Here is a 57,671-nt window from a genome sequence, read left to right as displayed (position 1 = left end):
GCAGGAAAATCTTATTATATCTCCACTTATGAACACATAAAACCAAATGAAGTTAAGTTCAATGCAGAAGATGCGCAGGGCGCTGCTCAATTCATAATGGATCAGGGAAAATTTAAAGAATTTACTAATCCTGTTACATCAGCAGCGGCATTTGCAGGGGCTAATTGGGAAATATTTTCGATTTAATTAATAAATTATACTAATTATTTTTTAGCAATATTTGGTGTTTAAATGCATATTCAATTACTGGGTCTCAATAAAATTCCCCTATTAAAACATGATGATGATTTAAGTGAGTTAATACTTGAGTCGGCTCAAATTCAAGATATAACTATAGAAAATGGGGATATCTTGGTAATTGCAGAAACGGCTATATCTAAAATAGAGGGAAATTTTATAGATTTAAAATCTATTATTCCAAGTCAAAAGGCAGAAGACCTGGCTTTAAAAACAGGTAAAGACCCTCAACTAGTTGAGGCTATTTTAGATCAATCAAATGAAATTGTGAAGGTTGGTCATGATTTTATTGTTTGCGAAACCAGGCATGGTTTTGTTTGTGCCAATGCGGGAATTGACGAATCAAATGTATCTGAGGGTATGGCTACCCCTATGCCTACTAACCCTGATGCTAGTGCCAAATCAATAAAAGAAAAAATAACTGAAAAAACGGGTAAAGAAATTGCAGTCATTATTTCTGATACTCAGGGAAGGCCCTTTCGAGATGGTGCAGTAGGTGTAGCAGTGGGTGTCTCAGGGATAAAAGCGATTTGGGATCGCAAAGGAGAAATTGATTTGTATGGCCGCAAACTCCAAACTACTAAAATTGCTGTTGCTGATGAATTAGCTGCTTCTGCATCACTTATAATGGGTCAGGCTGATGAGGGAATACCAGTAGTCATTGTACGGGGTTACAATAGTTTTGAATTATTAAAAGAGGATTCAAAAGAAAGAAGTAATGGGATTAAATCTTTAATCAGACCTAAAAAATTTGATGCATTTAGATGATTAGTATATATTAAAAATAACAATTATTCATTCACTGGAAGACTATTATGATTACTATACTTTCTGGGGGAACAGGAACTCCTAAATTAATTCAAGGAATTAAAGAAATTATTGATGAGTCTAATTTAAATATTATTGTTAATACATTGGAAAATGATTATTTTTCAGGAGTTTATGTTACACCAGATATTGATACTGTGTTATATACTCTGAGTGATCTTATTAATCTGGAGACATGGTATGGAATAAAAGATGATACTTTCATAACTCATGAAAAACTTAAAGAATTGGGCTGTCCTGAGCTTTTAAGAATTGGAGATAAAGATAGGGCACTTAAAATACAGAAAACGATCCTCTTAAAAAATTATCCTTTATCTCAAGTAGTTGATATTCAGCGAAAACAAATGGATATTAAAGCCAGAATTATTCCAATGAGTAATCAACAGTCAACTATTAAAATCATGACCCCTAAGGGTGAAATGAGTTTTCATCAGTTTCTAATTAAGGAACAAGGTAAAGTACCTGTGGACGATGTGGTTTATAATGAGGTTGAACCGGCACCGGATATGCTGAACATTATAGAAAATTCAGAAACCGTAGTAATCGGACCTTCAAATCCCATTACATCTATAGGTCCAATAATATCTATTAAAGGTGTTGAAAAAGCACTCAAAAAAGTGCATGTTGTAGGTGTTTCTCCTATAATTGGAAATAGTCCAGTTAGTGGCCCAGCAGCAAAATTCATGCAAGCTTGCGGTCACGAAGTTTCAGCTTTAGGTGTTTGTGATATGTACTCCAAATTTTTAGATAGATTTATAATAGATAGTGTTGATTCAGATTTAGAAACAAAAATAGAAAAACTAATTAAAGATGTTACAATAACAAACACCAAGATGCGAAACATTGGGGATAAAGTTATGTTAGCCAGAACAGTATTGGGTGAAATAGTATGATACAAATGACTCTAATTCAAATTGACAATTACGGCCCATGGACAGTTACTCCAACTCCCAGGACCGAGTCAGATCTTCAGATTTTACAAGCAGAGCTATACGCTGATTTGCAAAGACAGTTTGCCGCAAAGCAAGGGTTAGTTTTCTTCACTCGCTTTGATAATATGCTTGCAGTTACAAATAACGTTGATGTGGAGGATCATCTCCGAATTCAAAGATCAATCAGGAATAGGTATCCAATTACAGTAAGTATGGGTGTGGGTGCAGCAGAAACGCCATATGATGCTCAGCGTAATGCTACCACCGCTCTTCAAACTTATGGTGGAGCCCAATCTGATGAAAGAAATGAAGTTTTAGCCATTGATGGGTTGGTTAACAAAGAAGACAGCTTTGTACAAATAGCACACATTGATATTAATGGCATTACTGAATCATTGACCGATATTATTCCTGCTTATGATACGTCTTTCATTGTAAATCGTGTGCAGCACTTCTTAATGAAGAAATTAATTGAAAAAGGATCTTTATTATTCTTTATAGGTGGAGACAATTTCATGTCACCTTGTAATGGACTTGAACCGCAAGGTCTTCTTAAAATCATAGAAGAAATTGAAGAAGAAATAAATGTGGCGTTAAAAGCAGGTGTTGGGAAAGCTCCTACTGCTGAAAAAGCTGCTAATTTAGCGGATTTGGCATTAGAAGAAATACGTGACGGTTTTGCATATGATTTAGTTCATGTAATGAAAGAATAACTAATTGTGAGATTAGATGGTTTATTCAGGGTTTTTTTCTGTTCTGATAACTGTTGATTATTGCTTTAATAACCCTGTAATTCATTAATTTCCTTATTTTTATTTTTAATATTCCATCTTTAAATTTTAAGAGAGTGATTTTATTAAAGTATTAGCTCCCATGGCCGGAATAAGTGATGCTCAATTTTGCTTAAAACTAATCCCCTATGGTTTTGACATGGTAACATTAGGCGGTTATAATGCGGATAAATCCACTATTAAAGCTGGAAAACAAATCATTGAAAGAGGAAGAAATGAATTTGATGTGGGTGAAGAGATATTATTTGAATTAATTGAAAATCAAGCTAATACCCTAAAGAAAAACTGGAATGGTTTGGTTTCTATCAATTTAAGGGCCTTAAATCCAGAACCAATCGTTGAAATTTCTAAAATTAAAGATATTGATGTCGTAGAAATTAATGCACACTGCAGACAAAAAGAGATTACTGAAATTGGTTGTGGACAGGATCTTTTGAATGATATTGATTATTTAGAAGATTTTGTAGGGTATGTGGTGGATAATGCATCTGCAAAAGTTTCGGTAAAAATAAGGGCTAATGTTGGTGGGGTAAATGAAATTGAAGTTGCAAAAGCATTAGAACGTGCAAAATGTGATTATATTCATGTTGATGCTATGAAACCAGGCTTTAACTGTGCAGATTTTGAAGTAATAAAAAACATAAGCAAGGCCACGGATATTTTTTTAATTGGAAATAATTCCATTGTGGATATAGAATCTGCAAAAAAAATGTTTGAATCCGGTGCTTGTGGAGTATCCATTGCCAGAGCAGCAATAAGTGGAAAAATTAACTTTGATTTGTCAAAAATATGATCCCTGTTGGCTTTCAGATGAAAAAATATTTTTGAAATTTTTTAAAATCAAATAGGTCTTAAAACTGGCACAATTTAAATTTCTTTAATCCTGTTTTCAGTAAAAATAAATATAAAATTAGAAAAAACAATTTCTCCTTAAGTAATAAGACAAACTTTTAATAGATATTATCATTAAATATAAATTGACTTAAAGTTTTGGCAGCAGAATTGATCCAAGCTTTAAGAAAAGATCATTATTATTTATCACGATTTCTTCAAAAGGTGGTTACATGTCGTTTATAGTATTGGAAAACGTTACAAAGACGTTCAATGATGTGGATGTTTTAAAAAATTTAAACATAACTATAAATGAGGGCAGTGTTCTCGGTATATTGGGTAGAAGTGGATCTGGAAAATCTGTTCTCATAAACATGCTCCGGGGAATGAAAGAATACAAACCGGATCATGGTAGAATTATTTATAGGGTGGCAATATGTCCAGATTGTAATCGGGTTGAACCTCCATCTTATGCCGACAAAAGCTGCGGGTGTGGCTCTAAATTTGAAATTCAGGAAATTGATTTTTGGAATTCTAATCGGCAAGATTTTGCAGCAATCAAGCGAAGAATAGCAATAATGCTACAGAGAACTTTTGCTCTTTATGAAGATGATACGGTTATTGATAATATAATAAAATCTATGGCTGATGTTGATTATGAAGAAAGTACTTACATAGCTTTAGAACTGTTAGAAATGACTCAAATGAGTCATCGTATTACTCACATTGCCCGGGATTTAAGTGGTGGTGAAAAGCAGAGGGTTGTTTTAGCTCGGCAGATGGCTAAAAATCCCATGTTATTTTTAGCGGATGAACCTACAGGTACATTAGACCCTAAAACTGCAGAATTAATCCACCAAGCTCTCTTAGAAGGGGTAAAAGATAGGAATATTACTATGGTCATTACTTCCCATTGGCCAGAAGTAATGAAAAAATTATCGAACTATGTTATCTGGCTAGAAAAAGGTGAAGTGATTGAGGAAGGAGACCCTGATGAAGTCGTCGCAAAATTCATGGCCAAAGTACCTCTTCCTGAAAAAAGAGCTGAATTTAAAGTGGGCGGACCCATTATTGAAATGAAAGATGTCAAAAAACATTATTATTCCATTGAAAGAGGGGTTGTTAAAGCAGTAGATGGAATTAACCTCACTGTTGACGAAGGAGAAATCTTTGGAGTGGTAGGTCTAAGTGGGGCCGGCAAAACCACTCTCTCACGTATTTTATTCGGACTAACTGAACCAAGCAGTGGTGAAATTGAGGTCAAATTAGGAGATAACTGGATTGATATGACTGAAAGAGGCCCTCTTGGAAGGGGAAGAGTTATGCCCTATTTAGGAATTCTTCATCAAGAATATAGTTTATATCCGCACAGGAACGTGCTTGGAAATTTAACTGAGGCCATTAGTCTGGAACTGCCTGCAGAATTCGCGAAAATGAAAGCAGTTTATGTTTTAAAAGCTGTGGGATTCGATGAAGATTATGCTATGAATATTCTAACTAAAAGCCCAGACGAATTAAGTGGAGGGGAAAGACACAGGGTTGCTTTAGCTCAAGTTTTAATTAAAGAGCCTAATATAATAATCCTGGATGAACCCACTGGTACTATGGATCCCATTACTCGAGTACAGGTTACAGATTCTATTATTAATGCTCGAGAAGAATTAAATCAAACTTTCCTGATTATTTCTCACGACATGGACTTTGTTTTAGATGTCTGTGATAAGGCAGCTTTAATGAGAGGCGGTAAAATACTCAAGATTGGAGATCCAAAGGCGATTGTTGAAGAACTGACTCCTCATGAAAAAGAAAAGATGCTTACGGAGGATTAAATTAATTAATATTTTAATTTTAGAATTCATTTAATTGAATTATTTATCCACTTTTTCTTATATTGAGGATTAGAATTTGAAATTACACAAAATTTATTATTAAAAAATCATTGGAGGATATTACATGGTATGGGATGACGCACCATCACACGTATGCCGAGGCGGAGACAAGAGAGCTTTAACATTTTGCTGTCCACCAGTAAAACCTTGTCCCGTAATGTATGCATTAGAAGATGCAGGTTTATCTGCTCAGGATTATATTGACATTAAAGAAGAATTTGGAAAGCAAACCAGACTAGGTCAGGGAGAAGGTACTTGTTTTGGTTCTTTAGTATGGTGTTGCAAGCCATCTAAACCATGCCCCTTAAGGGATATGGTGATGAGAAGAATTGAAATGAGTCCGGAAGAATATATGACTCTTAAAAAGGAATTATCTGAAAAATTAGTTGGAAAATCGGAATTTTTCGACGAAAAAAGTATAAAAACACTGGCAGACACTTTTGATGTTACTGAAGAAGAGGCTTTATCTGTACTTCAAGAATGTGGCAATGATTTACGAACAGCTATGAAAATTCTTAGAATGAAAAAAGTTGAATAAGGTATTTTTATGGCTTGGACTCCGCTTTTCCTGCAAATGGCTGATAAAAAGGTTCTTATAATAGGATCTGGCGAAGTAGGTGAAAGGAGAGCTTTAAGATTTTTAAAAGCTGGAGCCGAAGTTGTAATCATTGGCGGGACTTTGTCAAAGGATATTCAGTATAATGGAGCAGTATCTAAACCAAGAGATGAACTTGAAAAATGGATTGAATGGTGTGATTTAGTTATAATTGCCAGTGGCGACACTGACTTTAACAATAAAGTTGCTTCCTTATCTGGAGAAAAACTTATAAATAGGGCAGATAATCCATTTGAGGGTAATTTAATTATACCTACCACTTTTTCGGTTGGTGAAGCTCAGATATCAATTTATACTGGTGGAAAAAGTCCATTAATGGCCCGAATGCTTCGAAAAAAGATTCAGGCTGCCATAACTGAAGAAGATATTCTCCAAATAGAATTACAGGATTATGCTCGTAACAAGCTTAAAATATTCACTAACAAACAAAGACTTAGGCGCCATTATCTTTATAAAATTTTGAATAATTCTAAAATTAGATATAGTTTAGAAAAAGGCAATTTGAAAGAGGCTAAATCTCAAGTTGATACTTTAATAGAAAACATGGTTTCCAATGGGGATGATTCATTTTGATTCTTAATATTAGGGTTGATCATAAAACTGCTGATATAAAAACTATGGAAAGTTCAATTTCTACTCTAGACGATCTTTTTCTGAATTTAAAATCAAAATGCAATGTAGAAGAATACATATCTCTTAGAACCTGCAATCGTTCTGAATACTACATGGTACTATCCGATAATTATTTAGGCGAAATAGAATGCGCTGATTTTGTCATTGAAAAAAATGAAGCCGCTATGATGCATCTTTTGAGGTTGGCATCTGGTTTAGAGTCAATGATTATTGGTGAAGACCAGATTCTTGGCCAGATCAAAGATGCTAAAAAGAAGGCGAAGAAAGAAGGGTCTGCTGGAATTGTATTAGATACAATTTTTAACAAGGCAATTCATGTAGGCCAATCTGTTCGTAAAAAAACCCAAATCAATAGAGGATCTGTCTCTATAGGTTCTGCTGCTGTAAATCTTGCAGAATCAGTTCATGGAAATTTAAAATGCAAAAAAGTACTTATTGTAGGGGCCGGTAAAATGGGTACTTTAGTGGCCAAGGCTCTTGTGGAAAAACATCTAAAAGCTATTGTTGTGGCTAATCGTACTCATGACCGGGCAGTATGTTTAGCAAAAGAATTAGGTGGATATGCTATTCATTTTGACAGATTAAAAGAATCTATGGAAGATGCAGATGTCATTATCAGTGCTACTGGTGCTCCACACGCTATTTTAACTTATGAAAAAGTAAAGGCGGCTGTACCTCTAGAACGCAGGAATTCTTTGGTAATGGTAGACATTGCTAATCCCCGGGATATTGAGGACGAAGTTTCAAATTTAGGAGTCAAAGTATTTAATATCGATGATCTTAGGGGAATTGCGGAGGATAACCGTAAAATTCGAAAAAAAGAAGCTAAAGAAGCTGAAAAAATTGTTGAAAATGAACTTCTTCTTCTAAATAGGTCTCTTAAACATTTAAAAGTCGAACCACTACTTTCAGATATTCGCAGCAATATGGAGCTTATTAGATATAGAGAAACTCAAAAAGCTTTGAAAAAATTAGGGAATATTAATGGTAAGGAAAAAGTTGTAGATAAACTTACAAAATCTGTTGTAGATAAAATTTTTCATGACATTGTTCTAAATCTTAGAAAAGCAGCAGAAAATGATGAAGAAGAATTAATCAAGGCCTGTGAGTTGTTATTCAATAATGAAAACTAATCTTTAATGTCGTGGGGGGTTTTTTTTAATTAATATTAATGTCGCGCCATGGTTCCCAGAAAACGGCTGGTTAATATTGCTAAATAAGGGGCAACAATAAATTCCAATATAGTTCCCCCATAAAAATCAAGTGAACCTCTTAAATCATCTAATAAGAATGGTTCAATAATTAAAAATATTATTCCTGTTAATAAGCAGACGATTAAGAATTTTTTAACACCTATTTCTCTAATTTTTCCATAAATTTGTTTGAAATTAAATGCTGAACGGATTTTACCGTGATTATGGACCATATTCAAAATTGCGGCTTGCATGAATATGAAAAATATAACGGAAATTATTCCAAAAATTAAGGTTATTATAATAGGAAACTTTAGGGGAATATCTGTATTAATATATGCAATTGTAATCCCTGTAGATAATGCAAGTAATGCCACGGGAAATATGATGTAACACATAACTACTGCACTATCTTTGACTCCATGTTTAAATAAATCCTTGATGTTGTTAAATGGGGGTAATTCATCTGATTCATCTATAGCAGATGTTTCAATTATCCTGAAAACATACCCTGCCTGAATAAAAAATACAATAACTAAAATTCCCATCAGGACCAACCATAAGTTAAATGGGATTATATCTTCAGTGGTGGTTCTATCTAATAAATCAACACTTACAAATAATATTCCCAGAAGAATAAATTTTGTCCAATCAGATGCAGCATATTTAACAGCATCTAAAAAAAGTTCTTTAATATTCATTATTACACTTTTTTAAAAAGGCTCCATATTTTTTCAGGGATTATCATTTTTCATGATAAAAAAAATTAAGAATTAAACGAACATACCTTTTGGTTCGTTCTTTTCTTTATCTTGGTTTTTAAGAGCATATTCAAAATCTTTTCGCTCCACAATAGATCTATCGTCGGATATCGCTTTATGTAAAGCTGTTTTTAGAAGTTTTTCTTTAATATCTCTTCCAGACATGCCTTTAGATAAATAAGCCAATTTTTTCCATGAAACTTTTACTTCTAAGGGCATGGATTTTATATGGTTTTGAATCATTTCTTCTCTTTCTTTTTCATTAGGCAGTTTGAACTCTATTTCTTCTTCAAACCGGCTCCTAATAGCATAGTCTAGTAAAGCGGGGTTGTTGGTTGCACCAATGGTCACTACACCATAATTTTGTTGAATACCATCCATTTCAGTTAAGAGAGCATTTACAACTTCAGAAACGTCTCCTCTTAAAGATTGGTATTTCCTATCAAGACCTATAGCATCGATTTCATCAATAAATATGACTGATGGTGATGTTTTAGATGCTAACTCAAATAAATCATGTATTTGTCGTGCACCATCTCCAACATGATCTCCAATCAATGTAGTGGCCTTTATGAGGTATAAAGGAACTTTTAGTTCATTAGATAGAGATTTTGCCAGCATAGTTTTCCCGGTTCCAGGAGTACCATAAAATAATACATTACGAGGGGCCCAATCTTTAAAATGATCTGGATCCTGCAGGTACTTCATGATTATCTTACATTTAATTTTGGCCTGTTCTTGCCCAATCACGTCGTTAATTTTTACATTTGTTTCAATTTTTTTTAATTCTTCAGTTTCCTGAAATTCAATTAGCAATATGGATGTATTTTTAGTAATTTTGGACTCATCAGGATGGGCTTTTATGACTTTGAATGCGTAATCTGGTAGTAATTTCTGATCAAAGAGAAAAGATCCTTCTTTAGCAGTAAATCCTTCCCATTGTTCTTTAGCATATAACTCAAAAAGTTCTTTATCGAAAACTTCTATTTTAGGAGTTTCTACTAAATTACAAATGAATGGATAACCTATGGGCTGCAATACTACTACTTTTGATTCTTTTATAGGGTCATTAGAATTGGTTTGTATTTTTGTTTCATTAAGGGGTGAATCATATGTAATATTATTAATTTTCACTACTTCACCTTCCAGTAAATTTGAAATATATTAAATAATTAAAAATAATAATTTTTTTTATACAGTCATTTTGAATTTGAATACATATATTCTTTTTGAATATATATAAAAAATGAGTTTTTACACATTTTTTTTGAATTAAATAGATTATTATTATTTATATCCATTTTTAAATACGTTTATAAGTTATTCTACTTTTATAAGCAAATCTATGAAAATTTAGTTTTACCTAAATATTTATATGTGATGAAGGTATATTAGAAATATAAAGTTTAGGCATACCTAAATTTATTGTGTTTAAGGGGATAATCAGATGAATGATTTAAGTTACAAAAAAATTGACATTCCTTTTACTCCAATTGTTAAAATTGTAAAAACCCATGCTAACATGGAATTGAGCATGTTAAGTAATGAATCTGTAGCTAGAACTAATCGAGCCGCGGTAGAAAACCTTCAAATATTTTTAGATGATTTGGGTCATATGGTGGCTGCTGAAGCTTCCAGAGAAGCTGCTAAAAATGGACAGAATATTATCCGGGCTGAAGATATGAAAACAGCTATTGAAACAGTGATATGTGATTTGGGATTAGCTTAATCTTTGTTTAATGATGTGATAACATGATCAAAAAGTTGAATGAACTCCAAGCAGGACAATCTGGTAATATAGTGTCTTTTAAAGGAAAAAGTGACTTAAAAAGACATTTAATGGGTCTAGGTTTTGTTAAAGGTGCCCATATAGAACTAAGAAGAGTAGCACCTTTGGGAGATCCTATTGAAATCAGAATTAAGGGTTGTTCTATATCTTTGAGAAAAGAAGAAGCCCAAAATATTGAAGTTGAGTTAAAATAATCTAATCTTTTATTGTATAAAGGAGTTTAATGATGGAAAAAATAAGAATTGCCCTTGCCGGTAACCCCAATGTTGGAAAAAGTACCCTTTTCAATCAACTTACAGGCATGCGCCAACATGTGGGTAACTGGCCAGGCAAAACAGTGGAAAAAAAGGAAGGCATATTCGGATATGATGATAAAGAAATACAAGTAGTTGATCTTCCAGGAAATTACAGTCTCAGTGCTTATTCTATTGAAGAAATTGTTTCTAGAGATTACATTGTTGAAGAAAATCCTGATGTTGTTGTTAATATTATTGATGCCTCTAATTTAGAAAGAAACCTGTACTTAACCATTCAAATGATGGAACTAGGTGCTAATTTAGTACTGGCACTGAATATGAATAAATTTGCTTCTAAAAAAGGATTATCTATAGATGCAAAAAAATTATCTAAATTGTTGGGAATACCTGTGGTAAAGATCGAAGCTTCAGACGAAACAGGCCGTGAAGATCTATTAAAATCCATAAAACAGGTTTATAAAAAACCTAACGATGTTAAAAATAGATTGAATTATGGTGTAGAATTATCTGAACACATAATTGAACTTCAAAAAATAATAGAAGCAGATAAAAATTTAGGTGATGCACCTTCAAAATGGATTGCCATAAAACTTCTTGAAAATGATAAAATTGTAAAAGAAAAGGTTGAAAAGACTTTAAATGGCGAAAATATTTTAGCTAAATCCGAAAATATTCAAAAACATCTAAAAGACGTTTTTGGTGAAGATTCTGATGAGGCCATTGCTGATGCAAGATATGGATTTATTGCCGGATTAATGCAAGAATCTGTTAAAAAGCCTAAAATTGATAAAATTACTCGTTCAGATTATATTGATCGTGTTGTAACTAATAAATACTTGGGAATTCCCATATTCTTATTCATAATGTGGTTAACTTTCCAAATCACATTTACGGTTGGAGCTCCCTTCCAGGAATTAGTTGAAACTTTCTTTGGATGGTTGGGTGAGGCCATGGCTGGAATTTTAGGAACAGGATGGTTTTCATCTTTGGTAGTAGATGGGATAATAGGCGGTGTTGGTGGGGTATTAGTATTTGTACCACTCATTTTCCTGTTATTCTTAATGCTGAGCATACTTGAGGATAGTGGTTACCTCGCCAGAGCAGCATTTGTCATGGATAAACTGATGCATAAATTAGTAGGATTACATGGAAAATCATTTATCCCCATGATACTTGGCTTTGGTTGTTGCGTGCCGGGAATAATGGCAACAAGGACTTTAGAAAATGAAAAAGACCGCTTATTGACTATGTTAATCGTTCCTTTCATGTCATGCAGTGCAAAACTGCCCGTATATGCTCTTTTTGCTGCAGCATTTTTCTCAGCTTATCAAGGGTGGGTAATATTCTCCATTTATTTGTTGGGAATGGCAGTCGCCATTATCATGGCATTTATATTTAAGAAAACTGTATTTAAAGGAATGTCAGCACCATTTGTAATGGAACTTCCCCCATATAGGCGACCAACTGTAAAAGGAACTTTAATCCATACTTGGGAAAGGGGATATCTTTTCATTAAAAGAGCAGGTACAATTATTTTCGCTTTATCTGTGGTGATATGGGTGCTGAGTAGTTTACCCATGGGTGTTGAATATGGGTCCCAAGCAAGTATCACGGGACAAATTGGAACTGCTATGGCGCCAGTATTCGCACCTCTTGGATTTGGTGAATGGCAACCTTCAGTGTCTTTAATCTTTGGTGTTTTAGCTAAAGAAGTTGTAATCAGCACCTTCGGGACATTATATGGTGTTGGGGAAGAAGGCGGCGGTATTATAATGGCTCTACATGATACCTTCAGTCCACTTGCAGCTTATTCATTTATGGCATTTGTTCTGTTGTACATACCTTGTCTAGCCACTATTGGAGCTATAAAAAGAGAAACGAACACATGGAAATGGCCTATTTTCACCATAATCTACACTACGGTTGTGGCATGGGTGGTTTCATTCCTTATTTATCAGGGTGGATCTCTATTAGGATTTGCTTAAATGATAAATAAAATTTTTAGGAGGTGATCTAATGACCACGAGAAGTGGAATAATCGGCCTTAGAAAATGTAAAAAAGATGGGGATATGGAGGATGATTCATCTAAATTAGAAGATGACTAACTGTTTCATATTCATTTTTACCCATTTTTTTATTAAATCAAGAGTGTTAATCTAGTTAAAAAATAAAGTTGGTGGTGTATGTTGATTTGTAAAATATGTGGCTATTCCTTTGATGAAAGTATAAAATCTAAAACATGTAAGGGATGCCCATCTCATAACTGTAAAATGGCAAAGTGTCCTAATTGTGGCTATGAAAACTTACCAGATAAAAATCAAATAAATTTTATAAAAATACTTAAAGAAAAATTAAACATGGTCAAATGTAACTTATAAAATTAATTTAAGAAAATAATCTCATGGTTATTTTAACAATTTTTCATAACAGGACTTCAACTTCAAAGCGTCCTGGTCTATTAACGGAGTTTCACAGATAATAGTTGAATTCCATCCCGCATTAATCAATGTTTCAAGAAGGGGCTCTACCGGGGGGCCGTACTCTTTTTCGTCCAGGGTGTGATGTTTACGCTCACCTGCTTTTGTATATTCAATACGTGTAAAGTGACAGTGCAATCTTTTTATATCCAGTTCACTTTCCAGATAATCTAATATTTTTTGATAATCATCTGAATTTTGGATAGAACCTTCCCCTCGAGCATGGACATGAGCAAAATCTATAGTAGGGGCAAAATGATCAAAACTGTGACATATTTCAACTATCTCTTCCAGGTTTCCTAGCTGTGATTTTTTACCAGTAGTTTCTGGCGCGAAAGTGAATTTTTTAATCCCTAAACTCCCTAATTTTTCTAAAATATCCCTTATGGCGTTTTTACAAACATCCATGGCTTCTTTTGGTGTATACTTAGTATAAAAACCCGGGTGAAAAACTATTCTATATGCATCTAACCATTCTGCGGCTTGTGCTGATTGTATGAGTCTTTCTATGGATCTATTTATCACATCGGGGTCTTGCGATGATAAATTTATGTAATAGGGGGCATGTATTGAAACCCTTATTTTATTATCTTTAGAATTTTTTTGAAGTTCTCTAGCGGATTTTTCACCAATACGAACGCCATATGTGGCCTGGTATTCATAAGCACCTAATCCTTCTTTAGATATATAACTGCAAACTTGTGTTGTTTTCCCTTTATATTCGATGGGGTTTCCGGCGGGACCAAATATGATTTTATGACTCATGGGATCACTGATTAAAAGTTTAGTATGTAAGTGGTTAATTAATAAAAATAGATTGAAAATAAAAAAATTAAATAAAAAATGGGTTTTTTATAATATGCCCATGGCCTTATTTGTTTTGGCAATGGACTTATTATTTTCTTCTTCCATTTCTAGCATAGCCCTTATGGCGTCTACATTTTCTGGAACAACGTCTGATTCCTGGTGTACGGCTTGCATATAATATAACTCACCATCTACCACATTTAAAGACTCTTCCCAGACGGGTATTTCAAATAAATCGTTTCTAGATCTACCTAATTCTTTTGCATATTCCATTAATTCGGCTGTGGAACCTAATCCTTCGCTAGCTTTAACTAACAATACTCTAGGGGTTGCATTGAGTTTTGCTTTGATTTCATCTACATCTACGGGATTTTCCAGTTCCACCATAAGATTGTGCTGGTGCATTAAAGTGGTGGGAACCAGTAAAGCTACTGTGTTAATGTTAACTCCATACATTACTGTTTTAAGGTCCGGGCCATGATGAGAAGGAACTGTGGGTGGGTTGGGTACCACTGCATTTATAGGTCCTTTGTTAATCTGTGAGGGATCTCCTCCCCGGCGTACCATAACTGCTCTTACTTTTTTTATCCCACAAAGATCATTAATAGGTTTTAATGTTCGAGTGAGCCCGGTGGTGTTACATGATACCACTCTAGCGTAATCTTTTCCAAATGAGTCTGAGTAGTTAGCAAATGAATTAAAGGATAATCCCACATTGTCATGCTTTTCCCCACCTTGGAAGATGGCCTTAATACCCAGCTTTTTATAAATTTCCAGGTTTTTTGCCCCAATACCTTCTGGGGTACAATCTACTACAATATCTGTTTTATCAAGCATTTCGTCCACAGTACCGCTAATTTCGATTCCCGCGTCCTGGAAAAGTTTTTCTCGCTCAGGTATGCTAATATAAAGATCGTATCCTTTTTCTACAGCCATTCTTGCTTCAAAGTCAGGTTTGGTTTTGCTTACTCCAACGATCTTCATGTCATCCTGGGCCGAGACAGCGTCTGCCACTCTTTTGCCTATTGTCCCATATCCATTTACTGCAACAGATTTCATTTAATTACCTCCCATGAATTACCAGTTCATTTAAAAAAGAATTTAAATCCTTTTTTAAAAGAATCAAAGTAAGATAAATTTACTCTAAAAATATATTTTATACTCTTACTTTTATAAATTTTATTATATTAATTTAGGGATTTAAGATAAAAAAAGCATTAAAACTCACATTTTTTTTATTTAAAAATTTAATATACTTTATTCAGTGCAGGCAAAACACGATTTTTTTTTAAATAGCTTTCTGATAATTTAAATAAAAAAAATAAAATTTCAAGGCCTATAATTTTATTAAGGCCTTTTAATTAGTTTAAGGATTGTTTTCATTCCAATGACTCTAATTTTTCAGGGAAATATGTGTCTACAACATATTCTAAACCATATTTTGAAAAAGACTGCTGTTCTGCCTTTTTACCGATTTTAAGCATCTTTTTAATTTCCGTTTGCCAGTGTTCATCCCGGTATCGCGGATCTTTACTCAGTTCTTTTAAACGGAGAACATCAATGTCTTTTAAAGGATCTGTTGGAAGTTCGTAATTGATAATATCACTGGCAGTAACTCCCAAAAACTTGGCATCCGGTGTAGCTAACTGGTGGTTTACATGAGCGAGTTTTGCACTTCCTGAGATAATAACCATGGCAATGTGGAATCCCCATGGGTCTCCGTCGTTACAAACATAAACAGGGAGTTTTAATTCTTCATTAACTCTTTTCAAAAACCTTCGAGTAGCCCGGGCGGCCTGACCTTTCAGCCCTACAATCAATGTATCAAATTTGTCATATGCCTTTTCCTGAACCATCCTGTGGAACATCCCCATGGTTTCCACAGCTATAACTCTTTTAACATCGTGTTCTAAAAATTCAACTTCATCAATGGTGGGTGAAATAGTATATCCTGATTTCCCAGACCTTAGCGCGTTAATTTCTATGTCTCCTTCTTGTAAGGTGATTTTTCCATATACTGATGCACCGTCTTCTTCAGGCATTAAACCTAAATCCTCCCTGGTCATTCCCAGAGTTACTTCTAAATCTTCCCCAACGATGTTGGATTCCTGCTGGTCTCCGAAGTCCACGTCCCATCCTTCAGAGATATAGTAAAGCTCCCTCAGGGTAGCTGTTTTTTCACGTGCTACTAAATCCTTACAGAAATTGGCAGTATATACCATCTGACCAATTTTTTTAATCTGTTTCACATTACCCAGGGAACGTTTACCATATCTGTCCCCTAGAACGTAATGGCGTTTTATATCGTCATAAACAATGTTAGAGGTACCTCTAGAGGGTACTCGCACGTCTGGAACTTTATTCTCGGCTACATCTTCAATTATAGTTTCTCCCAGACTTTTAAGCTTGTTAATAGCGATTTCTTTCCGATCTAATTTATTGGTACTTTCCATCTAAGTGTCCCCTTGAGTTTATTCATTAACATCTTCTACTTCTTCGATATCAACCGGTTCGTCCTCGTCGTCGATATCCGTTGGTTCTCCCAGTAATTCGGCCTGCGCTCTACGGGTTACTTTTTCCAACACCGGTTTATAGTCGGGCACTTCAATTTCCGCTAGATTAGCTGCTTCTCTTATAATGACTGGGACATAAGTGTCAAATACTTTGGCACGCATGGCTTCTTCTTTTGCTGCTTTTTTAGCTCTTAAATATTTTTGAAGCTTTCTGGCAACTTTCATGGTTGTTTGCCGTACTTCGTGCAAGATTTCAGGTTCTGGAGCAACACTTTGCTTACCTGTAGATAAGTAAGGAACTTGAGTAGACACAATATTGACAAAGATGGTTATGGGTGCATTGTCTAAATCACGGATACCATATCTCTTCCAATCAATACTTTTGAGACCTTCTGTTATAGCACAACTTCCCTGATCAAAGGTTAAAGGCACCCGATTTGCAAAACGCATAATTTCTGCTTTTCTTTGTTCTCCAACCATTCGCCCAGAGTCTCCACCATAGGCAATTCCTGCTTCTATGATGAATGCCACACCCCCTCGGTAAGTTACAGGTTTTCTGGTGGTGGCTGATACAAATTCGGGATTTAATATTTCCACCACTCCTTTTTCAATCTGCTCTTGACCAATAGGGATAAGTCCGGAAGTTGGTGGCGCCATAAAGTCCATTTTTTGGAATAATTCTACGATTTGCTCTGCTTCTTCCCACTTCATATCTTTTGGCCTTTTATTAAGGTCGATTCCGGTTATTTCCTGAATTTCATTTACTCGCTTAATTGACATTCTGGAGAGGGAGCTAGTAAGCAAGCTTCTGAATCGGCGTTTATCTGTATGTTTGGCCATGAAAATAAGATCATCTGCAGTAACTCCTTTAGGGTGAGGCAAAACTTCTTTAGGAAGAGGTGGAATAACATCCGAAGCCCTGTTAAATATGTATTTATGTCCTGTAGGGTCTCTAAAGATGATTTTAGAGTGGGGATTTCCAATCATGGTTCGTCGAATGTATTCAAATGCGCCCTGTTCTGAGAGGGAATAAGAAACATCTTTAAAGTGTAATTCCACACACACTCCAGTTTCTTTAACCTCAACTTCTTTTTTCTCTAGAACTAAACCTTGATTTTTCTTTACGTCCATTTTCAAGGTCATTTGAACGCCTTTAATATTCCCATTTTCTTTATATCCTGAGATAATTCTGGCAGGTTTTCCAGTGGTCATTTGAGATAACAAAACACATCCACTGCATCCTAATCCTTGCTGACCTCGGGATTGTATGTTTCTAAATTTGGAACCGGCAAACATGGTACAGAATACTTTGGTAATGAAATCTTCAGGTATTCCTGGCCCATTATCTCGGTGACGTAAAACGTAGTGATCTTTATCTAATCTCTGAAGGTCAATTTTTATTTCAGGAAGTATTCCTGCTTCTTCTGCAGCATCAAAACTGTTAGTAATTAATTCGTGGAAAACTATGGTAAGGGATCTTATCTTACCAGAAAATCCTAACATCTGTTTGTTTTTACGGAAAAATTCAGATGCTGTAAGTTCTTGGAACTCTTCAAAGAGTTCTCCGGCTTGTATTTCCAAGGTTACCCTCCTTTATGATTAATTTTTTTGATAACTTCAAATCAAAGTAAGTACTTATCTAGATAAGTTAATACTATATTATATACTTGCATTGTTTTTGGCTATCTTGATAATCTAATTTAAGATATCTCTTAGCAAGTTAATTTAAAGTAGGAAATATCTTAAAATCTAAGATTCTTTAAAATGTATATTAGATTTATAACTATACATATATTTTTTCATTTGCCCCATATATACCAAATGATACAAAATAGAATTAGTTTGCAATTCACATATAAAATTATTACATGTGACTGCAATTAAATAGTAAATTTTGGTAAAACTATTCTCTTAAATTAATAGTTTCCTGAAAGTGTTTCATTTTCATTTCCTGTTTTTTCTTTTCAAGGAAACCATACACAGACTTGTGCCGGGAACCATTTAAAATCATCTCAACAGCTTCTTTTGCTATTAATAGATTTTCAAGGTCACCAATGATAGAAACAGTTTTCCCATAAACTGACATATCTACACCAGTCATTTCATGAATTATTTGTCTGGTTATGCCATCTCTTCCAATAATACGTCCTTTTTGACGTGCTATAGCTTTTTTAGATTTTCCCACATATTCGGTGAGTTTAATTATGTCCAGTGCCACATCATCATCTATTAAACGAAGAGCGATTTCTGGATTAAATCCTCTACCAATGGCTTTCACGATATTTCGAGTTTTCCATGGTGATAAAGGGTCTTCAAGTTCTTCTTCTTGAGGGTTAATGGTCACAGTTCCTGCTTCACTATCAATGTCTAAGTAAGTTTGAGTTAATTTTTCAATGTGCTGTTTGGTTTCTCCTTTCTTTCCAATTAAAACCCCTACACGTTCGCGTGGAATTTTGAGATATTCTGTGGTGGGCATATATTTCACCTCTTTTAATTGATATGATGTTTAATCATATTTAGAATTCGTTTCATTTACTATATATTATTTTTTTATTAGTTTTATTTTGCAGTGATTTCTAGAAATTAAGCAATAAAAACATGTTTATCAATGGATAAATTTAATTTTTTTCTTATTTTAATAATTAAAAGTTAAAAAATAAATATCATAAAAATTGTATGACTATTTTTCAATAATTTTTTGCTTTATTTCATCATGGGTGGCAAAAACACCGAATTTTTTAAAGTCACGAATAATATTATCAATGTCTCTTTCTAAAAGTTCTCTTGATATAGGGTGATCAGTGACCACTGATTGAGAAACGTCAATAATAACTGGCTCTTCATTGTGGTTAAGGATATTGTATCCTGAAAGATCTCCATGAACTAATTTTGCGTCATGATACATTTTTTTCATAGCATTTATCAATGTTTCAAAGCATTTTTCAGGTTTTTCGGGGGGCTGGTTTCTTAAAGTGGGTGCAGGATTACCATCTTCATCACCAATAAACTCCATTAAAAGAACATTATTTTTAGCAATTACTGGCTCAGGAACATTAATGTCTGCTTCTAAACAACGGTTAAGATTTCTGAATTCTTTGTTGACCCATGCATTGACTAACTGTCTTTTATTATTTGTTCTGACTTTAAATCTAGGATCGCCCTGAATATAATACTGCATTTTTTTAAAATCAGAGGTGTTAATACGATATATCTTGACGGCTACAATATGGCCTTTATCATGGATTCCTTTAAAAACATTGGCTTCTTTACCAGTACTAATAGCTCCATTTAAAATATTTAAATAACCGTTATTAGCTAATTTGTAGAGTGTTTCCAGTGTTAGTTTATCAAATACTTCGCTGGCTACTCTTCTATCTTCAACACTTTTTAGGCGTTTTTCAGCTCTCATTTTATCCAGAGCTGCGTCTGCTTTAGATACTTTAGGATCCATTAAATCAACGCGGTGATTTTTTTAAAATTATAATATGATTTATAAATATTGATATTAATAATAAAATTAGTAAAATCAAGAGTAATGATGGTTGGAATTAACCATGCACCATCAATATTATGCTTTTCAATTAAAGGTTTAAGTAACCTCTTTTTTCTAACCAGTTAGCTTCAGTTCGAGTGTATCTCCACACAATATCTGCTTTTTCGTCACTCTGAAACTGCCATGGTTTTATAAGTACCACGTCACCCTCTCGTATCCAGATCCTTTTTTTCATTTTTCCTGGGATTCGCCCTAATCTAGTTTTTCCGTCTGTGCATCGCACTCTTAATTTACCATGCCCAAGAATTTGTTCAACAATTGCTGGAATTTCTCCTCTTCGTGGGGTTCTCACTCTTCTGACTTCTTGTGGTTCATATCCTCTACTCAAATACTCTCCTCCTATGTTATTTAAACTAATTTTTTTCCAGTCCTATAAAGAATTAGATTTAATTAATTTATAAATATTAATAAGAATATAATAACTCAACCTTTATATAATGATTTATATTCGCGATACTTATTAGTAGTTTTCATAAAAATTATTTAAGAACTAATATGCAACTTTATTTCAGGTTTTGTTAATAATATTAATTTATTCATAAACTAATTTGAAGGTTATTATCATGGTTAATGAATTTTTAAAGATAATGGAATTAGGGGATGCTGAAAAAATTATTAAAAATTTGTTTGATAATTTTTATTCAAATAAAACATCGGAGAAAATTGATTTGTTGGCTGCAAACGGGCGTGTTTTAGCAGAGGATGTCTACGCCACAATGGATTTGCCTCCTTTTGATAGGGCATCAAAAGATGGCTATGCTGTTATTTCCAGCGATACTTTTGGGGCAACTGAACAAACAGCAGTTCCTTTAAATTTTTTAGAATTAATTGAAGCAGGTGAAGTTCCTCAAAAAAAAGTAAAAAAAGGTTTTTGTTCAGCTATAAATACTGGCGCTCCTATCCCAGATGGTGCTGATGCCGTGGTGATGGTGGAATACACTGAAGATAATAATGGGGAAATTCAAATTTATCGTAGTGCTCCTGCTGGTCAGTTCATAACAAAAAAAGGCAACGATATAACCAAAGGCAAGTTAATCCTTAAATCAGGCACTCCTCTAACTCCAGATAAAATAGGGGTTTTAAGTGCAATGGGGTTAGGTGAAATCTCTGTATGGAAACTTCCTCGAGTCGCAGTCATTTCCACTGGAAAAGAACTGGTAGAATTGGATAAACAAATCGAGTATGGTCAGATATATGATGTGAATTCTTACGCTTTAGAAAGTTCACTCTTGTCTTGTGGTGCAGTGCCGGTTTTTGGAGGCATAGTAAAAGATAATTATGAATCTCTTTCATCATCCATTAAAAAAGCCCTTGAAAATTCAGATATTGTATTAACTTCGGGTAGTACTTCTGCCGGAACAGGGGATGTGCTGAAACAAGTACTGGATGATATGGGTGAAGTTTTAATTCATGGTATTTCTGTAAAACCTGGAAAACCAACTATGGTTGGTAAAATAGGTCAAAAAATTGTAATTGGGCTTCCGGGTTATCCTGTGGCGGCATTAATGATATTTCAAATATTCATAGCTCCTTATTTGAGAAAATGGAGTGGTATGGCCCAGATTTCTACTAAAACTATTAATGCACTATTGGATGAAAGATTTTACTCATCTAAAGGCCGAGTTCATTATGCTTTGGTTAAAATTAAGGAAAATAAAATTTATCCCATACTAAAAGACTCTGGAGCCATAACTGCCTTAGCTGAGGCTGATGGTTATATTAAGATTCCAAAAAATGTGGAAATTTTGACTGAAGGCAGCAAAGTAAACGTATTTTTATTTTAAAAAGTTTAATTGATTAAATTCAATAATATGTCTTTTAAATCTTTTAAATCATTAACTATTGATTGAGAAGATAGTTCTCTAACATTTGGTCGGTTAACAATGATTACATCTATATCTAATTCTAAAGCAGCATCTATTTTACTGGAAACTCCTCCGGTTTCTCCACTTTCTTTGGTAATAATGGCGGAAACACCATATTCTCTCATTAGTGTTTGGTTAAATTCTTTAGAAAATATCCCCTGCATGGCAATTATTTGACTGCTTTTAATTCCTAAATCCTCACATTTTTTTATGGATGAAACAATGGGCAGTACTCTTACAAAAATAGTTTCTAAAGGGTAATTTTCCAGCACGTCATTTAATGTTGAAACTCCGGCAAGGTGCATGATTTTTCCATTTTTAACAATATCAAATGCTAGTTTTCCGGCTTCTTTGAAGGAGTTCACCTGATGGATCTTTGAATTTTCCGGTATGGGGGTTGATGGCCTTTCAAACCGTATATATTTAATTGATGATTTTTGACAGGCCGACACTGCATTTTTAGTGGCTTCAATGGCAAATGGGTGTGTAGCGTCAATAATCAAGTCAATACTTTCGCTTAAAATTAAGTCAACCAAACCATCTTTATTCAATGGTTTGGATATTATTTTATTGGCCCCTGCTTTTTTAGCAATTTGAGCACCATACTTAGTTACAGTTGTAGCTAGAACATGTATATTGCGTATTTTGTTTAATAATTCGATTATTTGCACTCCATCTTGAGTTCCTGCCATCACTACAACACGCATATTAAAACCTTTGTTAGTTATTTTCAGGGTCTACAATTCTTATTATTTTCTCACTAACCAGAATAAGTGCAGATACAGCTATTATCCATATCCAGTCCACTAATCCCAGCTCGGTAGTTTTAAATATGCCTTGGAAAAATGGTACGTAAATTACCATTACCTGCAGTAAAAATGATGCTGCTACGGCAATTAAGAGGAAACGGTTTGAAAATCCAGTCCTTGATTTGCAGTTAAACACATTGAAAATCTGGAACATAACAAAAACAGTAAAAGCAATGGTGGTTGCTTTAATGGTGCTCACTCCTAGAGATAGCTCGTAGAGATAAAGTGCCATAGTTCCAATAGCCATTACAATTCCGGTAAATATGATCCTTAAAAGACTTTTTCGGGGTAATATGTCATCTCTTTCAGGTTCACGTAACATTATTCCTTTTTCTGCGGGTTCTATACCTAAAGATTGGGCAGGAGGCCCATCCATAATAATATTTATCCATAAAATTTGTATGGGATTAAATGGGATGGGTAAGCTCATGATCGAAGCGGAAACAATAGTTAAGATAGCCCCAACATTTGTTGAAAGCTGGAACTTAACAAAACGTCTAATATTATCAAATATGGTTCTACCTTCTTCAATGGCATGGACAATTGTGGAAAAGTTATCATCCTGCAATATCATATCTGAAGATTCTTTCGCCACGTCGGTTCCAGCAATACCCATTGAAACACCAATTGATGCTTTTTTAAGAGCAGGTGCATCGTTTACACCATCTCCGGTCATGGATACTACATTATCTTTGTTTTGGAGTGCTTCTACTATCCGAACTTTTTGTTCCGGGAAAACCCTAGCATAAACTTGCACATCTTCCACTATTTCTGAAAATTTTTCATCGGATATTTTGTCCAGATCCGTTCCAGTTAAAACCTTTCCTCCTTCTAAAACACCTATTTCTTTTGCTATGGCTGCAGCGGTATCTTTATGATCTCCAGTAATCATTACTACTTTAATTCCTGCTTTTTTACATATGCTAACAGCTTCAGCAGCTTCTTTTCGAGGAGGATCCATCATACCTGATAGGCCCACAAAAATTAAATTACTCTCCAATGTGTCTTTATCTTCTAGATCTTCATTTGGATCTAATTCTCTATAAGCTAATCCTAAAACTCTTAGTGCATTTCCCGTCATTTCAGTTAAATCGCTGAGAATTTTTTCTTTATCTGTTTCAGTTAACTCTCTAATGGTACCATTTTCTTCAAGGAATTTGCATAGGCTCAAAACAATTTCTGGTGCGCCTTTTGAGAAAATATAATCTTTATCACCTTTCTTGTTTATTGTACTCATTCTTTTACGGGTACTATCCAGGGGGATTTCCATTATACGTGGGTATTCTTTTTCTAACTCTTCTCGAGAGTAATCTTCCTCTTCAGCGAATAATAGCAAAGCACCATCTGTTGGATCTCCAATGACTTTTCCATTGGATAAGTGGGCGTTGTTACATAATGCACATACTTCAAGTGCTTTCTCAGGTGAATTTAATCGCGCATCTCTAACTGACATCTTGTTTAAAGTTAGAGTTCCTGTTTTATCAGTACATATCACAGTGCATGAACCTAATGTTTCAACTGCCAGGAGTTTTCTAACCACGGCATTGCTTTTAGCCATTCGCTGCATTCCTAAAGCAAGGGTTAATGTTAGAATAGCAGGTAGTCCTTCGGGTACAGCTGCCACTGCCAGGGAAACGGCAGTCATAAATGTTTCTACCAGGGGTATGCCTTTGGATATTTGTAAAATGAATACCCCTATACATACTACTACTGCAATGAGGCCTAACATCTTCCCAAGGCCTGAAATCTTCTCTTGTAATGGTGTTGCGGTGTCTTCACCTTGCAGCATTTCAGCAATTTTTCCTATGGATGTTTCCATTCCAATTTCTACTACTGCTCCAACCCCTCGTCCAGAAATAACATCTGTATCCATATAAGCAATGGTTTCTCTTTCATTTTCTGCTTTTGTATGGTCAATTGTTTTGGAAACAGGAAGTGATTCGCCGGTTAAGGATGATTCATCAATCCTAAGATCATAACTTTCAATCAAACGGATATCAGCAGGTACGTTATCTCCTTCTTCTATAACAACTATATCTCCGAGTGTAAGTTGAGAGGCAGGTATTTTTTCAGTTCTTCCATCTCTAATAACAATTGCTTCACTCGAGATTAATCCTTTAAGCTTTTCCATAGCTTTTTCTGCTTTATTTTCCTGTAAAAATCCAACAGTAGCATTTAAAATTACCACAAAAAGGATTACAGCAGCATCTATGGCATCTCCTACAAAATAGGCAGCAATAGCTGCTAAAATCAATAAAATGATTAGTATGTCCATAAATTGCATTATGAACTTTTTAATTGGCCCATCTTTTTTCTCTTCAACTAACTCATTAGGGCCATAATCCTGGGCTCTTTTTTGAGCTTCTGATGAACTTAAACCATTTCTGGTGGTTTTTAGTTCTTGTAATGTTTCTTCAACGCTCTTTTTTCCCCATTTCATTTTCAACACTCTTTATTTTTTTTGGGATTATTTGGTAAAATTTTTTTATTTTTCCAGTTTATTATACTTATAAATTCTATTTATTTATTCTATACTACATACTCGCATCAATTTTTTATTACTTATATAAATTATTGTAGCATGTTCTATTTAGAAGAATACTCGTTTTAAAAATAATTTGATTTCTATAATTCATTATTTAGTAATTATTCAGTACAATTTTTCCCTATTGATATCTACCGATAAAACCCTGATTACAGTTAATATTGATTAAATGATTAGGGATATACATAAAAAACAGATTTTTTGTAATTAACCAATCTCATTTTCTTTTTAGTGTTTATATCGTCTCCTGTAAGGGTTTTAATTATTAAAGTAGCCCCTACGCTTTCCGCTAGATTAATTAATGATTGATGCAGTTCCATAGGGGGTCTGATGGAATAAATAATACTTGCGCCGTAGTAAATACTTAACTTGGGATGATTGATGTCGTCTTGAATTACTCCTTCATGACAAGGTTTAATATCTGTAATTACTATATTCATTTTTGAATGTCTTTGCAAGTTGCAGGCAACTTCATGAAACTTACCCACACCCACCTCGACAACTTTGTCATTGGGCTGGCACTGGTTGATAATATAAGATGTAAAATCTTTCCACATGGTTTCACCGGAGATTTAAATGATTATAAGGGAATTCAAACTTCCAGACTTAAAAAGAGTCATAGAAATTGAAAAAATGTCTTTTGATGAGCCTTATCCTCCTCATATATTAAAGGATATTTTTAATTTAGGGGCAGGATTTTTGGTTGCCCAGCAAGATAATATAATATTAGGATATATTATATTTTGGATTAGATTTGAAGATGAGGGTCATATTATTTCTCTAGCTGTTGATAAAAAATACCAGAGAAATCAGGTGGGGAGCCAACTGGTGAGTATGGCCACTGATATTTTAGAAAAATTTCAAATGAAAAATATTAAATTAGAGGTTAGGGCTGAAAATAAAGGGGCCATAAAATTTTATAAAACTCTGGGATTTCATGACGAAAAAATAATCCATGGATATTATGAAGATGGAGAAGATGCAATGCTAATGGATAAACCATTAAGAGGTGCTTCTGATTCATATTATCCAAAATAACCTAATGAATTAGATTAATAATTATGCTAATTAATAATTTCAAATTTTCAGGATTAATGGTGATTAAATGGTAAAAGAAGCAAAACTTGCTTTAGAAGATGGAACTATACTTACAGGAGAAGGGTTCGGATTTGAAACTATTAAAACTGGTGAAGTGGTTTTTTCCACAGGTATGACTGGATATGTAGAATCACTAACTGATCCTTCATACAAAGGCCAAATTTTAATGACAACTTATCCATTACAGGGTAATTATGGGATAAGTAAGAATTGGTATCAATCTGATGGGATCAAAGCAGAAGGATTCATTGTAAGAGAAGAGTGTTTGCATCCTTCTCACAGTTTATCTGAAAAAGGATTATCTGAATTTTTAAGTGAATTTGAAATTCCCGGAATTGGGGGAATTGATACCAGGGCATTAACTATCAAAATCCGCCAGCATGGTGCAATGAAAGGAGCACTTTCTACGGAAGAAATTGATAACTCTGAACTTTTAGAGATGGCCCGCAATCAACCGAGCATTGTTGACGTGGATTTAGTTGATCAGGTCTGTGTAAAAGAACCAAAAATATTTGGCGACGACTTTTCTCAAAGAATAGTAATTGTGGATTGTGGAATCAAAAATAACAGTATCAATGCTTTTTTAAAAAGAGATGTGGGAGTAGTTGTTTTACCGTATGATACAGATCCTAAAGATGTCCTTGATTATGATCCTGATGGAATTCTAATTTCCAGCGGACCTGGGGACCCTACTCGAGTTAAACCAGCGATAAATACTGTGCAGAGTCTTTCAGAGAAACTCCCTATATTCGGGATATGTTTAGGTCAGCAGATTATTTCCTTGGCATTTGGGGCTAAAATTTATAAAATGAAATTTGGTCACAGGGGAATTAACCAACCAGTGAAAGATCTAAAAAATGGAAAAGTATTCATCACCTCTCAAAATCATGGTTTCACTGTGGATCCAGAATCCATAAAGGATAAACTGATTAATATAACGCAAATTAATCTCAATGATGGTACCCCTGAAGGAATAGAACACGAAGAACTGGCTATTAGTAGTGTTCAATACCACCCTGAAGCAGGGCCGGGACCTCATGATACAGACAATGTCTTCGATACATTTGTTGAAAAAATAAGGCAATATTAATGGTAAATCAGGAATTTAATGACTATTAAACAAGATAAAAATTAAATTAAGAACAATTGAATGATTATTCTTATTCATACCCTCTTAGGCGGGATATTGATTATATAAGTATAATATAAAACGGGGATCGGAATGCCGAAGGATCAAGATATTAAAAAAGTATTAATAATTGGCTCAGGGCCTATTCAGATAGGCCAGGCGGCTGAGTTTGACTATTCAGGCTCTCAAGCGTGTAAATCTATACAGGAAGAAGGGATTGAAACTGTTTTGGTTAACAGTAATCCTGCCACTATTCAAACTGATATAGATATGGCAGATAGTGTTTATGTAGAACCTTTAACTCCAGAAATTGTGGCTAAAATAATTGAAAAAGAAAAACCGGATGCTATCTTACCTACTATGGGTGGTCAAACCGGTCTCAATGTGGCAACAGGCCTGGAAGAAATAAAAGCATTGGAAGGAGTAAAAGTTTTAGGTTCTTCTGTTGAAACTATACGCAATGTAGAGGACAGAGATCTTTTTGATAGTTTCATGAAGGAACTTAATGAACCTGTACCCAAAGCCAAGGCCGTAGAATCAATTGAAGATGCACTAAATGCAGTAGAAGAAATTGGGTTTCCTGTAATTGTACGCCCAGCATTCACATTAGGGGGAACTGGTGGTGGAGTCGCTTATAATGAAAAAGAATTAATTGAAATAGCTACTCGTGGTTTGGACATGAGTTTCATTAATCAAGTGCTTATTGATCAGTCTGTAATTGGTTGGAAAGAATTTGAATATGAAGTAATGCGGGATAAAAATGATACCTGTATTATTGTATGTAACATGGAAAACATAGATCCCATGGGTATTCACACCGGTGAGAGTATTGTAGTTGCACCGACTCAAACTCTAAGTGATATCGATAATCAAAGACTTAGAAATGCTTCTATAAAGATTATAAGGGCTTTAAAGATTCAGGGAGGATGTAACATCCAATTCGCGGTTCACCCAGAAACCGGGGATTACAAGGTAATTGAAGTTAACCCCAGGGTAAGTAGAAGCAGTGCCCTAGCATCAAAAGCTACAGGATACCCTATTGCTAAAATTTCGGCTAAGATTGCTATTGGCATGACTTTAGATGAGATCCAAAATGACATTACTAAAGAGACCCCTGCATCTTTTGAACCAACTCTGGATTATGTCGTGGCTAAAATACCCCGATGGCCATTTGATAAATTCAAAGGAATAAGCAAGGAAATAGGGGTTCAGATGAAGTCTACTGGAGAGGTTATGTCTATTGGGCGAACCTTAGAACAATCGTTACATAAAGCAATTCGTTCATTAGACATTGGGCGTTTTGGTTTTGATGAAGTACCATTTACCAAAGAAGCACTTGCAAATCCTACAGATGAACGATTATTCCAGGTTTACACGGCTTTAAAACAGGGAATGACTGTGGATGAAATCCATGAGATTACATTAATTGATAAATTTTTCCTTTATAAATTATTGAATATTATTGATTTTGAAAAAGAAATAACTCCCGATTCTATCAAAGACCCCAAAATTTTACGCAAGGCTAAAAAAATGGGTTTTTCAGATAGAAAAATATCTGAGATATGTTCCATTGATGAAAATGAGATTAGGAATATCCGAAAAGATAATGGAATAATTCCTACTTTTAAGATGGTAGACACATGTGCTGCTGAATTTGAAGCTAAAACTCCATATTATTATGCTACGTATGATATGGAGGATGAAGTATCAGTTTCAGATAATAAAAAGGTGATAATTATAGGTGCAGGACCTATAAGGATTGGTCAGGGAATTGAATTTGATTATTGTTGTGTACATGCTGCAATGGCCCTTAAAGACAAGGGAGTAGAAACTATAATTATTAACAACAACCCTGAAACTGTGAGTACTGATTATGATATTTCTAGCAAGCTTTATTTTGAACCGCTTACCTTTGAAGACGTCATGGGAGTCATTGATAAAGAGAATCCGTATGGTGTTGTAGTTCAATTTGGAGGGCAAACTTCAATTAATTTAGCAGTAGCTCTAGCTAATAGTGGTGTAAGGATCATGGGAACTCCTCATGAGAGTATTGATCGAGTAGAGGATAGGGAAAGATTTACTCAGGTTCTGGAAAAACTGGACATACCTCAAGCCCCTTATGGAATCACCAATTCTTTTGAAGATGCTCGAAAAGTTGCTGAGCGAATCGGGTTTCCGGTTTTAGTGCGACCGTCCTATGTACTGGGCGGAAGAGCAATGGAAATTGTTTATGGTGATGATGAACTACGGGAATATATGAAAGAAGCTGTTAAAATATCTCCTGAACATCCGATTTTAGTAGATAAGTTTCTGGAAGATGCCATTGAGGTTGATGTAGATGCACTCTGTGATGGTGAAGAAGTTTTCATTGGAGGAATAATGGAACACATTGAAGAAGCTGGTGTTCACTCTGGCGATTCAGCATGTGTTATCCCGCCTCAAAGTATTCCTGAGGAAATATTGGATGAAATAAAAAGGTATACTCGTGAACTGGCCCTGGAACTAGGTGTGATAGGACTTATGAATATTCAATATGCAGTTAAAATGGATCAACAAACCCAGGTGTATATATTAGAAGCAAATCCTCGCGCCAGTAGGACAGTTCCTTTTGTTAGTAAAGCAGTTGGAGTTCCATTGGCTAAAATTGCAGCCATGCTCATGATAGGTCATAAACTATCTGATTTGGGACTTAAGGATGAAATTAAAATAAATCATGTGGCAGTTAAAGAATCGGTTTTCCCATTTATTAAATTACCTGAGTCAGATTCAATTCTGGGCCCTGAAATGAAATCTACAGGGGAAAGCATGGGAATTGACGAAAATTTCGGACTATCTTATTATAAATCTCAATTATCTGCCAATATGGATCTTTTAACACAAGGAAAAGTTTTTATAAGCGTAAGAGATGCAGATAAGGATAAAATCAGAGATATAGTTGAAAAAGCAAATGATCTGGGCTTTGAAATTCTTGCTACGCGTGGAACTGCTCGAGCAGTTGAAGATGTGGCTGATATTGGTGTAATCAGAAAGGTAAGTCAGGGATCTCCTAATATTAGGGATGCTATTGTTAATAAAGAGATTGGATTAATAATAAACACTCCTTCTGGAAAACAATCTGCTGATGACGGATATTTAATTCGAAGAATGGCAATTGAACTGGGTATACCTTATGTTACTACATTAGCAGGTGCAAGGGCTGCTTTAAATGCTATAGAGGAAGTTAAAGAAGGTAAGATTGTGGTAAGATCATTAAAGGAATATCATAATTGATATTACTTTTTAATTTCACGACAATTTTTCATTATTTTATAATTCTATTTTTAAAATTAAATTCAAAATCCCCAATATTTATAAACTAAAAAAATAGAATAATTGTGATACATATTTATAATTAATATAATTTTTTTCTTTAATGATTTAGTTAATTATACAATTTCTAAAATTTTTGCATTGGAAATTTAAAAATATGTGCTGTTTCTCACTATATTCAAGTGAAATCATTATTTATATGGTGAGAACATAAAATAGATTATAATATATTAAAGGGTTGCTTATGCATAATGGAAAATTAGGTTACCAATGGTCAACTAGTAGGGAAATGGGGGATTACTATGAAAAATAGGTCCCGTATGTTTAGAAGTATAATTATTTCTTTGATTTTATTAGCATCGCTTTTTGCTTATAGCAATTTTAGTATGCCTTCTGCAGATGCACATATTCTGGTGGTGGGTTCACCCAGTTCAGATTTACCTGCTGATTATTTGACTGATGCTAAAAATATCGCTGCTAAATTAAAAAAGAAGTATGGTTCTTCAAATATTGTAACCTTATATGGAAAACAGGCCACTGCTAAAAATATCCTGATGGGAATGTATAATGCAGATATGATAATATACATCGGTCACGGGGGATATATGGATGGACGCTATAATGGGAAAGGAGGAATTGCAAAACCTCCATTTTCTTTAGTGGGTTATGCTGGCGCTTCTAAATCTGGAAATGAGTTCATTTGGGGAATTGGCGATAAAATGAGGGAAGGGTGGTATGGAAACACATTCAATGCTCCTTTAAAACAGAATAGTGCTGTAATGTTATTCCACGTTTGTTTTTCAACGGGTTGGGTTGAGGATTATACAGTGGCAAATCCTGTGGAAACTATAAACAATTTTGCCAAAATGTTTGGAAGTGGAGTGAATTATTATGCTTCGGCGTGGTTTGATTCAGAAATAATCGATACTTTGGTTCCAGGCGGAACTTTTAACAGTGCTAATCATAATATTAGGCATGCTGCTGAAAAACTCACTAAAATTTATACGGCGCCTGATGGCACATCTGTTCGAAGAAGTAGTGATGGTGCAGTATCATTCGTTGGAAATTTTTATGGTAAATTCCCTACTGTTTCTCAAATAACCAAGTATAATTCTTATGCTGCTTTAGCATGGTATAACGGCGATAGACAAAAATTCCTGGTATCTGCAATTCATACCAACCCCGAACAGTACATGAATCAGACATTCACTATAAAAGAGTATTCTGCTGATATTGGATCTCGTATAGTAAATTACACTTGGGATTTTGGTGATGGTATTACTGCAGAGTATACTTCTCCAAAAGATGTAACTCACAGTTACTCTTCCTTTAAAAAGTACACAGTAAAACACACCGTAACCAATAATCTGGGACAAATTGCAACTTCAACTAAAACAATAACTGTGGTTAATAGGGCTCCTGTGGCTAATTTCAAGACTTCTGCAGTTAATTATGCCCCTAAAAAAATTATAAACTTCACATCCTATGCCTATGATCAGGATAAAGGGGATAATGTAACATCAATTTACTGGAATTTAGGGGATGGTGCAACTTCCAATGAATCCCATGTAAAACATAGATATTCCAAAGAGGGAACTTATAAAGTTTCATTAACTGCGGTTGATACCTATGGTAAAAAAGGCACTAAATACAAGATATTGAAGATTTACTATCCAAAACCAGATCTTGTAATAACCAAAGCAAAAAAATCAGGCAAATATTTGAAGGTTACTGTGAAAAACAAGGGCAATAAAAATGCTAAAAAATTTAAAGTCAAAGCCTGGAATGGAAAGTATTCTAAAATAAAGAGTATTTCTGGATTAAAAGCAGGAAAATCTAAATCTTTCCAAGTAAGGTTTTCTTACAGCCATGGAAAGGTCAAAGCAGATTCTTATAATAAAGTTAAAGAATCAAATGAAAAGAATAATGTGAGAAAATTCTGATCTGGACTCTTTTTAACATTTAACTTTTTATTTTTCTAATTTTTTTTTCAAGATTTTTTAAAATGATTTATTTTTTATATAAATATTCATAATAATCACTGTATTATAAATCAGGTTAGAGATAAATATGTTTTATTGAACTTTAAATGACCTTATCATTGGGGCTGGTCTATGTTAATTATTGAAAATGGCCTTGTTCTTAAAGGCTGTGAACTAAAAGCTGAAAAATCCAATATTATTATAGATAATGGAAAAATTATTGAAATAACTGATAAGAGCGTCTCGGGTGATGATAAAATAGATGCTGGGGGCTGTATTGTATCTCCATCACTGATTAATTCTCATGTTCATATTGGGGACTCTGTAGCATTGGATGTAGGGGATGGCAAATCAATTGACGAGATTGTAAAACCACCAAACGGGATTAAACATAAAATTCTCTCTGAAAGTTCTGATGAGGATCTAATTGAATCTATGAATAGAACAATGTGGGAAATGCTATCTACTGGAACAACTACTTTTATTGATTATAGGGAGGGGGGAGTAGATGGGATTAAACTATTAAATGAAGCATCTAAAAATATTCCAATCAATAAAATTGTTCTGGGGCGGGATGAGATATTATTTGATAAGGAAGCAGATTTAAAAGATGTTCAATCAAAAGTTAAAGAACTTTTAAAACATTGTGATGGCATTGCGCCCAGTGGTTTTGGGGAAATAAGGGAAGATGTGGCTAAAATAATAGTTAAAGAATGCGAAAAACAGGATAAATTGTCTTCTATTCATGTAGCTGAACATGAAAAAGTGCAAAAAGATTCTTTGGAAAAAACTGGTTTTAGTGAAATACAGCGGGCAGTAAATTGCGGTTTCAAACTTTTAGTGCATTTAAATTATCCGATGCAAAGAGATTTGGATGCGGTGTCATCAGATAATATTTCAGTTGTATCTTGCCCTAGATCTAATGGTGCATTAGCTGTGGGAATTCCTCCTTTAAAAGACATGGAAAAAAAGGGGATTAATACATTATTGGGAACTGACAATTTAATGTTCAATTCTCCTAATATGTTTCGTGAGATGGAATATGCATTGAAAGTAACAAGGGGATATTACAGAGATTATTTTTCTCCCAGGAAAATACTAAAAATGGCTACTACTAATGCTTCTCTATTGGGGATAAATTCTGGTTGTATTATGGAAGGCATGGATGCGGATATTATGATTATAAAGAAAAATTCATCCAATCCTTGGTTGTCTATTATTAATAGAACAGAATCGAAAAATATAATATGTTTAATGAGGAAAGGTAAGATAATATAAAAGAGGTGAGCCCATGTACAAAAAAATTTTATTACCAACCGACGGTTCAAATTTTGCTAATGTAGCTGCTGAACATGCAGTATGGCTTGCTAAGACTAGTGGAGCTGAAATTATTGCTTTGACCGTGATGGAAACATCTTCATTAGTTGGGCTTCCTGCAGATGATTTAATAGTTCGTATTAAAGAAATGCTGCAAGAAGAAGCAGGTAAATCTTTAGAAACCATTAATAAAATTGTTAAAGAAAGTGGTGCTGATATAAAACTTTCTATGAAAACTGAAGAAGGCTCCCCTGCAGAAGCAGTTTTAAAGACAATTAAAGATGAAGATATTGATTTAGTTGTGATTGGAACTTCAGGAAAACATGGACTTGATAGATTTTTGCTAGGGAGTGTAGCAGAAAAAGTCGTAAGATCGTCTTCTTGTCCCGTTTTAGTTGTTCATTAGTTAATTTGATTTTTAAATTAACTCATTTTAGATATTATAAATTATTTATAATTGATTAGTTGGTGTAATGATGCTGGTAAAAGACATCATGTCAGATGAAATACACTATGTTAAAGTACCGGGTAACCGTACAAGTGCATTAAATCTCATGAGGGAAACCAATGTTTCAGGGGTTCCCGTAGTTAAAGAAGGAACTAAAGAATTAGTAGGTATAGTCACCAGGTCTGATCTGGTGGGGAATCCTGATGAAGAACAAATAGCTCTAATAATGACTAGAAATCCTATTACGGCTAGTTCTGATGAAAATGTAAGAGTCGTAGCTTCTAAGATGCTGGAAAATAATATTAGAAGAATACCTGTAGTTGATGATGGCAAGTTAACAGGAATCATAACTTCATTTGATCTTGTTGCTTTAGCATTATCTGAAATTGAAATAAATGAACCTGTAGAAGAATACATGCTAAAAACTATTCCAACTACTTGGGAGAAAACCCCATTAAATATTGCATTTGAGATAATGAGATATTTCAACCTTAAAGTTTTACTTTCTTTAAATAAAGATGGAAAACTCGTTGGGGTTCTAACAGAAACAGATTTTCTTAATGAGAGTGAAGTTGTTTCTGAGAAAACTGTGCATAACACTTCTGTCGGTACTGAAGGGGATAAATGGTCCTGGGACAGTAAAAGTGTACTCTATGTTATTAAAAACCATCTTAAATTCTCTGATAAAGAAGTTAAGGATGTTTCCACTTCTGATGTTATTACTGCAACCACACGAACTACTGTAACTGATTGTGCTAAGAAGATGAAACAGCTCAATATAGAGCAGATACCAGTTATTAATGTGGAAGGGGATTTAGCCGGTTTAGTACGTGCTAATGATCTTATAAAAGCATTTATACAATAATAATACGGCTAATTAATTAAATTTTTACTTATTTATTTTTATTGATAGATTTAAAAACAATTTTTTCAACTGATTACAATGGAAGAAAAACGCACTATTAGAATAAAAACATATCCGGGAATTATCAGATTAGCTGCGAAAAATAAAGGCGATGTTTCTATTAAAAATATCCAACTAAAACTGGTATGGGGCTACTGTTGGTGGCAGGGATTTCCTCAAGTGGAAACTTTCTTAGAATTACTTGAGAAATCTATAAAACAGTTAATATATGCTGTTTATCCTCATCAAGAACTATTTTTGGATTATGATATTTTTACTAATGATTTATTAGAGGAAAGCTCAAAAGTGGAAATATTTTTTAACCATATCTCTGCAGATCAAAAGGAGTTTGAATTAATAGGGGATGTTTTAGTTTTACAAGGCCCTGATTTAAGAGGAACTTTTTCTAAAATGACTAGTTTTAGGCGCAAGATTAAAGAAAATATTCAAAAAACCATTTAATAAATTTAAAAAATCGATCTTCTAATTGCAGGCAAAACTTTAATTAGTAGTTTTTCAGCATCTTCTTGGTTTTTTACTTTTCTGGCAACAATTTTTCCTTTTTTAAATATTGTTACATTTTGATTTTCAACTTCCAGCATTGCAATACCCATTGATTCTGAACACTTTACAGCACCAATTGATTTCAATTCATTGCATGTGTTTTCAATATCTATCTCATAGGGAAGTTCTCTTTCAAACATGATCTTGTTTTTTTCTGCTTTGCAAGGTTTATAAATAACTAAATCGTTTTTACTTTCGCCGTATTCCCCTATATCTAAAGTAACTCTCTTAAAACCCACTGCTTTGAGTTCAGAATCTATGTGGTTAAGCGTTTCGCTATTTAAAAGGGAATCCATTTTATCAATTTGAATCTGAGCTACCCCATTTTGATCCCTTACACGTATGATTTGTGCCTTTGATAAACTTTTTAAAAGAGATTCTGCATATGATATTCTATTTATTTTTTTAGGAGTAATTTCATCGCCAGAAGATAATCTAGTTGCTAAACAAGTGGTAGATAAAGAGTAACTGATTTTTTCACTTTCCAATATTTTTAATACGTCTTCTTTGGTAAGGCCTGCTGTTACTAAAGGGCTGGAAATATTTTTTTGGTAGTTAACCATTATCCCCGGGCGATCTTCTAAGAGATCGCTTATATTGGTTCCATCTACAACTAAAGGATATTCCTCTTTTTGAGCAATTTCTTGCAACTTATGGTACATTTTGTTTTTACAGATAAAGCACCGGTTTGGATTATTCTCTTTAAATAGATCATCATCTAGAAAATCTTCTTTTATAATAACATGGTCAATGCCAATTTTTTCAGCTATTTTTTTAGCATTACGACTGCACTCATTAGGCATTACACCATTGTCTATGGTTACTGCCAGAGCTTTTTCTGTAACTTGGGATGCAATATATGCTAAGAGAGTGCTGTCTGCCCCTCCTGAAAAAGCAATAATGATTTTTTTAGCTTTAAGGATGTTTTTCACTTCTTCTAGTTTCTTATCCAGTTCCATGGAAGTAACCTCCAATTATTCAGTTATTTATATGAGAAATGGGATATTTTTGCAATATATTCTAGGACTTTTAATGCATCTTTTCTTTTTACGTCGCATCCTTCAGTATTTATAAAATTTCGAAGGTTAGTTATAGTTTTTAAATCCAGGCTAGATTCTTGAAAAATCTTTTCATAATTTCTTTTCGGGTAAAAAATTGACTTGGCAGTGTCAAGTAAAATTTTTAATTCATTTTTAGTTATAATGCCTTGATCTTCAGCTTGTTTAAAATTAAAAGTTATACTAACCAGTGCATCCGAAAGCTGTTCATAAGTTTGTGGGTTAAAAACAATGGCAACATCATCATCTGATTCAATTTCACCTTTTTTATATTGATGGTACACATAGCCTATTCCTTTCATGCCTAATTCATCTAATTCAGATGCTCTAAGAGCGCCCATGCTCGAACCACCCACAACAATAATTCCTTTTTTTAGAGCACTCATTATCTCGCGATGGGAAACTGCAGGTTGCTGATGAAAAACGCCATCAATAATGCCGATGATGTCTGGAGAATCATTTAATATGCTTAAAATATCTCCTCTTTTTATAGGTGGCCTATATTCGGCAGGAATTACCTTTTCTGCCTCCTGGGAATTGAGGGAGGGTCCAGTGAAAATTATTATTTTTTTATTAAATGGTTTATTTGAATTCATCATGCGCCTCTTTTATGAAAATGGGGATTTTGATGTTTATAACCTAAAAAATGACTATAATCTATTTTAATATTAATTTTTAGTGTAATTATCAAGATATAATTTAGTATTTAATTTAAAAATAGAAATAATTTTTGAGAAATTATTAATTTAAATTAAAGCTAACCTAAAAAGAGAAATAGTTTTTAATCATTTAAATGGATATTAAATTATTGATTTCTTCAACCGATCTCCAACACGATCTGAATCAACTGAAAAGACTTCCATTCCAGGGATTATGACTCTCACCACTGGTATTTTAATGTTTTCACGGGTCAAATCCACGAATAAAACTTTTTCAATGCCACATCTTTCTATCTCTTTTAGAGATGTGTTTATGTCTTTTTTAAATGAACTTGATGATTTATTTTTTAAATCTTCTAAATGAACTTGTTTATCCATTTCTCCGAACCAATGTTTATTGATTCGTTTCATTCTATCGTATCCCGCTTTACGCATGAAAACAGCTCTAACAGTATCTTCTCTGGTTCCATGGATTTGTGTTGCTCTACTTTGGGCAACTTCAGTTAAAGCTCTAATAACTGCTATTTTAGGATCTAAATGGGTACCTACGCCCATAGTTAATAAAGCAGGATCTTTTAAAACAGGATCATCAGCTACTGCAGCTATGGTGGTTACTTTAATGTCTGCTGTTAAATCGATAATTTTTATATTTATTTGGGCATCATTAAATTTAGCTAAAAGGCCATTAATAATTTCATTATCTGACTCTTCGCATTTAATTTCTGTTTTCTGGCAGCGGTTTACCTCAAAAATGCTCCAGGCATCTCTTTCAATCACTTCAGTTATGCCGTGAAAAACAGCTTCTTCAATCAGGTTACCTGACGCCAAACCATTGGTATTAGATTTAAATAGGAGTGCCGATTTTTCGCTGTAATACGGATGATAAACCGCATTAGCAGGAACTAAATATTTTTCTTCACTTTTTATATCCACTGCCTCTACCCACTCTAAGTCTTTCTCTATCATTCTAATGGAATTTTGGGGTAGAATAAGGGATTGGGGATTTATACAGTTATCAAGTTTTTCAAAATCGCCTTTGATAATTTTTGATTGATGTTCGCCTATTTTTTCAGCAGAATATCTTTCAAATGCTTCCATCATGGCAGATGCTTTTGCTTGTATTGGGGTCGCTCCTTTACCTGCGTATATACTCACTGCGCCTTCTTGAGCAGTAGGGCGTATAGCAGAATATACTGGTATTCCAACACGATCTAAGTGTGTAATATCTGTAATACGACTCACACCTGCTTTTTTTAATTTTTTTTCAACTTTCTCAATTGTTTGAGAAGGTTTCAAAGCACGATGTGTGCATCCAACGTATTTCACTGGAACATCTGAAAACATGTTAAATCACTATACTATTTATTATTTTTAGTAAAACCTTAAAAAATATTATATTGGGTTATTTATTATAATCCGCCGGTCATTGAATAGAAAGTCATACTGCCTGCAATTAAAATAGCAATAACCCATATTAGCGGGTTCCATCTGAATATTTTTGCACCGTCTAAAATTGCAAATGGAATTAAATTGAAAAATGCCAAAAAACTGTTTATAGCAAACCCTAGTTGTGTTATGGCTGATAATATGAGAGATCCCTGGACATAAGGAATCAATGCTAAGAAAATTAATGCTAATATGATGTTGGTGACTGGCCCAGCCAGTGATATTTTTCCATTTTGTTCTTTGTCTATATATTCTCCGTGAATATAGACCGCTCCAGGTGCAGCAAATACAAATCCAAAATAAGAGGTTACTAGTGCAAGGATTAATCCCTCTACCCATAATCTATATTCAGCCCAAAAACCATATTTAATTGCTACTAGTTTATGGGATAGTTCGTGCAGTACAAAGCCTAAACCAACTGCAATGAGGGTTATTGGGAAAAGACTAATTGTTAGGGTAAGATTTTTGTTAGAGAACGCAAAAGCAAAGACTAATGCAATCACTAGCATGGATATAATGATATCTCTAATTTCTCTTGAAGTGAATTTAACCATAATTATTAAAACATATTCTTAACATATAATGGTTTCCATAATATGCTTAAAATAAAAATAATATTCGTAAAATTAGTTTTAAACAAATTTAACATAGAAACTTAATGTTCCCTAGATAATTGATTTTGTTATATACGGGGATTATAAATATGTTCCTTAAATTTAATGATAAATTCACTTCCATTTTCATGGGTAATTTCCAGTTCGCCATCCAGCTGTTCCACTAATATAGTCACTAATTTTAAACCTAAAGAATTGCTTTCATATATCTCATTATCATTAAAACCAATTCCATCATCCATTAATTCCAGAACCAGATTTTCATTAAACATTTTAAATTTAATAAAAATCTCTCCAGTATTTCTACCTTTGAAAGCATGTTTTAAACTATTGCTGACAAGTTCATTGATAATAAGGCCACAGGGAATAGCAGTTTCAATTTCTAGATTTATATTATCTAAATCCAGTTTTAAATCAATCATTTTATCCATGGAATATGAATGGAAAAGGTAAACCATCATATTATTTACATATGTGGCAAAATTAATCCGGGCCAGATCTTTAGATTGATAAAGTTGTTCGTGTATAAGGGCCATGGATTTAATCCGATCCTGGCTTTCTTTAAAAATTTTTTTGTCCTGATTGTCTTTTATATTATCTGATTGTAAACTGAGAAGACTTGAGATAATTTGGAGATTATTTTTAACACGGTGATGTATTTCTTTTAATAAAACCTTTTTTTCTTCGAGAGATGCTTTAATCTTTTCTTCAGATAGTTTTCGCTCAGTTATGTCCCTTGCAACCATCACTGCATAATCAGATCCACTAAAATTAACAATACTGATGTTAACTTCCATGGTGATGTTTGAAGAATCTTTTTTTATAAAATTAATCTCAAAATTTTGCCCTTCTGGATGTTGTAATTTATTTATTTTATAATATTCAATATTCAAAAAAATATCTTTAACCACATGATGATCTTCAGAGTTTATTAATTCAAAGATTGGTTTTTTTAGGATTTCATGAGAAAAATAACCCAACTGAACATAAGCTGAATGGTTTAAATCATATATATGGGCTTGAGGCAATTTTATAAGAAAAATAGCGTCGTTTGCTTGATCTAAAAGCGTTTTAAATCTTTCTAATTCATTCAAACGTTCCTGTAACTCAGGATAATAACTTTTCTGGATTGATTTTTCACCAAATCCTATTATCTTTTCACGGAGTTTATCCCATTCATCAAAATTTTCAGAGGGCATTTCTAAATATCTCCTCTATATCCTGAACTGTAGGCCTCACGGGATTAGTCACTACGCAAGGGTCGTTCAAAGCCATTCTAGCAAGATCTTCTATGTCTTCTTCTTTAACACCTAAGTTGGATAAATTCCCCCGAATTTTAGCAGTTTCTTTGAGATTTTTAATGTGGGATATTAATTCTTCTTTTACTTGTGTATGGTTCAACCCATCAATATTTATGCCCATGGCCTGGCTGATTTTGGTGTATTTTTTTATTTCCGAATCAAAATTAAAGTCAATCACATGTTCAAGTAATATGGCATTACATTCCCCATGTGCTAAATCTTTTAAACCACCTAAACTATGGGCCATAGCATGAATTAAACCTAAACTAGCGTTTGAGAATGCCAACCCTCCTTCCAAGCTTCCCATCATCATCTTTGATCTTAATTCAATATTCTGTAAGTCGCCTAATACTGGAATAATATTTTCACTTACTAATTTGATAGAATCCAGAGCATGAAGATCAGTAATATGTGAACTCGCATTGGATACGTAAGCTTCTATAGAATGAATTAATGCATCAAAGCCAGTGTTTGCAGTAAGAGCTATATTCATAGTCATAGTGGATCCTGGATCAATAAGGGCAGCATCCGGCACGGTGGCTTTACTAATAATGGCAATTTTAACTTGTCTTTTGGTATCTAATATTATTGCAAATTGTGATACATCTGCAGAGGTCCCTGCAGTTGTAGGGATGCATATTAGTGGAGGTGATGGCATTGAAACTTGATCTACTCCTTCAAACTCAAGAATATGTTGGTTGTTAGAACTGACAATTCCAATTCCTTTTGCACAATCCATAGGGCTTCCGCCGCCTAATGCAATAATAAGGTTACATTCTTCACTGGAATATATTTCGGCACCTTCCATAACCTCATGATCTCTAGGATTAGGATTCACATTATCGTAAATTTCATATTCTAGATTTTCATTATTTAATAAATCTGAAAGTTCGTCAACTAATCCTACTTTAACTATGCCTGGATCTGTAACAATTAAAATTTTTTTAGCAGCTAGATTTTTTGCATATCGGCCTGCTAAAAGTCGGGCACCATTACCAAAAATAAATTCTGCAGTTACAAATTTTCTAAGATCCAATGGAGAAGACAACTAATCACCTCTTTGATTATCACATAAAAGGCTCATTATTATTTTATAAAAATTTGTTTAGTATTTATTTATTTAATAGTATAAAATTTAATAGGATGCTAATTAATCTTGGTTAATCTGTTAATAAATAATATAATGCTAATCAGAGGGAATGGTTATAAAAACTTAGTAGTTATATTTTCTATCAAATGTTTCAGGAGCTTGATCTTATTATTTGTGAATACTGTGCAATTGAAGGATATTATGGTACTCAAATTTATGAATTCGATAAATGGATTTTATATCTTGCTCCTAGTCAAAGATATTTCGGCACCTGTGTTCTGGCATTAAAAAGGCAATGCAGGGATTTGATGGATTTAAATCAATCGGAATGGTTAGAATTTGGAGAAATTGTTAAACTCTTAGAAGAAAGTTTGACAAGCCTATTTCAACCAGATCTTTTCAACTGGAGCTGCTTTAAAAACTCTGCTTTTAGATCAGATAATCCTGAACCTGAAATCCACTGGCATTTAATGCCTCGCTACAAAAATCCTGTAACTTTTAATGGAACCATTTTTGAAGATCCTGATTTTGGCTACATTCCTCAACCAATTACAAAGACAATACCTGCTGAATTAATGGAAATGTTAAAAAAATCGCTGGAATCAGTTATTCAACAAAAACAAATTTAATATGATTTAAAAAAGTAGTTTTTAATGATTTTTAATTGGAAGTGGCACTTATTTGAAGTTAATATATTTTATTAAAATAACGTAATTTTTAAATCAAATATAAATATACACGGATCTAATGGGATATTATTAAGGTGTTTTAGATTAGTGACAATAAACTGTATTGTGCTGATTTTAGACTAATGGGATATTATTAAGGTGTTTTAATGGATAATTTCAAACGATTATTGGAAAATATGGTGGAAAAGAATATTCCTGCTTCTTTATTCATGGAAAATAAAAATATTTTTTATCTAACTGAATTTAATCCTTCTAGTTTTGCTGTTTTGGTGATGATGGAAGAACCAGTATTATATGTAAATAAAATGGATTTGGAGGAAGCAAATAATTTTTCAAAAGTTCCGGTGGAAGAATTTAAATCATTTAAAGAATTAAAATCATTTATTAGTGATTTAGAAATATCTAAATTAGTTTTGGAGGATTCTCTTTCTTTAGGAATATTTAATAAAATTAAGGGGCCTTGGAATTTTTCATGTCAAGATTTAATATCTCCATTTAGGCGGATTAAATCTTCAAATGAAATAAATAAAATAAAAAAATCACTTTCTATTGCGGAAAAATCCATAAAACAGATTGATATTAGGGGGAATGAATGGGAAGTTGCGGCAGAATTAGATTATGTGATGAAAAAAAATGGTTCGCAAAAAACCGCTTTTGAAACTATTGTAGCATCGGGGCCTAGATCAAGCCTTCCTCATGCAAGGCCCTCAAAAAACTTAATAGATACCCCTGTTATGATAGATTGGGGTGCAGTATTTGAAAATTATTGTTCAGACTTAACTCGAACAATAGTAAAAACTGAAAAACAAGAAGAAATAAAAAATATTCTTTTAGAAGCTCAAAAAGAAGGTATAAATTCTATTAGTCCAGGTGTTCCGGTCAGTGAGATAGATTCTGTGGTTAGAAATGTAATTACAGAATATGGTTATGGTGATAATTTTATTCATTCCACAGGGCACGGTGTGGGATTAGAAGTTCATGAGGCGCCGTCACTGTCTATAAAGGACGATTCCGTTCTTGAAAAAAACATGGTAATTACCATTGAACCGGGTATTTATTTAGAAGGAGAGTTTGGGGTCCGTGTGGAAGACATGGTAATTGTTAAAAATCAAGCGAAGGTTCTAAGTAAGTTATCTCATGATTTATATTAAGAAATGATAGTAAAATGGCTTATTCTTTATCTAAATCATTTTTTAATGTTAATATTTGCTCATGATGATCTAAATCATTATTAAGTTGTCATTGTTAAATATTAAAACTAATTACTGGATTATAAATTTTTAAAATGTATTTGAATTTATTTGAAAACAAAGTTTTTAAAAACAAAAACCAAAGAAATAAAACAATGTATAAATATCATATATTATCATAATAAATATTGTATAACTAAATATTATATTAAAATTTATATTAACCAATCTAATCAGGTGGATAAATTGGCTGTTATCCCACAAGCACTCTCTCCAATAGCAAATATTATAGATGGCATCATACCAGACAATCTCCTTATTAAATTTCAGGAAATATTAATACGTAGTGGTATGTATGTCAAGGCATCAGAAATTCTTACTCTGGCATTTATTGCAAGTATATTCATAGGAATAATTGCGTTAGTAGTATCTTCTGTAGCTGAAATCGATCCCATAATTTCTGGCGTAGTTGGATTTTTAATTCCCCCAGTATTAATGGGTGGTTATATTTTTCTCATGATGGAACGCAGAGTAGATGCCATCGAACAGACCACACCTGATTTTTTAAGGCAAGTGGCATCTCTACTTAGAGCTGGTGTGGGTTTGGAAACTGCACTTGAAGATGTATCTAAGCATGGTGGAGGCCCTCTAAATGATGAACTCAAAAGAGCAGTTATTGAGATAAAAATCGGCCGTACTTTTGATGATGCAATCATGTCCATGGGTGAAAGATTAAAATCAAAAAATCTGGATAGAACATTCCGTATGATACTGGAAGGCCGAAGAGCTGGAGGTAGTCTTTCAGATGTTATTGAAACGGTTGCTGAAGATTTAAGGGCAGTTTTAGCTTTAAAACGGGAAAGAAAAGCTAATGTAATGATGTCGGTCATGTTTCTGATTATTGCGGCTATTGTTGCAGCACCTTTTGCTTTAGGGATGATAATGGTTTATTCGGGGTTCATTGAATCTTTGGGAAAACCCAATCCATTATTAGGTGCAGCAGTAACTGCAGCCGGTGGTTATATTATAATTCACTCCGTCATCGCAGGATTATTAATTGGTATTATATTGTATGGTAGCGCTAAAAAAGGAGTTAAATTTGCCGTGCCATTAGCTATTGCTGCTTATGGTATATTCCTTTTAGTTGGAAAATTTGGAATTCTAGTTGTCGGAGGTTAGGGTGTTTAAAATGAATATTTTTAAAGATGAAAGAGCTCAAGGATCTGCAGAATTAGTACTGCTCTTTGGTGGAATGATAGTTATAGTTATTATAGGTGCATTATCGTATCGAAATTATGTTACTAATATTGGTAATGAGATTAATTCCACTGATGTTCAAGAAATGACTAATTCCATACAGAATTTGAAAAACGATTTCTAATTTTTTATATTATTATTTATTTATTTTATTTTTAATTACTAATTCTCTCAAAAAAAGGAGATTTGATGATGGAAATGCTGATAAATGGGGAATTAATAGATTTAGATGAAAAAATTGATGTATTAAATCCATTTAATAATGATATAGTTGGTACTGTACCTTTGGGGAATTCAGAACATATTAAAAAAGCAATAAATGCTGCTAATGATGCAAAAATTGATTTAAATAATATGTCTTCTAGAAAAATATCGGAAGCCCTTTACAATATTTCCAATGAAATTTCAGAAAAATCAGATGATTTTTCAAAGTTAATCACATTAGAAACTGGAAAACCTATTAGTGCAGCTAAAGATGAAGTTAAAAGATCAGTAGATACTTTTAAGTTTGCTGCTGAAGAATCAAAGCGTATTTATGGTGAATCAATTCCTTTAGATGCGGGGATTGGGGGTAAAGGTTTTCTTGGGTTTTCTATAAAAATTCCATTAGGGGTTGTTGGTGCAATTACTCCTTTTAATTATCCTTTGAATTTGGCTATACATAAATTAGCTCCGGCTCTAGCGGCTAAAAATGCTGTTATTTTAAAACCCTCATTATCCGCTCCTTTAACTGCTATTAAATTATCTAAAATAGTCGCGGACTATTTCCCTAAAGGTTCTATGAATGTAGTCACCGGTAGGGGGAGTGTTATTGGTGATGAATTGGTAAGTAGTGATTTGGTGAATAAAATTTCATTTACTGGTGGCGTAGAGGTTGGAAAAAGAATTTCTCAAAAGGCAGGGATGAAGAAAATAACACTCGAATTAGGAGGTAATGATCCATTAATAGTTTTAGGAGATGCAGATTTGGATGAAGCTGTTTTAGGGGCTGTAAGGGGATCTTATCTCAATGCGGGACAGGTTTGTATTGCAGTAAAACGTTTAATTGTAGATCATAATGTTGCAGATGAATTTGCTGAAAAAATCACCAAAAAAACTCTAAAACTCAATGTGGGGGATCCTTTAAATCCAAAAACTGATGTGGGGCCATTGATTAATGTTGAAGCAGCGTCACATGTAGAAAATGTAGTTAATGATGCTATAGATAAAGGTTCTCAATTACTATGTGGTGGCGAAAGGAAAGGCAATATTTACATGCCTACTGTTCTGGACTATGTTAAAAGTGAAATGCCCGTTGTAAACAGTGAAACATTTGGCCCTATTTCTCCAATTATAAGGGTAAATGGTATTGAAGAGGCAATAAAAGTTGCAAATGACACCCAATATGGTTTACAGGCAGGCATATATACTGAAAATATTCATCATGCACTAAAAGCCGCTAAAGAAATAGATGCGGGATCTGTCATGATTAATAAGCAGTCAACATTCCGCACTGATAATATGCCTTTTGGTGGGTTTAAAATGAGTGGCCTTGGAAAAGAAGGCTTAAAATATGCAATCGAGGATATGACCCGCACTAAATTAATTGTTTTAAATACTAATTAAAAATAATTCTTTTTTCATTGAAGAGGGAATATAAAAAATTAATTGAAAGGAAAATTGGAATTATCCTTTTAAAAAGTTTTCAACTAAATTTCTGGCTTCATTTAATGCGTCTAAAGGTATTCCGTGGGGAATTTCACCTAAGTTCCCATCAACATTTTTCAAAATACCTTCCCCTGCACCTAAGAACATTCCTTCACTAGTTACCCCCATAAATGTGCTGGGCGGTAGCAGTGAGATAGCCACATGGTTTCCATCTTTTACTTCTAAATCATTGGTAACTATGGTCATGGCCCTCAAACCCACATTAACATTACAAATAAGTAAATTGTCAGCTTGGGGATGTTTACTAACACTCATAATTTCACCTACGATAATGTCAATTCCAATTATGGGGTCATTAATTGGACCAAGCGATATCCGCTTTTCTAAATTTAAGAATGTATTAAGGAAAAATCTAACTTTAGCTATATTTTCTTCGAGTTTTTCTTTTTCATCTCTATTTGCAAGTTCAAGGAAATGTTTACTCCAATCTTCACCACCTAAATATTCCTGAATCTTTTCTATTTTTTCTTTTAGGGTGCTGATTTGAGGGGATACCAGGAGATCTTGAGGTTCCATATAAGAATAAATAATGGCTTGTAGTTCTCGACCCATTTCACGGGCGGTTTGAATAGCTAACTTCTTTTTCCAATGCCCCTTGAAATTTCCTCCTTCTATAGTCCTTGTAAATAAATCTATTGATTTTTCTGCAACTAATAATCTGTAATCTTTACTGGTATCCCACATGGTATCACTTTTTGAATTATTGAGTAATTAGACATAATATTTTATATTTTTGTTTGCATTTTTATTTTAATAGAATTATAAAAAATATGTTTTCAGAGTACAAATAAATACTTACTTGAAATTAATCATTAGTCTGTTTTCGGTACTAAAGTATTTAAGTTATTAAATGATAAAATATCTAACAATTATAAATTTAAAAGTTATTAAGACTTTGAAATGTCTTTCAATTAAAATGGAATATTATTTAAAAATCTGGTGGTGGAAAAATGGTTGAATTATCCAATCTTTATGGTCTAGACATATATACGGTCCGGGGAAATTATGTGGGAAGAGTTCAAGATGTAGTTCTCAACATTAAAAAGGGTAGAGTTTCCAATCTTAAAGTTAGGGCTATGAGTCCTGATAAAAAAAATGTAGGGCTTAAAGAAGTAATTAAAACCAGCATACGGATAGTTCCTGAAGCAGATGAAATAAGACCTCTTCGAGAAGATGGAGTCATGGATATTTCTTATGATCGTGTTCAGGCTGTTGGAGATATATTACTAATCACTCCATTAACACCTCCTGAGAAGAAACCAATCACCACACAATAACTTTTTTTTTAATTTATTAATATTTACTAACAGAATTATTTAATAATGCATTTTACAGTATATTCATCTGATTAATTAGTTTTAATATATTGATTTAGTAATTTTCTTTTTAAGCGAGGATATTTTATGATAGTGGGAATAATCGGCTGTGGGGCAATAGCAAATATTATTACAAATTTTGCTCTGGAAGACAAATTAGGAGTCGAATTAAAATATTTTTATGATCGGGATGTTGAAAGAGCTGAAAATTTAGCTTCTCAAATTGACGGAACTGCTGTTTTAGAAATAGATGACATGTTGGATCAGGTGGACATAGTTATAGAAGCGGCGGCTCCTGCTGCTGTAGTGGAGGTAGTTCCAAGAATACTCCAAAAAGGTAAAAATGTCATTATCATGAGTATTGGTGCTTTAATGGATGCAGATATCAAAAATAAGCTTGAAAAAATAGCACGAGATAATAATGCTCGTGTATACGCACCTTCTGGAGCTATTGTAGGATTGGATGGAATAAAAGCAGCTTCAATTGGTACTATCCGAAAAGCTACATTAACTACTCGAAAACCACCTAAATCATTAGGTATGGCTACTGAGGAGAAAAAAACTTTATATGAAGGTAAAGCATCTGAGGCAGTAAAAAAATTTCCAGTAAATATCAATGTAGCTGCTGCATTAAGCATTGCTTGTGGAATGGATGTGGATGTGAAAATAATAGTGGATCCTGAAGTGGATCGAAATGTCCATGAAGTTCTGGTAGAAGGGGATTTTGGTGAATTTAAAACCACCACCAAAAACATAAGATGCGCAATAAACCCTAAAACTAGTGTTTTAGCAGCATATTCTGCTATAAAACTTCTTAAAAGTTTAAATGAGAATTTTATTGTGGGTACTTAAATATTAGGTTAATGCGGGTTGTTAATTTTCATGAGGGAATATGAAATTTTTTCTAATTTAAAAATGCCTGGAGGATCCAGGATTCTGCTTAGACTGGATGGTAGGGGGTTTTACAATTTTTCTAAAAATATTGGGCTTAAAAAACCTTTCGATCCTTTTTTTGCTGAGGTAATGGTAAATACTGCTATTAATATTTTTCGAGAATTCGCCCCATCGTTTATTTACACATTTTCTGATGAATTCAATATTGTACTGGATGATGTTCCGTTTTCGGGAAGATTAGAGAAAATTGATTCTGTTTTTGCAAGTTTTACAGCAACATCATTCTTATTTAACTGGGCTCGAAGTAAATTTTTAGAAAAATCAGAGATTAAAAATGAAGAGCTTTTTAAGACATTAAGCGCGGTTTCATTTGATTGCAGAGTTATTCCTTTATCTCGAGAATTAGTAGGTGAGTATTTTAAACAAAGGCAAAATGAAGCTTGGAGAAATTGTCTTAATGGTTATACTTACTGGACTCTCAGAAAAGAAATGGGAAAAAATGAAGCCATGGCTAACTTAAATGGTTTAAAAAGCAATCAAATGCACGAATTACTATTTAAAAGAGGCATAAATATTGCAGAGGTTCCTTCATGGCAAAAAAGGGGCGTAGGAGTATATAAAGTGAATAAAAAAGTAGTTGGTTATAACCCACTAACTAAAGAAGAAGTTTCCACAACTAGAAAAAAAATAAGCACGAACTGGGATTTACCTTTATTTAGTGATGATTTTTTTAAAGTTATTTTAGATAAATAATTATATTTTTATTAATTAGGACGATTATATTTATATTTAATTAAATTTCAAGAAAATAGGGCTTTTAAAATGGGTAAACTGGATGATATTCTATCTCATATATTGGGTACAGATAAGCAAAAATTCAATCAAGTTCAAATAGATCGGGAGGTTATAGATGAGATTATACAGATAGCTCGAGAATCTTATCCTCTGGAATTTGTAGCGCTGCTTCAGGGAAAAATTGAGAAAAACATATTGCACATTTATGCTTTAATTTTCCTTCCTGGAGAAACATCATCTGAGGGAGCAGTTATGGAAATATTGATGCTTCCACCAATGTCTGGTGCTATTGGTTCAGTCCACTCCCATCCAGGGCTAAGCAATACCCCCTCTCAAACAGATTATATGATGTTTTCAAAAAATGGGTTATTTCATATGATAATTTCAGAACCATATGACTTGGATAGTATTGCTTCTTATGATACATTTGGAGAAAAAATTGATTTTAAAGTTATTTAATTAATTATTCACTTTTTTTTTAAAAAAAAAGTAATTAATTTTTATAATCATTGGGTTTAATTTTAAAAAAATAAAGTAGAGATATAGAAAATATTTGTTTAGATTATAAATCTAGGGCAACTGCATCTTCTACATTATCTAATTTTATGACATCCTCAATTACTGCTTGAGGAACTTTCTGATCTACTTTTAGAACCATCACCGCTTCTCCACCAACTTCGCGCCGACCAACTTGCATGGTGGCAATGTTAATGAAATGTTCTCCGAGTTTAGTTCCAATGGCACCAATAGTACCGGGTAAATCCTGGTATCTAGCAATTACCATAGTCCCTTCAGGTTTCACATCTACCCAGTAACCATTTATTTTAATAATTTTAGGTTCTTTAGTGTAAGCCCCTTCAATCTTAAATTCCCCTTCTTCACTTTTAACTGTAACCATTATAATGGATTTGTAACCGTCGCATTCTGATCTTTTGCTTTCAGTTACTACAATGCCTCTATTGTGTGCTATAGATGGTGCATTAACTAAATTAACAGGTTCAGTTAGTATTGGATTTAGAATACCTTGTAATATTGTTCGGGTTAAGATGTCCTGTTTTGGTATTTCTGCTAATTCTCCGCAGTAGGTAACATCCAGTTCTTTAATGTTTCCTGGAGTGCCCTGTGCCACAAAACTTCCTAATTTTTCTGATAATTTGATGTAGGGTTTCATTACTTGAAATGTTTTTGGATCTAAAACAGGCATGTTAAGAACATTTTTAGGAGATCCTCCTTTAAAAACGGTTATGATTTCATTAGCCACAATTAATGCTGCATCTATTTGAGCTTCAGCAGTGGATGCTCCGATATGTGGCGTAACAACTATGTTGTCTAAATCTAAAAGTGGACTTCCTTCGGGAGGTTCATTTTCAAACACATCCAATGCAGCCCCACCAATTTTGTTTTGTGTTAATGCTTCATAAAGTGCATCTTCATTAATAATGCCGCCTCTAGCACAGTTAATAATAAAAGCACTTTCTTTCATTATTTCAAATTGGTCATAGGAGATGCTATGTTTGGTCTCAGGGGTTAATGGCACATGGATGGTTATAACATCTGCTTCTTTAAGCACTGTTTCCAAATCAGCCACAGCTACACCCATTTCCGCTGCTGCTTCTTGGCTGATGTAAGGGTCATAAACCATAATGTCCATACCAAATGATTTAGCACGGATAACGACTTGAGAACCAATTCGACCCATTCCTACAATTCCAAGGGTTTTATTGTTTAATTCCATCCCCATAAATCTGCTTTTTTCCCATTTGCCTTCTTTCACAGATTTATCTGCTATGGCTATTTTTCGAGATAAAGATAACATTAAACCCATGGCATGTTCGGCCACAGTAATGGAAGTGGATTCAGGAGCATTGATTACCATTATTCCACGTTCTGTGGCTGCTTGAACATCTACATTATCCACTCCAACACCTGCTCGGGCAATAATCTTTAGCTTAGGTGCGGCTTCAATAACTTCACGAGTTACTTTTGTTCTGCTTCTAACTACGATAGCGTCAAAATCTTTAATACTTTTAACCAGTTCTTCTGGTGTAATCTGTGTATCAACAATTACTTCAGCAACCTCTTCAAGATCAGAGATTCCTTTTTCATTGATTGCATCAGCGATAATTACTTTCTTTTGATCCATAATCTCACCATCTATTTCTCTAATTATTGGTATGGATTAGAATGCATTTAAATATGATGACTAATTCTGGTTAAAAATATATTAATTAGCAATAATGCAAGAAGATAATAAAATTATAAATTATATTTAGATAGACTTAATAAATGGAAAATTAATTTGAATGGATAAATATCAATTTAAAAAGGAGATCAAAATGAAAATAGAAGAATTTATTGTTTCCAGTGCAAACCACGTGCCGGGATATGAAATAGTAGAAACTAAAGGATTTGTGTATGGGCTCACTGTACGAAGTAGAGGTTTAGGTGGTCAACTAGGTGCAGGTATCAGGTCCATGTTTGGTGGTGAAATTAAAGAATATGTTAAAATGATGGAAGAATCTAGAAACGAAGCATTAAACAGGATGATCCGTCATGCGGAAGAGCTGGGTGCTAATGCAATAATAAGTGTACGATTTGATTCTGATGAAATTTCTAATGTGATGCAGGAGATATTAGCTTATGGGACTGCAGTAATTGCAACTGAAAAATAAATCAGAACTTCCCTTAAACTCTATTAACTTTTTTCAATTAATTTTATTAACAATCTTTTTTAAAAACAATGAACATGTTTGAAGGTTACATCAAAGTCAATGATAAGGAACTACCCAAAACAGCACTGGGAACAGCTCCATTCACAGCAGCTCCTTATTTTGGCCACCGATCGAGATTATATCAACTGGATCTTTATCAAAGACCAGAAAACATCGTAAAAATTATTAAAAAATCTCATGATCTTGGTATTAAGGCCATTCAGGTTATTCCAGAAAAACCCATTATAAAAGCTCTTAAAGAAGTTTTAAATGATGGTATGGAGCTGGATATATGGGGAACAATTCGAAAAGAAAATATGGAAAATGATTTAAATTTACTATCTGATCTTAATGCTAGTGTGATGTTTTTAGATGAGTGGTTAACTGATAAATCAGAAATGAGTTTAGTTGGAGATTTATTGAAACAGATTACGGATAATGGTGCTATATCTGGATTGATAACTGCTTTGCCTATGGAAACAACGCCTAAATTACTTGATTCTTCAATTAAAGATATCTTTGATATCTACATGATCCCTGTAAACAAGATAGGGTATATGATGGATTACCCAATATTCATGGATAAGGAACGTACAAATCTAGCAGAAATGCTTCAAAAATTAGATAAAATCGTTATGGCTAGTAAAATATTGGCAGTTGGGATTTTAAATCCAAATGAAGCATTAGATTTTTTGAAAACTCTAAATTATGTGGATATGGTAACTTTGGGTATTGCATCTGAGAGAGAAGCAGAAGAAACATTTGGCTTACTTTTTAAAAAATAATTTACTTTTAAAAGAATCAGGTCGAAGTTAATTTTAAGATAAGATAAATAACATATTATTTTTAATTCTTTCTTTCTTTAATCATCTTCATGAGTTCGCTGGGTGTTTCCATTTCTCCCATTTCCCAGCTTTTAATTACAGGAATACCCTCTAAAGATTCTTTAATTTTTTCATTATCCAGTATGAAAACTGCATCAGAACCACTAATAAGTGAAAGGTCTTTAAGAGAGATAGCCATTCTTTTCAATGTGCGCTGATTTCTATTCCTCTCTAGGTTTGTGATCAAAGCATTATCTGCAGTTTTAGTTATCTTTCTCTGTTCTAACTTAGCTAAAGCATCAAATGGGGTTTTCTGGGTGGGAATAACGCCAAACCCTAAATCAATCAGTTTTTGAGGGTGGCTGTTTTTAATATTTTTATTTACTTGTTCTTTATGGATATCATGTTTCTTGTCATGGTCCGGAACTTTAAAAAGATCTATAGAAAGAGTAATTTTGAGGTTTAAAATATCTTCTAGCATCATAGCAGTTTCAGGGCATGCCCGCACAATACCATGTTCGTATTTATAGATAGTTTCTCTGGAAACATGGGCTAAATCCGCAAGATCTTTCAAAGAAAGATTATAATCTTCACGGACTTCTTTTAATATTTCCCCGTTAATCTGAACATAATATCCACCACGGTCTGCTAAAATTTCAGGATACTCTTCTTCGATAATCATATTTTTAAGGGTATCCAGTGCAATTACAGGTATGCCGTGTCTTTCATAGACAACATCTTCTTCCAAGTACTCGCTTTTTGATTTAAGCCCTACGATTAAAGGGGATGCCAAAAATGCATGGGAAAGCTTCTTTATTTCCTGGGCCTGAAGTCCATTAATCCCATCTATATTAACTAAAACCTTTAATAGTAGAAGCAATAACTTTCTTCGAGCCATCATATCAAAACAACTTCTATCATATATATGGGAAGTTTCAAAACCATGATTGGCTAAAAGATCATTAATCTCTTGGAGGACATGATTCCTCTCTAAAGTACTCATATAATCACCGGTGAATAATATGTATGAAATTTATGTTGGAATAGATGATACAGATTCCCCTGAAGGAATGTGCACTACTTATATATCTTGTGTAATTATCAATAAACTTAAAGATTTTGGTTATAATATCAAGGGATATCCTAAATTAATTAGACTCAATCCCTTTGCAAGATTCAAGACTCGGGGTAATGGAGCGGTAACTTTTAAATTAATAGTTAATAACTTCTCATCACTTCCTGAAGTTAAAAAAATCATCCTAGATGCCGTGGAAGAATTCTCACATATAGAAAATGATAATACTAATCCTGGTGTAATTTTTTACCATGGAGAAATAACTGAGAATCTTAAATCATTTTCCACAAAAACGATTCAGAGTATAGTTACCATATCTGAGGCAAAAAAATTGGCTGAAGAGATAGGTGCCGAGATCCATCAATTTAAGAAAGGAAGAGGTATTATTGGGGCATTGGCGGCTATTGGCTGTTTATTAAATGACAGCACTTTTGAATTACTATCTTATAGGGTTCCTGAAAATTATGGTGCTCCCCGAAAGATAAATGAAGATTCTGTAATTTTAATGAATGAAAAAACGTATCCTCAAACTTTTGATAATATTGATAATGGATATATGGCAATTGAACCTCACACGCCGTGTCCTATTCTTTATGGAATTAGGGGCGAAAGCCCCCAAGCTGTTTTAGAAGCCCATAATCTGATAGAGATTCATGAACCTCTTGAGGGTTATTGCATTTTTGAAACTAACCAACATACAGATATGCATATTCAAAAAATTGATAAAATTAGTGAAATGGAACAATTTGGATGTTATCAAATTGAAGGCAGTGTCAAAGATGTTCCCCATGTAATTGAGGGTGGACATATATTCTTTTATTTAGAAGATGATTCTGGGAAAATCGAATGCGCGGCATATGAACCAACTAAGGGATTCAGGAACATCATAAAAAAACTACGCCCTGGGGATGAAGTAGTTCTCTATGGAGGTATTGGAACTCATCAGACCCTTAATATAGAAAAAATCCAAATTAAAAAATTAGAATATCAATTTGAAGAAAAAAATCCTGTGTGCGAATGTGGAAAACGCATGAAGTCTGCAGGATCAGATAAGGGGTTCAAATGTCCAAAATGTGGGTTTAAACTTAGAGATGGATCTAAAATTTTAAATCCTGTTAAAAGGGATTTAAAACCTGGTTCTTATGAAGTTCCGCCGTCTGCAAGACGCCATTTATCTAAACAACTTGTTAGGATGGGCAAGTCATAAATTAATTCCCTATTTTTTCTAATTTATTAATCAGAATAATGAATATAATTTCTCATTTTAAATTAATTAACAAAAAATTTATTTATTCTGCAACCAGTGTACCATCATATGATTACGCAAGAGTTGGCAAATTTTATTGTTTCTTTAAAATTTGAAGATATTCCTGAAAGTGCAGTGGAAAAAGCAAAAATATGTTTTCTGGATTTTTTAGGAGTATCATTAAGAGGATCATTCACTAAAAGTTCTCAGATTGCATTAAAAGTTATATCTGATTTAAATAGCTTTAATTTGAATATGGGCGATTCAACCATAATTGGTAATGGAAAATTTTCCTCAATGGAAGCTTCTTTTTTAAATGGAATCTCAGCTCATTCACTTGATTTAGATGATGGGCACAGGTTAGCTCAACTGCATCCGGGATGTACTGTTATCCCTGTGGCTTTAGCACTGGGAGAACATTTAGATAAAATGGGGGATGATTTCATAACTGCACTGGTTGCAGGGTATGAAGTGGCCATTGTTCTTGGCAAAATAATCAATCCACGCCATAGAAATAGGGGTTTCCATAGCACAGGTACCATTGGTGCTTTTGGTGCAACTGCCGCAGCTGTAAAAATACTTGATTTAAATGAAGATGAAATTAGCAATGCATTTGGTTTGGCGGGTACTCAGTCAGCGGGTCTTTTAGAATCAGACCATGCTGGAACTATGGGAAAACATATCCACGCAGGTAAAGCCTCTCAGTGTGGAATTTTATCTGCACTTCTATCTCAAAATGGTTTCACAGGACCTTCCAGTATCTTGGAAGGTGAAGAAGGATTTTTTAACGCTTTATGTGGAATGAATTTAAATGCAGATGGTTTTGATGAATTAAAACATGAATTATTCTTGGATTTAGGTAAATTCCATATTAATGATGTTTACCTTAAAAGATATCCAGTTTGCAGACACCTGCATTCAACTATTGATTCGGCTAGGAAAATCTTCAATGAAATAAACCTTAAAAATCTAGAATTAAATCAGATAGATAAAATAACTGTAAAAACATATAAAATTGCTGCAGAACATGATAATTATGATCCTCAAACTCCAGAAGCAGTTAGACAAAGTTTGCCAGCTAGTCTAGCTATCGCTATTTTAAAGGGGGATATAAATTTAGATTATATGATGAACGGATCTGAAATCAATAGTTCCATGCGAGAAATTATTGATAAAATCAGCATAGAAATTGATGAAGAGTTCGATGCATTACAACCAGATAAAAGACCAGCTAAGGTCATAATTGAGTTTAAAGATTCATTAAATACATGGGATTCTAAAAATACAAAATCTCAAAAACCTTATTATCTGGAAAAAACTACATTGTTACCGCAGGGTGAACCTGAAAATCCATTTAAAAAGGAGGATATAATTAAAAAGTTTTCTTTACTTAATCCTGAATTTAATGATAAAAATTTTTTTAATCTTAAAGAAATGATTTTTAAAATAGAGTCATTTAAAGTTAGAGAATTAATGGATTGTTTTAACTTTTAGATTGAAAATAGGGGTGTGCTGGATTTCTAAAAAAATGATATCAATTATACAATTTTCATGATTTATCCCATTTTATTATATTATAATAATAGAAATCTATAGAACTATTTTTCTTATTATTAAAACAGTTGTCTAGTTAAATTAAAATTCATTATTTGGATTTAATTTAATGTATGGGGTCTTATAATAATTTTTTTGATAAAAATAGAGTTTAATATTTTATATAT

Annotated in this window: 56 protein-coding genes (1 of these 56 running past the window's edge); 35 read left to right on the top strand and 21 right to left on the bottom strand. The window is 33.6% G+C overall.

Annotated features, from left to right (window positions below):
• From MXE27_RS00280 to hemA, 9 genes are all read left to right on the top strand, one after another.
• Positions 1-186 carry the end of an IMP cyclohydrolase gene (locus tag MXE27_RS00280; RefSeq protein ID WP_248610394.1) on the top strand. 417 nt of this gene lie to the left of the window's left edge, so the window shows 186 of its 603 coding nt (coding positions 418-603); its start codon lies beyond the left edge, outside the window; its stop codon occupies positions 184-186.
• Between the two features lie 45 nt (positions 187-231).
• Positions 232-1,005, top strand: coding sequence for a coenzyme F420-0:L-glutamate ligase (locus tag MXE27_RS00275; protein WP_248610393.1), 774 nt, complete (start codon positions 232-234; stop codon positions 1,003-1,005).
• 47 nt (positions 1,006-1,052) lie between these two features.
• A complete protein-coding gene (gene cofD, locus MXE27_RS00270; RefSeq protein WP_248610392.1) occupies positions 1,053-1,958 on the top strand; it encodes a 2-phospho-L-lactate transferase in 906 nt (301 codons plus the stop codon).
• A complete protein-coding gene (locus MXE27_RS00265; RefSeq protein ID WP_248610391.1) occupies positions 1,955-2,710 on the top strand; it encodes a GTP cyclohydrolase III in 756 nt (251 codons plus the stop codon). The genes cofD and MXE27_RS00265 overlap by 4 nt, the downstream gene beginning before the upstream one ends.
• Positions 2,711-2,870: 160 nt before the next feature.
• A complete protein-coding gene (locus MXE27_RS00260; RefSeq protein ID WP_248610390.1) occupies positions 2,871-3,581 on the top strand; it encodes an MJ0144 family RNA dihydrouridine synthase-like protein in 711 nt (236 codons plus the stop codon).
• A gap of 271 nt (positions 3,582-3,852) precedes the next feature.
• Positions 3,853-5,448 (top strand): methyl coenzyme M reductase system, component A2, encoded by a 1,596-nt coding sequence (gene atwA / locus MXE27_RS00255; RefSeq protein WP_248610389.1) that lies wholly within the window; start codon positions 3,853-3,855, stop codon positions 5,446-5,448.
• 124 nt (positions 5,449-5,572) lie between these two features.
• A complete protein-coding gene (locus tag MXE27_RS00250; RefSeq protein WP_248610388.1) occupies positions 5,573-6,046 on the top strand; it encodes a methanogenesis marker 9 domain-containing protein in 474 nt (157 codons plus the stop codon).
• Between the two features lie 9 nt (positions 6,047-6,055).
• A complete protein-coding gene (locus MXE27_RS00245) occupies positions 6,056-6,697 on the top strand; it encodes a precorrin-2 dehydrogenase/sirohydrochlorin ferrochelatase family protein (protein WP_248610387.1) in 642 nt (213 codons plus the stop codon).
• A complete protein-coding gene (gene hemA / locus MXE27_RS00240; RefSeq protein ID WP_248610386.1) occupies positions 6,694-7,890 on the top strand; it encodes a glutamyl-tRNA reductase in 1,197 nt (398 codons plus the stop codon). Before MXE27_RS00245 ends, hemA begins: the two co-directional genes overlap by 4 nt.
• Positions 7,891-7,925: 35 nt before the next feature.
• Here hemA and MXE27_RS00235 read toward each other — a convergent pair whose 3' ends face one another.
• Complete coding sequence (locus tag MXE27_RS00235; protein ID WP_248610385.1) at positions 7,926-8,651, bottom strand: DUF4013 domain-containing protein; 726 nt, start codon at positions 8,649-8,651, stop codon at positions 7,926-7,928.
• A 72-nt stretch (positions 8,652-8,723) separates the two neighbouring features.
• Positions 8,724-9,845, bottom strand: a complete 1,122-nt coding sequence (locus MXE27_RS00230; RefSeq protein WP_248610384.1) for an AAA family ATPase — start codon at positions 9,843-9,845, stop codon at positions 8,724-8,726.
• Between the two features lie 313 nt (positions 9,846-10,158).
• Between MXE27_RS00230 and MXE27_RS00225 the strand changes: the two genes are divergently transcribed.
• The 4 genes from MXE27_RS00225 (at position 10,159) to MXE27_RS00210 (ending at position 13,136) form a co-directional block, all read left to right on the top strand.
• Positions 10,159-10,440 carry an NFYB/HAP3 family transcription factor subunit gene (locus MXE27_RS00225; RefSeq protein WP_248610383.1) on the top strand — a complete coding sequence of 94 codons (282 nt, stop codon included), beginning with the start codon at positions 10,159-10,161 and terminating at the stop codon, positions 10,438-10,440.
• Positions 10,441-10,463: 23 nt separating this feature from the next.
• The gene (locus tag MXE27_RS00220) at positions 10,464-10,694 is read left to right on the top strand and encodes a FeoA family protein (RefSeq protein WP_248610382.1); all 231 of its coding nucleotides are present in this window, start codon (positions 10,464-10,466) and stop codon (positions 10,692-10,694) included.
• Positions 10,695-10,726: 32 nt separating this feature from the next.
• Complete coding sequence (gene feoB / locus MXE27_RS00215; RefSeq protein WP_248610381.1) at positions 10,727-12,742, top strand: ferrous iron transport protein B; 2,016 nt, start codon at positions 10,727-10,729, stop codon at positions 12,740-12,742.
• A 202-nt stretch (positions 12,743-12,944) separates the two neighbouring features.
• On the top strand, positions 12,945-13,136 hold the full coding sequence (locus MXE27_RS00210; RefSeq protein WP_248610380.1) for a DNA helicase PriA: 192 nt from the start codon (positions 12,945-12,947) through the stop codon (positions 13,134-13,136).
• Positions 13,137-13,163: 27 nt separating this feature from the next.
• Here the strand turns inward: MXE27_RS00210 and MXE27_RS00205 are convergent, their stop codons facing one another.
• The 7 genes from MXE27_RS00205 to eif1A all read right to left on the bottom strand — a co-directional run bounded on the left by MXE27_RS00205 (position 13,164) and on the right by eif1A (position 20,436).
• Positions 13,164-14,000: a TIM barrel protein gene (locus MXE27_RS00205; RefSeq protein ID WP_248610379.1), complete on the bottom strand. Its 837-nt coding sequence runs from the start codon at positions 13,998-14,000 to the stop codon at positions 13,164-13,166.
• A gap of 87 nt (positions 14,001-14,087) precedes the next feature.
• Positions 14,088-15,101, bottom strand: a complete 1,014-nt coding sequence (locus MXE27_RS00200) for a phosphorylating glyceraldehyde-3-phosphate dehydrogenase (RefSeq protein ID WP_248610378.1) — start codon at positions 15,099-15,101, stop codon at positions 14,088-14,090.
• A gap of 320 nt (positions 15,102-15,421) precedes the next feature.
• Positions 15,422-16,495 carry a DNA topoisomerase IV subunit A gene (locus tag MXE27_RS00195; protein WP_248610377.1) on the bottom strand — a complete coding sequence of 358 codons (1,074 nt, stop codon included), beginning with the start codon at positions 16,493-16,495 and terminating at the stop codon, positions 15,422-15,424.
• Between the two features lie 18 nt (positions 16,496-16,513).
• On the bottom strand, positions 16,514-18,136 hold the full coding sequence (gene top6B / locus MXE27_RS00190) for a DNA topoisomerase VI subunit B (RefSeq protein WP_248610376.1): 1,623 nt from the start codon (positions 18,134-18,136) through the stop codon (positions 16,514-16,516).
• 322 nt (positions 18,137-18,458) lie between these two features.
• A complete protein-coding gene (locus MXE27_RS00185) occupies positions 18,459-19,031 on the bottom strand; it encodes a KH domain-containing protein (protein WP_248610375.1) in 573 nt (190 codons plus the stop codon).
• A gap of 204 nt (positions 19,032-19,235) precedes the next feature.
• Positions 19,236-20,006: a serine protein kinase RIO gene (locus tag MXE27_RS00180; RefSeq protein ID WP_248610374.1), complete on the bottom strand. Its 771-nt coding sequence runs from the start codon at positions 20,004-20,006 to the stop codon at positions 19,236-19,238.
• A gap of 130 nt (positions 20,007-20,136) precedes the next feature.
• Positions 20,137-20,436 carry a translation initiation factor eIF-1A gene (eif1A, locus tag MXE27_RS00175; protein ID WP_248610373.1) on the bottom strand — a complete coding sequence of 100 codons (300 nt, stop codon included), beginning with the start codon at positions 20,434-20,436 and terminating at the stop codon, positions 20,137-20,139.
• Positions 20,437-20,671: 235 nt separating this feature from the next.
• On the opposite strand from eif1A, the gene MXE27_RS00170 reads away from it, so the two are divergent.
• On the top strand, positions 20,672-21,892 hold the full coding sequence (locus MXE27_RS00170; protein WP_248610372.1) for a molybdenum cofactor synthesis domain-containing protein: 1,221 nt from the start codon (positions 20,672-20,674) through the stop codon (positions 21,890-21,892).
• Between the two features lie 5 nt (positions 21,893-21,897).
• On the opposite strand, the gene cobK is transcribed toward MXE27_RS00170, so the two are convergent.
• From cobK to MXE27_RS00155, 3 genes are all read right to left on the bottom strand, one after another.
• The gene (gene cobK, locus MXE27_RS00165; RefSeq protein ID WP_248610371.1) at positions 21,898-22,680 is read right to left on the bottom strand and encodes a precorrin-6A reductase; all 783 of its coding nucleotides are present in this window, start codon (positions 22,678-22,680) and stop codon (positions 21,898-21,900) included.
• 13 nt (positions 22,681-22,693) lie between these two features.
• The gene (locus MXE27_RS00160) at positions 22,694-25,222 is read right to left on the bottom strand and encodes a calcium-transporting P-type ATPase, PMR1-type (RefSeq protein ID WP_248610370.1); all 2,529 of its coding nucleotides are present in this window, start codon (positions 25,220-25,222) and stop codon (positions 22,694-22,696) included.
• Between the two features lie 278 nt (positions 25,223-25,500).
• Positions 25,501-25,884: a UPF0146 family protein gene (locus MXE27_RS00155; protein WP_248610369.1), complete on the bottom strand. Its 384-nt coding sequence runs from the start codon at positions 25,882-25,884 to the stop codon at positions 25,501-25,503.
• Between the two features lie 19 nt (positions 25,885-25,903).
• Between MXE27_RS00155 and rimI the strand changes: the two genes are divergently transcribed.
• The 8 genes from rimI to MXE27_RS00115 all read left to right on the top strand — a co-directional run bounded on the left by rimI (position 25,904) and on the right by MXE27_RS00115 (position 35,976).
• Entirely contained in the window at positions 25,904-26,365 is a 462-nt protein-coding gene (gene rimI / locus MXE27_RS00150; RefSeq protein WP_248610368.1) for a ribosomal protein S18-alanine N-acetyltransferase, read from the top strand.
• 67 nt (positions 26,366-26,432) lie between these two features.
• The gene (gene carA / locus MXE27_RS00145; RefSeq protein ID WP_248610367.1) at positions 26,433-27,515 is read left to right on the top strand and encodes a glutamine-hydrolyzing carbamoyl-phosphate synthase small subunit; all 1,083 of its coding nucleotides are present in this window, start codon (positions 26,433-26,435) and stop codon (positions 27,513-27,515) included.
• A 132-nt stretch (positions 27,516-27,647) separates the two neighbouring features.
• On the top strand, positions 27,648-30,824 hold the full coding sequence (gene carB, locus MXE27_RS00140) for a carbamoyl-phosphate synthase large subunit (protein ID WP_248610366.1): 3,177 nt from the start codon (positions 27,648-27,650) through the stop codon (positions 30,822-30,824).
• 341 nt (positions 30,825-31,165) lie between these two features.
• Entirely contained in the window at positions 31,166-32,806 is a 1,641-nt protein-coding gene (locus tag MXE27_RS00135; protein WP_248610365.1) for a PKD domain-containing protein, read from the top strand.
• Positions 32,807-32,977: 171 nt separating this feature from the next.
• The gene (locus MXE27_RS00130; RefSeq protein ID WP_248610364.1) at positions 32,978-34,123 is read left to right on the top strand and encodes an amidohydrolase family protein; all 1,146 of its coding nucleotides are present in this window, start codon (positions 32,978-32,980) and stop codon (positions 34,121-34,123) included.
• 13 nt (positions 34,124-34,136) lie between these two features.
• Positions 34,137-34,568, top strand: a complete 432-nt coding sequence (locus MXE27_RS00125) for a universal stress protein (protein WP_248610363.1) — start codon at positions 34,137-34,139, stop codon at positions 34,566-34,568.
• Between the two features lie 70 nt (positions 34,569-34,638).
• On the top strand, positions 34,639-35,475 hold the full coding sequence (locus MXE27_RS00120) for a CBS domain-containing protein (RefSeq protein ID WP_248610362.1): 837 nt from the start codon (positions 34,639-34,641) through the stop codon (positions 35,473-35,475).
• A 78-nt stretch (positions 35,476-35,553) separates the two neighbouring features.
• Entirely contained in the window at positions 35,554-35,976 is a 423-nt protein-coding gene (locus tag MXE27_RS00115) for a hypothetical protein (RefSeq protein ID WP_248610361.1), read from the top strand.
• Between the two features lie 5 nt (positions 35,977-35,981).
• On the opposite strand, the gene larE is transcribed toward MXE27_RS00115, so the two are convergent.
• The 6 genes from larE to ercA form a co-directional block, all read right to left on the bottom strand.
• Positions 35,982-37,037 (bottom strand): ATP-dependent sacrificial sulfur transferase LarE, encoded by a 1,056-nt coding sequence (gene larE, locus MXE27_RS00110; RefSeq protein WP_248610360.1) that lies wholly within the window; start codon positions 37,035-37,037, stop codon positions 35,982-35,984.
• Between the two features lie 23 nt (positions 37,038-37,060).
• Positions 37,061-37,732, bottom strand: a complete 672-nt coding sequence (locus tag MXE27_RS00105; protein ID WP_248610359.1) for a TfuA-related McrA-glycine thioamidation protein — start codon at positions 37,730-37,732, stop codon at positions 37,061-37,063.
• A gap of 204 nt (positions 37,733-37,936) precedes the next feature.
• The gene (locus MXE27_RS00100; RefSeq protein ID WP_248610358.1) at positions 37,937-39,139 is read right to left on the bottom strand and encodes a YcaO-related McrA-glycine thioamidation protein; all 1,203 of its coding nucleotides are present in this window, start codon (positions 39,137-39,139) and stop codon (positions 37,937-37,939) included.
• A 65-nt stretch (positions 39,140-39,204) separates the two neighbouring features.
• On the bottom strand, positions 39,205-39,795 hold the full coding sequence (locus MXE27_RS00095) for a site-2 protease family protein (protein WP_248610357.1): 591 nt from the start codon (positions 39,793-39,795) through the stop codon (positions 39,205-39,207).
• Positions 39,796-39,923: 128 nt separating this feature from the next.
• A complete protein-coding gene (locus tag MXE27_RS00090) occupies positions 39,924-41,054 on the bottom strand; it encodes a sensor histidine kinase (protein WP_248610356.1) in 1,131 nt (376 codons plus the stop codon).
• Complete coding sequence (gene ercA, locus MXE27_RS00085) at positions 41,044-42,204, bottom strand: alcohol dehydrogenase-like regulatory protein ErcA (protein ID WP_248610355.1); 1,161 nt, start codon at positions 42,202-42,204, stop codon at positions 41,044-41,046. Before ercA ends, MXE27_RS00090 begins: the two co-directional genes overlap by 11 nt.
• Positions 42,205-42,392: 188 nt before the next feature.
• On the opposite strand from ercA, the gene MXE27_RS00080 reads away from it, so the two are divergent.
• The 5 genes from MXE27_RS00080 to MXE27_RS00060 all read left to right on the top strand — a co-directional run bounded on the left by MXE27_RS00080 (position 42,393) and on the right by MXE27_RS00060 (position 46,987).
• A complete protein-coding gene (locus MXE27_RS00080; protein ID WP_248610354.1) occupies positions 42,393-42,875 on the top strand; it encodes an HIT family protein in 483 nt (160 codons plus the stop codon).
• A 206-nt stretch (positions 42,876-43,081) separates the two neighbouring features.
• Positions 43,082-44,086 carry an aminopeptidase P family protein gene (locus MXE27_RS00075; protein WP_248610353.1) on the top strand — a complete coding sequence of 335 codons (1,005 nt, stop codon included), beginning with the start codon at positions 43,082-43,084 and terminating at the stop codon, positions 44,084-44,086.
• A gap of 285 nt (positions 44,087-44,371) precedes the next feature.
• Entirely contained in the window at positions 44,372-45,304 is a 933-nt protein-coding gene (locus MXE27_RS00070; RefSeq protein WP_248610352.1) for a type II secretion system F family protein, read from the top strand.
• A 10-nt stretch (positions 45,305-45,314) separates the two neighbouring features.
• On the top strand, positions 45,315-45,506 hold the full coding sequence (locus tag MXE27_RS00065) for a class III signal peptide-containing protein (RefSeq protein ID WP_248610351.1): 192 nt from the start codon (positions 45,315-45,317) through the stop codon (positions 45,504-45,506).
• A gap of 68 nt (positions 45,507-45,574) precedes the next feature.
• Positions 45,575-46,987, top strand: coding sequence for a lactaldehyde dehydrogenase (locus MXE27_RS00060; protein WP_248610590.1), 1,413 nt, complete (start codon positions 45,575-45,577; stop codon positions 46,985-46,987).
• A gap of 60 nt (positions 46,988-47,047) precedes the next feature.
• On the opposite strand, the gene MXE27_RS00055 is transcribed toward MXE27_RS00060, so the two are convergent.
• Entirely contained in the window at positions 47,048-47,773 is a 726-nt protein-coding gene (locus MXE27_RS00055; RefSeq protein WP_248610350.1) for a tRNA-binding protein, read from the bottom strand.
• Between the two features lie 266 nt (positions 47,774-48,039).
• On the opposite strand from MXE27_RS00055, the gene MXE27_RS00050 reads away from it, so the two are divergent.
• The 4 genes from MXE27_RS00050 (at position 48,040) to MXE27_RS00035 (ending at position 50,553) form a co-directional block, all read left to right on the top strand.
• Positions 48,040-48,366, top strand: coding sequence for a PRC-barrel domain-containing protein (locus MXE27_RS00050; RefSeq protein ID WP_248610349.1), 327 nt, complete (start codon positions 48,040-48,042; stop codon positions 48,364-48,366).
• Positions 48,367-48,492: 126 nt separating this feature from the next.
• Positions 48,493-49,257: an aspartate dehydrogenase gene (locus MXE27_RS00045; protein WP_248610348.1), complete on the top strand. Its 765-nt coding sequence runs from the start codon at positions 48,493-48,495 to the stop codon at positions 49,255-49,257.
• A gap of 30 nt (positions 49,258-49,287) precedes the next feature.
• Positions 49,288-50,052, top strand: a complete 765-nt coding sequence (locus MXE27_RS00040; RefSeq protein WP_248610347.1) for a tRNA(His) guanylyltransferase Thg1 family protein — start codon at positions 49,288-49,290, stop codon at positions 50,050-50,052.
• Between the two features lie 69 nt (positions 50,053-50,121).
• Complete coding sequence (locus tag MXE27_RS00035) at positions 50,122-50,553, top strand: Mov34/MPN/PAD-1 family protein (protein ID WP_248610346.1); 432 nt, start codon at positions 50,122-50,124, stop codon at positions 50,551-50,553.
• Between the two features lie 103 nt (positions 50,554-50,656).
• Here the strand turns inward: MXE27_RS00035 and serA are convergent, their stop codons facing one another.
• Complete coding sequence (serA, locus tag MXE27_RS00030) at positions 50,657-52,237, bottom strand: phosphoglycerate dehydrogenase (RefSeq protein ID WP_248610345.1); 1,581 nt, start codon at positions 52,235-52,237, stop codon at positions 50,657-50,659.
• Positions 52,238-52,430: 193 nt separating this feature from the next.
• Between serA and MXE27_RS00025 the strand changes: the two genes are divergently transcribed.
• Together MXE27_RS00025 and MXE27_RS00020 are read left to right on the top strand one after the other, a co-directional pair.
• The gene (locus MXE27_RS00025; RefSeq protein WP_248610344.1) at positions 52,431-52,766 is read left to right on the top strand and encodes a heavy metal-binding domain-containing protein; all 336 of its coding nucleotides are present in this window, start codon (positions 52,431-52,433) and stop codon (positions 52,764-52,766) included.
• Between the two features lie 74 nt (positions 52,767-52,840).
• Complete coding sequence (locus tag MXE27_RS00020) at positions 52,841-53,590, top strand: aldo-keto reductase family protein (RefSeq protein WP_248610343.1); 750 nt, start codon at positions 52,841-52,843, stop codon at positions 53,588-53,590.
• Positions 53,591-53,651: 61 nt separating this feature from the next.
• Here the strand turns inward: MXE27_RS00020 and MXE27_RS00015 are convergent, their stop codons facing one another.
• Entirely contained in the window at positions 53,652-54,632 is a 981-nt protein-coding gene (locus MXE27_RS00015; protein WP_248610342.1) for a transcriptional regulator, read from the bottom strand.
• A 19-nt stretch (positions 54,633-54,651) separates the two neighbouring features.
• On the opposite strand from MXE27_RS00015, the gene MXE27_RS00010 reads away from it, so the two are divergent.
• The gene (locus MXE27_RS00010; RefSeq protein ID WP_248610341.1) at positions 54,652-55,911 is read left to right on the top strand and encodes a tRNA(Ile)(2)-agmatinylcytidine synthase; all 1,260 of its coding nucleotides are present in this window, start codon (positions 54,652-54,654) and stop codon (positions 55,909-55,911) included.
• A gap of 108 nt (positions 55,912-56,019) precedes the next feature.
• Positions 56,020-57,444: an MmgE/PrpD family protein gene (locus tag MXE27_RS00005; protein ID WP_248610340.1), complete on the top strand. Its 1,425-nt coding sequence runs from the start codon at positions 56,020-56,022 to the stop codon at positions 57,442-57,444.
• Positions 57,445-57,671 lie beyond the last annotated feature (227 nt).

The organism is Methanobacterium alcaliphilum, assembly GCF_023227715.1.
GTDB classification, from domain to species: domain Archaea; phylum Methanobacteriota; class Methanobacteria; order Methanobacteriales; family Methanobacteriaceae; genus Methanobacterium_E; species Methanobacterium_E alcaliphilum.
Note: the sequence above shows the minus strand (reverse complement) of the source record. Positions and strands in the feature narration are given on the sequence as shown.

Coding starts and splice junctions, on each gene's coding strand:
- MXE27_RS00125 (WP_248610363.1), top strand. CDS start 34,137: ATGTACAAAAAAATTTTATTACCAACCGACGGTTCAAATTTTGCTAAT.
- MXE27_RS00010 (WP_248610341.1), top strand. CDS start 54,652: ATGTATGAAATTTATGTTGGAATAGATGATACAGATTCCCCTGAAGGA.
- carB (WP_248610366.1), top strand. CDS start 27,648: ATGCCGAAGGATCAAGATATTAAAAAAGTATTAATAATTGGCTCAGGG.
- MXE27_RS00220 (WP_248610382.1), top strand. CDS start 10,464: ATGATCAAAAAGTTGAATGAACTCCAAGCAGGACAATCTGGTAATATA.
- MXE27_RS00015 (WP_248610342.1), bottom strand. CDS start 54,632: ATGAGTACTTTAGAGAGGAATCATGTCCTCCAAGAGATTAATGATCTT.
- MXE27_RS00040 (WP_248610347.1), top strand. CDS start 49,288: ATGAGGGAATATGAAATTTTTTCTAATTTAAAAATGCCTGGAGGATCC.
- cobK (WP_248610371.1), bottom strand. CDS start 22,680: ATGCGTGTTGTAGTGATGGCAGGAACTCAAGATGGAGTGCAAATAATC.
- MXE27_RS00225 (WP_248610383.1), top strand. CDS start 10,159: ATGAATGATTTAAGTTACAAAAAAATTGACATTCCTTTTACTCCAATT.
- MXE27_RS00275 (WP_248610393.1), top strand. CDS start 232: ATGCATATTCAATTACTGGGTCTCAATAAAATTCCCCTATTAAAACAT.
- MXE27_RS00200 (WP_248610378.1), bottom strand. CDS start 15,101: ATGAAATCTGTTGCAGTAAATGGATATGGGACAATAGGCAAAAGAGTG.
- MXE27_RS00155 (WP_248610369.1), bottom strand. CDS start 25,884: ATGTGGAAAGATTTTACATCTTATATTATCAACCAGTGCCAGCCCAAT.
- MXE27_RS00100 (WP_248610358.1), bottom strand. CDS start 39,139: ATGTTTTCAGATGTTCCAGTGAAATACGTTGGATGCACACATCGTGCT.
- MXE27_RS00260 (WP_248610390.1), top strand. CDS start 2,871: ATGGCCGGAATAAGTGATGCTCAATTTTGCTTAAAACTAATCCCCTAT.
- MXE27_RS00130 (WP_248610364.1), top strand. CDS start 32,978: ATGTTAATTATTGAAAATGGCCTTGTTCTTAAAGGCTGTGAACTAAAA.
- MXE27_RS00080 (WP_248610354.1), top strand. CDS start 42,393: ATGTTTCAGGAGCTTGATCTTATTATTTGTGAATACTGTGCAATTGAA.
- MXE27_RS00120 (WP_248610362.1), top strand. CDS start 34,639: ATGCTGGTAAAAGACATCATGTCAGATGAAATACACTATGTTAAAGTA.
- MXE27_RS00050 (WP_248610349.1), top strand. CDS start 48,040: ATGGTTGAATTATCCAATCTTTATGGTCTAGACATATATACGGTCCGG.
- MXE27_RS00160 (WP_248610370.1), bottom strand. CDS start 25,222: ATGAAATGGGGAAAAAAGAGCGTTGAAGAAACATTACAAGAACTAAAA.
- MXE27_RS00065 (WP_248610351.1), top strand. CDS start 45,315: ATGAATATTTTTAAAGATGAAAGAGCTCAAGGATCTGCAGAATTAGTA.
- MXE27_RS00035 (WP_248610346.1), top strand. CDS start 50,122: ATGGGTAAACTGGATGATATTCTATCTCATATATTGGGTACAGATAAG.
- MXE27_RS00055 (WP_248610350.1), bottom strand. CDS start 47,773: ATGTGGGATACCAGTAAAGATTACAGATTATTAGTTGCAGAAAAATCA.
- feoB (WP_248610381.1), top strand. CDS start 10,727: ATGGAAAAAATAAGAATTGCCCTTGCCGGTAACCCCAATGTTGGAAAA.
- MXE27_RS00115 (WP_248610361.1), top strand. CDS start 35,554: ATGGAAGAAAAACGCACTATTAGAATAAAAACATATCCGGGAATTATC.
- MXE27_RS00095 (WP_248610357.1), bottom strand. CDS start 39,795: ATGGTTAAATTCACTTCAAGAGAAATTAGAGATATCATTATATCCATG.
- MXE27_RS00195 (WP_248610377.1), bottom strand. CDS start 16,495: ATGGAAAGTACCAATAAATTAGATCGGAAAGAAATCGCTATTAACAAG.
- MXE27_RS00265 (WP_248610391.1), top strand. CDS start 1,955: ATGATACAAATGACTCTAATTCAAATTGACAATTACGGCCCATGGACA.
- serA (WP_248610345.1), bottom strand. CDS start 52,237: ATGGATCAAAAGAAAGTAATTATCGCTGATGCAATCAATGAAAAAGGA.
- MXE27_RS00235 (WP_248610385.1), bottom strand. CDS start 8,651: ATGAATATTAAAGAACTTTTTTTAGATGCTGTTAAATATGCTGCATCT.
- MXE27_RS00250 (WP_248610388.1), top strand. CDS start 5,573: ATGGTATGGGATGACGCACCATCACACGTATGCCGAGGCGGAGACAAG.
- carA (WP_248610367.1), top strand. CDS start 26,433: ATGGTAAAAGAAGCAAAACTTGCTTTAGAAGATGGAACTATACTTACA.
- atwA (WP_248610389.1), top strand. CDS start 3,853: ATGTCGTTTATAGTATTGGAAAACGTTACAAAGACGTTCAATGATGTG.
- MXE27_RS00170 (WP_248610372.1), top strand. CDS start 20,672: ATGGTTAATGAATTTTTAAAGATAATGGAATTAGGGGATGCTGAAAAA.
- MXE27_RS00245 (WP_248610387.1), top strand. CDS start 6,056: ATGGCTTGGACTCCGCTTTTCCTGCAAATGGCTGATAAAAAGGTTCTT.
- MXE27_RS00205 (WP_248610379.1), bottom strand. CDS start 14,000: ATGAGTCATAAAATCATATTTGGTCCCGCCGGAAACCCCATCGAATAT.
- MXE27_RS00025 (WP_248610344.1), top strand. CDS start 52,431: ATGAAAATAGAAGAATTTATTGTTTCCAGTGCAAACCACGTGCCGGGA.
- MXE27_RS00020 (WP_248610343.1), top strand. CDS start 52,841: ATGTTTGAAGGTTACATCAAAGTCAATGATAAGGAACTACCCAAAACA.
- MXE27_RS00090 (WP_248610356.1), bottom strand. CDS start 41,054: ATGCCCTCTGAAAATTTTGATGAATGGGATAAACTCCGTGAAAAGATA.
- larE (WP_248610360.1), bottom strand. CDS start 37,037: ATGGAACTGGATAAGAAACTAGAAGAAGTGAAAAACATCCTTAAAGCT.
- MXE27_RS00185 (WP_248610375.1), bottom strand. CDS start 19,031: ATGCCCACCACAGAATATCTCAAAATTCCACGCGAACGTGTAGGGGTT.
- MXE27_RS00005 (WP_248610340.1), top strand. CDS start 56,020: ATGATTACGCAAGAGTTGGCAAATTTTATTGTTTCTTTAAAATTTGAA.
- MXE27_RS00075 (WP_248610353.1), top strand. CDS start 43,082: ATGGATAATTTCAAACGATTATTGGAAAATATGGTGGAAAAGAATATT.
- MXE27_RS00105 (WP_248610359.1), bottom strand. CDS start 37,732: ATGAATTCAAATAAACCATTTAATAAAAAAATAATAATTTTCACTGGA.
- cofD (WP_248610392.1), top strand. CDS start 1,053: ATGATTACTATACTTTCTGGGGGAACAGGAACTCCTAAATTAATTCAA.
- MXE27_RS00135 (WP_248610365.1), top strand. CDS start 31,166: ATGAAAAATAGGTCCCGTATGTTTAGAAGTATAATTATTTCTTTGATT.
- MXE27_RS00180 (WP_248610374.1), bottom strand. CDS start 20,006: ATGGATCCTAAAGTATCTAAAGCAGACGCAGCTCTGGATAAAATGAGA.
- rimI (WP_248610368.1), top strand. CDS start 25,904: ATGATTATAAGGGAATTCAAACTTCCAGACTTAAAAAGAGTCATAGAA.
- MXE27_RS00060 (WP_248610590.1), top strand. CDS start 45,575: ATGGAAATGCTGATAAATGGGGAATTAATAGATTTAGATGAAAAAATT.
- MXE27_RS00045 (WP_248610348.1), top strand. CDS start 48,493: ATGATAGTGGGAATAATCGGCTGTGGGGCAATAGCAAATATTATTACA.